Source organism: Kribbella italica, assembly GCF_014205135.1.
GTDB classification, from domain to species: domain Bacteria; phylum Actinomycetota; class Actinomycetes; order Propionibacteriales; family Kribbellaceae; genus Kribbella; species Kribbella italica.
This window is the reverse complement of record NZ_JACHMY010000001.1, coordinates 446,927-503,014: the sequence shown is the minus strand read 5'-3', so window position 1 is coordinate 503,014 and position 56,088 is coordinate 446,927. Positions and strand designations below refer to the sequence as shown.

The window sequence follows — 56,088 nt, the reverse complement described above, 5'->3', positions numbered from 1 at the left end:
AAGACGTTGGTGACGAGCACGCCCAGGATCAGGCCTGTGCCCTCAGTGTTCGCTGCTGAAGAACCGTAGCAACAGCGGGCCGACGGTCTGTGGGTCGACGACGTGATCCGGCCCCTCGAGGGTCTCCCGTAGAGCGTGGGGTAATTGGTCTGCAAGCTCGTCGGCTGCGCGGTCGAAGAAATCCGAGGGCAGGCCTGCCATATAGGGGACCGTGATCGGTCCTCCGGTGGTGACCAGGACCGGTTGGGTGACCGTTGCCAGTCGATCGGCCGGCAATTGGTAGCGATTGAGGAAGACGCTGTCGTGGACCAGCGTGGGCGCGAGGGCGACCGAATGCGCCCAATGCGCCGTCTGCTTGCCTGCCGCTTTCCTGGCCGCGATGTTGTCGTCGGAGGCGCCGCTCAAGCGCATGAACAGTTCGAGAACCTCCTCGTCTCGCCCGGCGTCGAAGGCGCGTCGGGTGTCCGCGACGTACTCCTCGAATCGCTGGCGGATGTCGTCCCCGACCGCGTAGGGCACCTCCCACACGGCGATCGTGTCGATGGCTGACCCGGCCGCGGCCGCTTCCAGCGCCAGCGCGCCACCAGAGGACGCCCCGAACAGGTGTGCCGAGCCGCCCGCCTCCGCGATCAACGCATCCAGGTCCTCGATCTCCCTCTCCACGGCGTACGGCTCGGTGAAGCCGCTCGCGCCGCGTCCCCGACGGGCATAGTTGTAGACCGTGAAGTGCTCGGCGAGAGCCGGCGCCAAGGGAGCGTTCTCCACCCCCTCGTCGAGTGCTCCGCCCACCAGAATGACGGCCGGACCGCTTCCCTTCCGGTCGTAGGCGATGGTGGTGCCATCGTTTGATGTCACGCGAAAGGCCATCTCGTTCATCTCACATCTCCGTTCGAGAGGTTTGTCTCAGCGCCTGAGCAGCGTGCCGACGACGGCCTCGGTGCGCGACCACCGCGTCCTTGCGATCACGGCCGCCACGACGAGTAAGGCGAGCGGCAGCCAAGGGCTCTGCTCGAGCACGAACTGATCGGTGATGACAGCACCGGTCAGCAATGCCGCCAACCCGAGACTGGCCAGGCCCGCCAGAGCCGGGATCAGAAGTCCAACCCCTCCCGCGACCTCCAGCGCTCCGACCAGGTACCGGAGCCACTGGCCAGCCCCGATGTCGGCGAACATGTCCACCATGACCGGGTCGCCGGCGAGCTTCGAGATTCCGCCGCCGGCGATTATCGCCGCCAGCACGACGTGCAGGATCCAGACCCCGATGCTGCTCGCCCGCCCGGGCGTGTGCGCAACGGTTTCCGAGTTGTTCTTGGGGATGGTGCTCATTCGGCTCTCCTTGTCGTGTCCGGGCCTGGTAGCGGTGCTGGCGTTGGCCGAGTGGGCCGGGTTGTCGGAGTTGATTTCGACCAAGTGCTCGCGGGAGCGGCATTTACTTCTTGTTGCGGTAGAGGACCATGGTGATGGGACCGAAGACCGCGACGAGCAGCGCTGACGAGACGAGCACCCAGCCGATTTCCCCGGCGGGCACCGAGCCGTGCATCAGGCCGCGTACCGCGGTCGCCAGGTGGGTGATCGGGTTGACCTCGACGACCGCCTGCATCCACCCGGGCATCGTCTTCGGGTCCACGAAGATGTTGCTCACGAACGTCAGCGGGAACATCACCATCATGCTGACCCCCGCCACCGAGTTCGGCGTGCGCAGGATCAGGCTGAGCATCGTCCACAGCCACGACAGGCAGAACGAGAACACCAGCAGCAGCACCACCGAGAGCACCACGCCGACGGCGCCACCCTCCGGCCGGAACCCTAGGACCAGTCCGAGCGTGATCACGATCGCCGACCCGATCGAGTAGCGCATCACATCGCCGAGCAGGGCGCCGACCAGCGGCGACGGTCGCCACACCGGAAGTGACCTGAACCTGTCGAACACCCCCTTCTGGATGTCGGTGTTCAGCGTTATGCCGGTGTTCATGGTGATCATGACGTTCGCCTGCACCAGGATCCCGGGCAGCAGGAACTGCAGGTACTCCTGAGTCGACCCGGCGAGCGCGCCACCGAACAGGTAGGTGAACATCAGTGTGAACATGATCGGGAACATGGTCACGTCGACGAGCTGCTCCGGGACGTGCTTGATCTTCAGCAGAGCGCGCCAGCCGAATGTCAACGAGGTGCGCACCGGGCCGGGGCGAGACCGCCGCTCACCGGCCAACAGCACGCTGCGCAGCGCGTCCTCAGTGACCGGCGCCGACCCCTGCTCCGCGGACGTGGCGGTCATGCGGCATCCTCCTCGGGTGTCTCCTCGGCGGCGTGTCCGGTCAGGGTGAGGAACACCTCGTCCAGGCTCGGCTGACCGAGCGCGAACTCGGTGACGTCGATGCCGCTGCGGGACAGCTCGGTCAGGGACCGGGCGACCCGCTCGGGGTCGGAGATCCGCGCGGACAGCGCGGCCGGGTCAGCGGACGGCTCAGCCGGCACCTCGAGGACACCGGCGAGGACCCGCGCGGCGTCGGCCCGCTGCTCGGGCGCACGTAGCCGTACGTGCAGCGAGCCGACGCCGACCGATGCCTTGAGCTGGCCGCTCGTGCCCTCGGCGATGACCTTCCCGTGGTCGATCACCGCTATCCGGTCGGCCAGTTGGTCGGCCTCGTCGAGGTACTGCGTGGTCAGCACCACGGTGGTGCCTTCGGCGACCATGCCCCTGACGATCTCCCAGACCTGGTTCCTGCTGCGCGGGTCGAGCCCGGTCGTGGGCTCGTCGAGGAAGATCAGTTCGGGGGTGACGACCAGGCTCGCCGCGATGTCGATGCGCCGGCGCATCCCGCCGGAGTACTTCTTCACCTGCCGGTCGGCCGCCTCGGCAAGACCGAACGCGTCGAGCAGGTCGGCCGCCCGCTCCCTGCCTCGGCGGCGTGAGTAGCCGAGCAGCCTGGCGAGCAGCAACAGGTTCTCCACCCCGGTGAGGTCTTCGTCGACCGACGCGAACTGCCCGGTGAGGCCCACCCTGCTCCGCACCGCCCGGGCGTCACGCACGACGTCGTAGCCGAGCACTTGCGCCTCTCCGGCGTCGGGGCGCAGGAGCGTGGCCAGCATGCGGATCGTGGTGGTCTTGCCCGCCCCGTTCGGACCGAGCACGCCGTACACGCCCCCGGCGCTCACGGCCAGGTCCACACCGGCGACCGCGTGGGTCGTGCCGAAGCTCTTCTTCAACCCTCTCGTCTCGATCGCGAGCTTTCCCATGGGTTCGATTCCTTCTCTCGGCGGTTGCGAACGGATTGGTGAGCTAGTCAAGTTTGACTACTTGGTCAGAGCAGACGAGGAAGAAACAGCTAGTCAAGGTTGATTAGGTGCGCATCTTGAGGTGATCGGGGACCGTTCGCCACGAACCCGGATCATCGGCCATGGTGTAGGCGCCCTCAGACAGTCGTTTGCTCAGGTTCTTCGCCCACTCCAGTTCGGTGCGTGCGTGTCCCGCCCACAGTTCGGCCTGATCGCGGACGTGTTCGGGAATGTCGGGGTTCGGGTTCTCCCACCCCTTGGCCTGCCCTACGAGCTCCGCTTCCAGGCGCGCGACCCGCTCGTTGACGTCCGCGATGGCATCTGTCCTGGTCAGCATGGGCAACATGGCGATGGCCGCGTCGAGCATGGTGGGGTCATGGGTGCGCCGCAGACCGTCGCGGACCAGTTCGACTATCTCGTCACGTCCCCGAGCTGTCGCGCGGTACAAAACGCGCTCCGGCCCGGAGTTGCCCGGCTCGGCGTGTTCGGTGAGGAGGCCATCAGCCGCCGCCTTTTTCAGCGCGTGATAAACCGAGCCGGGCTTGATCTTGGCCCAAATCTCCGCACCCCAGCTCTGCAGTTCGGACCGCACCTGGTAGCCATGCGCGCCGCCGGAGAGGTGCACGACACCGAGTACCAGAAGCTTCGTCGCCGACGTGCGCCCACCTCCGCTCAACCCTCTCGTCTCGATCGCAAGCTTTCCCATGGGTTCGATTCCTTCTCCCGTGTTTGCGAACGGATTGGTAGAGACTAGTCAAGTTTGGCTACTTAGCCAGAGTGCACGAGGAGGAGCGTCTAGTCAAGTTTGTCTAGAAGTGCATCTTGAGGTGATCGGCAGCCCGATCAGCCGCCGGACACTCCGATCTCGGCGTCGGCGAGGTCGGTGTTGAGGCCGTCGGTGTCGTCGAGCCAGCCGTGCGGGAGCACGACGTGGTCCCGGGGGGAACCCTGGCGGCCTCGGGGGGCGCCCAGCTCGGCGACGGGGAAAGGCGCCGTCGGGTCGAGCTGGGTGAGGAGTTCGTCGAGGCGGGCCAGCGAGTCGACCATGCCCAGGGCGGCGCGGAGCTCGCCGCCGGCGGGGAAGCCTTTCAGGTACCACGGGACGTGCTTGCGGAAGTCGTGCAGCCCGCGCTGCTCCCCCATCAGCCCCGCGAGCAGCTCACCGTGGCGGCGCATGACCGTGGCGACCTCGCCGAGCACCGGCAGGTTGAGCGCCTCTCCACCGGCAAAGGCAACGGCCAGGTCGCGGAAGAGCCAGGGGCGGCCCAGGCACCCACGACCGACGATCACTCCGGCGCATCCGGTCTCGTCGACCATGCGCAGCGCGTCGGAGGCTTCCCAGATGTCGCCGTTGCCGAGCACGGGGATCTTCACGTGCTCGACCAGTTCGGCGATCTTCGTCCAGTCGGCCTGGCCCGAGTACGCCTGCGCCGCCGTCCGCCCGTGCAGCCCGATCGCGGCCGCGCCCGACTCCTCGGCGATCCGGCCGGCGTCCAGGTAGGTCTGGTGCGCGGAGTCGATCCCGATCCGGGTCTTCATCGTCACCGGTACGTCGTACGGCGCGGCCGCCTTCACCGCCGACTGCAGGATCGCGCCGAGCAGGTTCCGCTTCCACGGCAGCGCGGCGCCGCCGCCCTTGCGGGTCACCTTCGGCACCGGGCACCCGAAGTTGAGGTCGACATGCGCGACGCCGTACTCCGAGCACAGCAGCTCGACCGCGCGCCCGACGTACACCGGGTCAACGCCGTACAGCTGCACCGAACGCACCGTCTCGCGCTCGTCGAAGGTCAGCATGTCGAGCGACTTCTGGTCCCCCTCGACGATGCCGCGGGACGTGATCATCTCGCACACGTACAGTCCGGCGCCCTGCTCCGCGCAGAGCCGCCGGTACGCCGCGTTGGTGATCCCGGCCATCGGCGCGAGCACGACGGGGGTGTCGATGGTGAGGTTGCCGAGCTTGAGCATCAGTTACGCCTTGGCCACCAGGACCTGGCCGTTCCCCGAGATCTGCGCGCGGTACGGCTGGACAGCGTTCTCCACGGTGGTCACGTCACAGGCGATGCCCTGCGCGGTGTGCTTGACGACGGTCACGTCCTCCATTGTGCAGGTCACCTTCGCGGCGCCCGACGCCGCCCGCTGCACCGCGTCGACGACCTTCGGCTTCACGATCGCCACCGACTCGGAGGTGAACTTGTACGTCGCGCTGTACTGCTTGGCGTCGACGGTGAGCCGACCGGTGAAGGTCTTGCCCGCGTAGTTCACCGTGCAGGTGAGCGCGTGGGCGCCCGGCTGGTCGGCGTCGTCGATGCCCGGGCAGGTCACCTTGGTGCTCGCGGCGCGGCCGGCCGCGACCTGGACCTGCTTGGCGATCGCGAAGCGGATCCGGTTCGCCAGCGGGGCGTCGGCATCCGGCGTACCGGTCACTTTCGGCGTCGGCCACGCCTCCGACGGAGTCGGCAATGGGCTCAGTGACGGCGTCGGCAACGGGGTCAGCGACGGCGTGGAAGCGGTCGGGATCGGCGCGCTGGTCGGACCGGAGGAGGGCGCGGACGGCGGCGGGGTGCTCCCGGCGTCCGGCGTCGGGTCGTCGGAGCAACCGGCCAGCAGCAGGACGGCGGCCGCGCCGACGGCCAGCGCGCGGGCACCCGTCGTACGGGCGGACGTCGTACGGAAGGGCATGGTCAGCAACCCACCAGGCGCTGGGCCAGGTACCCGGTCACCTCGGTCAGGGCGACGCGCTCCTGCTTCATCGAGTCGCGCTCCCGGATCGTCACCGCGTGGTCCTCGAGGGTGTCGAAGTCGACGGTGATGCAGTACGGCGTCCCGATCTCGTCCTGGCGGCGGTAGCGGCGGCCGATCGCCCCGGCGTCGTCGAAGTCGACGTTCCAGGCCTGGCGCAGCTCGGCGGCCAGGTCCTTGGCCTTCGGGGACAGATCGGCGTTGCGCGACAGCGGCAGCACGGCCGCCTTGACCGGCGCGAGTCGCGGGTCGAAGCGCAGCACGGTCCGCTTGTCGACGCCGCCCTTGGCGTTCGGCGCCTCGTCCTCGGTGTAGGCGTCGAGCAGGAAGGCCAGCACGTTGCGGGTCAGGCCGGCGGCCGGCTCGATCACGTACGGCGTCCAGCGCTCGCCCTTCTCCTGGTCGAAGTACGACAGGTCGGCGCCGGAGTGCTTGGAGTGCGTGGTCAGGTCGTAGTCGAACCGGTTCGCGATGCCCTCGAGCTCGTCGAAGTCCTTGCCGCCGAAGTTGAACTTGTACTCGATGTCGACCGTGCGCTTGCTGTAGTGGCTGAGCTTCTCCTTCGGGTGCTCGTAGAAGCGCATGTTGTCCGGGTTGAGCCCGAGCCCGATGTACCAGTCCCAGCGGGCCTTCAGCCAGTACTCGTGCCAGTCCTCGTCCGAGCCCGGCGCGACGAAGAACTCCATCTCCATCTGCTCGAACTCCCGGGTCCGGAAGATGAAGTTGCCCGGGGTGATCTCGTTGCGGAAGCTCTTGCCCACCTGGGCGATGCCGAACGGCGGCTTCTTGCGCGCCGTACCCATCACGTTCGCGAAGTTGACGAAGATGCCCTGGGCGGTCTCCGGGCGCAGGTAGTGCAGCCCCTCCTCGGACTCGACCGGGCCGAGGTAGGTCTTCAACAGCCCGTTGAACATCCGCGGCTCGGTGAAGGTGGCCTTGTTCCCGCAGTTCGGGCAGGCGATCTCGTCGAGCTTGACCTCGTCGGCGTCCTTGTTCTTCCGCCGCGCGTAGTCCTCGCGCAGGTGGTCGTCACGGAACCGCTTGTGGCAGGACTGGCACTCGGTCAGCGGGTCGACGAACTCCTGCAGGTGCCCCGACGCCTCCCAGACCTTGGTCGGCAGGATCACCGACGAGTCCAGGCCGACGACGTCGTCGCGACTCGTCACCATCGCCCGCCACCACTGGTTGCGGACGTTGTTCTTCAGCTCGATCCCGAGCGGTCCGTAGTCCCATGCCGACCGGGTACCGCCGTAGATCTCGCCGCACGGGTAGACGAAGCCCCTCCGCTTACTGAGGCTGACGACGGCATCGACGGTATCCACGGGCACTATTCGACTCCAGACAACAACACGGGTGGTAGGACACAGGTGGTGGAACGGAAGGGTCCAGGCTAACGGCCCGGGGTCCTCCACGTCGCATCCGCAAGGTACCTGCTACGACAGCAGGTTCACCCCGCCGGACCCGCCGTCCAGCACCTCGTACGCCGTGGGCTCGTCGATCGCCTGGGACAGCAGCGGCACCGCCACCATCTTCACCTCGTACGGCGACAGCGCCCGCCGGTAGCTCCCGACGTTGACCCACTCCATACTCAACGCCAGCAACTCCGGATCGTCCACGTTGAACCCCGTCCGAGCCGCCACGAACCCCTTCTGCCGCGACAACACCTCCACGGCAGCCGCCAACCGCTCCCGGAACTCCACCTGAGCACCCTCAGCCACCTTGAACCTGATCACGACGAACACTCCGTCACCTTAGATGCTTTCCCCCACGCGCGGCCTTCCGCTCGCTAGCGCTCGCTCCATGTGGAATCCCATCGGTGGACCGGAGGAGCTCCTTGGCGGCGTCTACCATGAGGCTCATGGTTGCGCCGTCGGACGGGCCTCTCAGCTACGAGATGCGGTTTCGAACGACCTGGCTCACAGTCCTGGCCGGGATCATGTTCCCCGCGGCGGGCGCAGTCGTGGTCATCGCCGGAGGACCGCGCCTGTACCCGGTGACGATCTCGTGCGCGGCGCTCTTCGTGGTGGGCGTCGCGATCGCTCACCTGCGGAGGTACGGGCGACTGCTGCTTCGGGCCGACGAGCGTGGGATCGAGCTCTGGGGGTCCTGGTGTGTGTTCGTGGCCTGGCGTGACGTCCGGGATGCGGATATCAGCTACTCCGGAGAGGACCGTGCTCTGGTGTTCCAAGTGGCGCGAGGCTCAGTGGTGCCGCTCTCCGAGCGCGGCGAGCGCGCCGCGCGCCACATCAACCACCCGTCGGGCAAACAGCCCGCTCGGTACGCCGTGCTGGCTGTCTCCCGCGTGCACTTGCTGAATCGCGCAGCCCTGACTGCCGTGATCCGCACTTACGCGCCGCACGTCACCGGCGAATTCGGGGCCGGCTGACGGCTCGGGGCATCCCGTGCAACGCACCGCGCTGTACGGATGGACGGGGCCGAAGTTTTCCACAGGTGTGGCTGTGCTGGAACAATAGGACAATGAGTTCCTCCAGCAGTCAGCCGGTGAGTCCGCTTCGGCAGCGTGTGACGAAGGTCAGCTACCCGGTCGTGGCGAAGCTGCACGCGATGCCGAAGCTGACGCTGCCCGGGATCACCCTGGTGCTGGCCCTGATCGGAGTCTTCGCTCCGCTCGCCGCCGGCATCCCGGCGCTGATCCTGCTGGCACTGCTGCTGAGCTGGCTCGGGTTCCTGTCCTGGCCGGTGGTGACCACGGGCCAGCGCGCGCTCCGGGTCTTCTCCGTCCTGGTGATCCTGCTGTTCGCGGTCTCCCGGATCGCCTCGTCCGGCAACTGAGCCCGGCAGCTCAGTCCGCCAGCTGATCGAGGCGAGCGGAGTCGCCGGCGGGCCTCGCACAGGGAGAGTTCGGGAGCACGACGCGCAGCGAGCGCTAGCGAGCGAAGGGCCGCGCGCGGGGTGAGCGCCCCGCGCATCCGATTACACCCCGCCGCGCCCAAGTGCTCCACTCGAGGCGGGCGGCAGCACGCGCACCCGGCGCGAATCGGGTGAACCACCTGCACGCAACCGATCACACCGCCCGAGCCCACCTGCTTCCGCTTGAAGCGGGCGATAGCACGCGCACATGGCGGGCGATAGCCCGCACACGTTCGCAAAAGGGCGGGCGGGAGCACGGCATGTAGCGAGCGCCAGCGAGCGGAAGGCCGCGCGTGGGAGGAAACAGTCAGCTCACCGCAGCGAGCTGTTTCAGTTGGGTGGTTCGGCCGGCGATGAGGGTCTTACCCAGCTTCTTCGTCTCCGGATCCTTGCCTGCGTTGGCGATGCTGCGGGCCAGCAAGGTCGTCTGGTCCAGGTGCTCTTTCAGGTTCTTGGTGAAGTCCTGGTCGAAGGCGGGGCCGGACAGCTTGCCCAGGGCATCGATTTCGGGCTCGGTCATCATGCCGGGCATGTCGTGGCCCTCGTGCGGGTTGCGGATCGGCAGGCCGCTGCGGGTGCGGATGGCGATGAGCTGGGCGACCTCGGCGCGGTGGCCGGCGGCCACCTTGCCGGCGAACTCGCGCAGCGCCGGGGCGGAGGCCTGTTTCTGGCCGAGGTCCAGGACGCGCAGCAGCTGGTCGTCCATCGGGATCATGAGTTCGATGTAGGCCAGGTCGGTGGAGTTGAAGGACGGGTCGATCTTCCACTCCGGCTCCGTGGCCGACGGCGTCGGGGACGGCGGGGGTGGCGAAGCGGCGACGGACGAACCACAACCGGTCAGAGCGACGAGCAGGGCGAGACAAGCAAGAGCCTTCATGGGAGAGCTCCTCGGGAACAACGGGGCGGTTGTGGTGAGAGTACAGACGGCGACGACCGCAGTACAGAGGGTAAAGAAAGGTTCTTTGCAAAAGCGCTGAGCGGAGTGGAGCGGCCGAGCGGGTCCCTGGGACGGGGAGACCCGCCCGGCCGTCAGAGGGTTACGGGTGCCCGTTGGCCCCGCACTTGATGATCGGGCGGATGCAGTCGTTGACGCGGCGCGCCATCTCGGCGACCGGCCAGGCGTTGAAGAAGTCGCCGTGCATCGTGAACCCGCCACCGGACGCCAGCCGGAAGCCGGCCGTCGACCCGTTCACCGGGTACCGCAGGACCTGCCGCAGCTTCGGCACCGGCACCGGGTGGGTCGCCGGGCAGTCGCCGTTCACCGGGTAGGACATGTGGCTCTTGTGGTCCGGTGAGTCGAGGTCGCGCCCGTTCCAGCACTGCGGGAAGTCCAGGTACGACTCCAGCATCGACCCGGCGGGGCAGTTGATGAAGTCGTGACCCGACCCAGCGTCCCCGGCGTGCAGACAGGACCAACGGGAGATCGTGTTGTCACCGGGCCCGGTCGCCTTCGCGTTGCCGGCCACGATCCGCAGCCCGAACGGCAGCGGCTGGGTCCGCGCGATCACGTCGTCCCGGACGCCTTCGCCCAGGTAGTAGAACGTCGTCCCGGTCGGTTCGACCGGCTGGTTGTTCACGTACAGCGTGGGCACCCAGTACGACGACTTGTCCTCGGCCGGGTTGCACGACGTCGGCGAGTTCACCAGGTCGTCCACGGTGGTGTTGGCGTTCGTCACGGTCGCACCGAAGAAGCTGTGCATGTGCGACGCCCCGGGCAGGTTCGGGAACACGATCGGGTCGTCGGGCAGCCGGTGCGTGTACGGGCAGTCCGCCAGGAACTCGGCCACCCGGACGATCGGCCCGGCAGCAGTCCCGCCGTACACCTGGAACTCGAACAGCGACGCACCCCACTGGGTGGCCCGCTGGGTGACCAGCACCCGCACGTACCGGCCGGTGCCGGTCACGGTCAGGTTCTGCTCACCACCGTTGCCATTGGCAACCGTGTGCACGGTGGTCCAGCTCGTGGCATCGGGCGAGGTCTGGATCGAGAAGCCCTTCGCGTACGCCGCCTCCCACCGCAGTACGACGCGGTTGAAGGTCTGGCTCGATCCCAGATCCACCTGAAGCCACTGGTTGTCGGCGAATCCCGACGCCCAGCGCGTCCCGCCGTCACCGTCGACGGCGGCAGCGGCCGGGAAGGCACCGCTCTCCACCGAGGACGCGACGACCGGCCGGCCCTGCGACAGCAGCGTCTCGGCGGCCGCGGCGGGACGACCGACCACCACCAGATAGGCACCGAGCAGGGCCAGCAGGCCCGTCATCAGAGCACCGAGACGGAAACCCCGACGCGCGGTCACTTGTACACCCGCACGTAGTCGACCAGCATCCGCGCCGGGAACGGCGTCTGCGCGTTGGGCGGGCCGGGGAAGTCGCCGCCGACCGCGAGGTTGAGGATCAGGTAGAACGGGTGGTCGAAGATCCACGGCCCGCGGGTCGCCTCGAGCTGGGCCTTGTCGACGACGAAGACCGTGGTGCCGTCGACCTGGTAGGTGATGCTCGTGCTGTTCCAAAGCATCGTCCAGGTGTGGAAGTCGTTCGAGAAGTCGGCGCCACCGGGCAACCCGTAGGTGCCGCCGTAGCCACCGGCGCCGTTGTAGGCCGGGGCGTGCAGCGTCGAGTAGCCCTTGGTGGTCTCGCGACCGAGGATCTCCACGATGTCGATCTCACCGTTGTAGGGCCAGGGCCGGCCGGTCAGGAAGTCCGCGCCCATCATCCAGAACGCCGGCCACAGGCCGTTGCCCTTGGGCACCTTGATCCGCGCCTCGACCTTGCCGTACGTCGTATTGAACTTGCCGCCGCTGTTCATCCGCGCCGACGTGTACTGGCACGTCCCGCTGCCGGTGACCGGGTCGATCGGGCAAGCCGAACCCGGCGTCACCTCACGACGGGCTTCGAGCACCAGGTTGCCCTGGCCGTCCATCTGGGTGTTGTTGTGGTTGGTGTAGACCTGCAGCTCGTTGTTCTGGCCGGTGCCGGGGTCGGCCGACCACTTCGCGGCGTCGGGCTTGGTGCCGCTCGGGCCGTTGAACTCGTCGGCGAAGATCAGCTGCGGGTTCGGGGACGGGTCGGCCGGCGGGGCCGGCGGGGTGTTCGGCGCGCCGCCGGTGCCGTAGACCTGGAACTCCCACAGCGAGTACCCGTACGGCGTGTTGCGCTGCGTGCCGTACATCCGGACGTAGCGGCCGGTGCCGGTGACGGTCAGCGTCTCCTTGAAGCCGGGGCCGGCCGCCGTCGTGTAGATCGGCGTCCAGGTGTTCCCGTCGTTCGAGACCTGGATCTGGTACGCCTTGGCCGAGGCCGGGTCCCACTGCAGCACGACCTTGTCGATCTGCGCGGTGGCGCCGAGGTCGACCGAGATCCAGCCCGGGTCGACCCAGCCGGAGTCAGTCGCGGTGGCCCAGCGGCTGGCCGGGTCGAGGTCGAACGCACGGGCCGGCGTGCACTCCCAGCAGTTCGAGTCGTGCTGCTGGGTCGAGGCCGCGCCGGTCTTGCCGTACGACAGCAGCGCACTGCCCGGACCGGGGCCGGGACCACCACCAGTGGTCCCGAACACCTTGAACTCCCACAGCGACACACCCCACTGGGTGGCGCGGGCGGTGCTGAGCAGCCGGACGTAGCGGCCGCTGCCGCTGACGTTCAGGGTTTGGTTGCCTCCGGCACCGGTCGTGGTGCTGTAGATCGACGACCAGTTGGTGCCGTCCGTGGAGGTCTCCAGCCGGAAGCCGGTCGCGTACGCCGCCTCCCAGCTGAGCACGACCTGGCTGATGGTGGCGGTCTGGCCGAGGTCGACCCGGATCCACTGCGGGTCGCCGAACGCGCTCGACCAGCGGGTCCCTGGATCGCCGTCGACGGCGGCGGAGGCGGGGAAGGCGACGTTCTCGGCGGACGACGCGGTGGCGGTCTTGCCTTGGGACAGCAGCGGGTCGGCGGCCTCGGCGGGCGGTGCGACCAGCAGGGCGGCCACGAAACTCGCCGCGATCGCGACGAGTCCAGCGGCTTTCAGACGGAGGGGTCTACGGGACAAACGCATGGGCGTCTCCAGGGGCGGGCAGGAGGTTCGGGGAACGTTCCCCGAGTCTGAGAGTTGCCTGCCCGGGGAACGGTGTCAAGAGTTCGTCGACGCTTGACAAGGTTCCGGAACCACCGCGATGCTCGTGCGTGGGGAACGGTCCCCAAGGCCGGCGAGGGGGTGCGCGTGAGACGACCGACCCTGCACGCCGTCGCAGCCCGGGCCGGGGTGTCCAAGTCGAGCGTCTCCCGGGTGATCAACGGCGAGCCGACGGTCGCGCCGGAGATCCGGCAGATCGTGATGGCCGCGGTCACCGAGCTCGGCTACGTGCCGAACGGCGCGGCCCGCAACCTGGTCACCCAGAGGACCAACACGATCGCGATCATCGTCTCCGATCCCCCGGCCGGTCTGGTCTCCGACGACCCGATGTTCGCGATGGTCGTGCGTGCGGCGAGCCGGGCGCTGGAGGCCGCGGGCAAGCAGGTGTCGCTGGTGCTGGCCGGGTCCGACGAGAGCCGCCGGCGGGCCGAGCAGTACCTGGCCGCCGGCCACGTGGATGGCGCGATGCTGGTGTCGATGGACGGCGCCGACCCGCTGCCCGCCGTACTGGCGCGGACCGGGTTGCCGATCGTCTCGCACGGGCGGCTGGCGACGCCGGGGCTGATGCCGTGGGTCGACAACGACAACCTCGGCGGCGCGACCAAGGCCGTGCAGCACCTGCTCGACCAGGGCCGGCAGCGGATCGCGACGATCTCCGGACCGCTGGACATGACCGCGGCGCAGGACCGCCTGACGGCGTACCGGGAGACCTTGAAGGACACCGGACGGCGGTCGATCGTTGCCCTTGGCGACTTCACCCGGATCTCGGGGGCCGACGCGATGCGACAGCTGCTGACCGACGACCCGCAGCTGGACGCGGTGTTCGCGGCCAACGACCTGATGGCGATCGGCGCCCTGCGCACGTTGCGCGAGGCCGGACGGCGGGTCCCCGAGGACGTCGCGGTGATTGGCTTCGACGACATCGAGGCCGCGCTCTACACCGCGCCGGCGCTGACCACCGTCCGCAGCCCGATGGGCGAGCAGGCGGCGCAGACCACACGGCTCCTGCTCGACCTGATCGCCCACGGCAGCGCCGACTCCGTCACCCTGCCCACCGAGATCGTGGTCCGCGAATCAGCGTGAACCTGCTGTGAGCAGCAGGTCCCGCACAGCAGTCGCCGCCACCGGCCCCTCACCTTCCACCAGCGCCGGATCGCTGCTCAGAAACACCGGCCCGTCCTCGGGCGACGCCGGCAACCGCCCGTGCGACCCGCGCACGATCGACGGATCCAGCGGCACCACCTGCATCGCGTACCGCATCCCCAGCTTCTTCTTCAGCAGGTACGACGCCGCCCGCGGCTTCACGAACCGGTCCGCCGGATCGAAGAACAGCTCCGCCGGGTCGTACCCGGGCTTGCGATGGATCTCCACCCCGCGCGCGAAGTCCGGCGCCCGCGCGTCGTCCAGCCAGTAGTAGTACGTGAACCAGGCATCCGGCTCGGCGACAACCACCAGCTCACCGGACCTCTCATGATCCAGCCCGTACCGCTTCTTGCCCTCGGCATCGAGCACCTCGGCAACTCCCGAGATCCCCGCGAGCAACTTCCCCACCGCCTCCAGGTCCGCGGGATCCTTCACGTACACATGCGCCACCTGATGATCGGCGACGGCGAAGGCCCGGGAGGTCCACGGATCCAAGTACTCCATCCCGTCCTGCGTGTGCACTTCCAGCAGCCCCTCGGCCCGCAGCACCCGGTTGACGTCCACCGGCCGCGCGACATCCGTGATCCCGTACTCCGACAGCACGATCACCGTCGCACCGCGCGCCTCCGCGTCGTCCAGCAGCGGAGCCAGGACGCCGTCCAGCTCGATCGCCGCCCGGGTCGCCTGCACCGACGACGCGCCGTACCGCTGCAGGTCGTAGTCCAGGTGCGGCACGTACGTCAGCAGCAGATCGGGGTTGTCCTCGGCAAGGATCTGCCGCGACGCGGCAACGATCCACCGACTCGACTTGATCCCCGCCGTCGGTCCCCAGTAGTTGAACAGCGGGAAGTCGCCGAGCTTGGCCGTCAGCCGATCGTGCAACTCGACCGGTCGTGTGTAGCAGTCCGGCGCCTTCCGCCCGTCGGCGTAGTAGATCGGCCGCGGCGTGACCAGCAGGTCCGTCTCCGCGCCCATCGCGTACCACCAGCAGACGTTCGCCACCTTGTACGACGGGTTGCTGCGCCGCGCGACGTCCCACACCTTCTCGCCCTGCACCAGCCGGTTGTGCTGCCGCCAGAGGAACACCTCGCCGAGATCCCGGAAGTACCACCCGTTGCCCACGACACCGTGGTCGGACGGCATCGCGCCGGTCAGAAACGTCGCCTGCGCCGAGCAGGTCACCGCCGGCAGCACGGTCTCCAGATTCCTGGCCAACGGCAACGACCGCAGCCGCGGCATCTTCCGCAGCAACCGCGGCGTCAGCCCGACCACGTCCAGAACGACCACCTGCTTGGTCATTTGACCTCCTCCAACCCGAGTCCGGTGATCCGGTCGCGCAGCCACGCCAGCTCGGCAGCGATGCCCTCGGCAAGCTCCTGCTGATTCGTCGGCCCGTTGGGCAGCACCGACCAGGTGTACGTCTCCGACTCCAGATGCTGCGTCAACGGACGCTCACCGCCGACGAGATGCTGAAGACAGTCCTCCAGTACGCCGGTCGTGCTGGCCAGCGGCGCCCGCGGCGCGGCGTGCACCGGCACATGGAAGTGCACCCGCCAGGCCGCGTGCCCCGACAGCTGATCGACCGAGTCCAGGTTGTCGACGCCCGGACCACCCCACTCGCGCGTTTGGTGCAGGAACTTCGGCTCGGCGAACTCGTCGAGCAACCGCCGCGCCTCGGCATCCCCGGGATCGGGTACGTGCAGCGCCGCCGACACCTGACTCTTGACGACCTCGACGCCGGCCGCGGCCATCGTCGCGAACGTCTCGGCCGGGTCCTCGAACTGGACCGCCAGATGACACGTGTCCAGGCACAACCCGATCCGCCCCGGACCGGCGTACGGGGTGACCCAGTGCGTGGCCTGCGGGACCATCTCGAGGATGCAGCCCGGTTCGGGCTCGACCGCGACGCGGATCCGGCGGCCGGTGGTCGTCTCGACCTGCGCGAGCCGGACCTGGACCCGGTCGAACGCCGCGCGTGCGGCCGCGTCCCGCTCCTTCGACCACGGGTCGCGCCAGGCCAGCGGGAGCGTCGAGATCGACCCGTACGCCGCGTCGCGCGGCATCAGCTTGGCCAGCACGTCGATCAGGTCGAGGGTGTAGCGCAGTCGCTCGGGCTCGGTCCAGTCCGGTTTGTAGACCTTCTTGCCGACGACGCGGTCGTGGAACCCGGCGTACGGGAATCCGTTCAGCGTGACGACTTCGAGGCCGTTGCGGTCGAGCGCGCGGCGCAGCCGGTTCAGGGCGACCGCCGAGTTCGCGAGCCGGTCGGCGAGCGAGTGCGCGAGCCAGAGGCCGACGCCGAGGACCGGGACGTCGAGCGCCTTGCGGACCAGCGACGAGCAGCCGTCGAGCTGCGCGATCACGCCGTCGAGGTCCTCGGCGGGATGGACGTTGGTGCAGTAGGCGAGATGGACGAGCGAGCCGTCGGGATGCCGGAACCTCATGAGCGCGCTCCCCGCAGGATCGAGTTGCCGGCGAAGGTGTCGCCGGTCCTTGCGTCGCTGAGGTCGAGCCGGCCGGACTGGCCGTAGAAGGCGACCGGGTTGCGCCAGAGCACCTGGTCGACGTCGTCCTCGGTGAAGCCGGCCGCGAGCATCGCCCGACCGGTCGCGTACGTGCGCAGCGGGTCGGACTTGCCCCAGTCGGCGGCGGAGTTCACCAGGACCCGCTCGGTGCCGAACTGCCGCAGGATCACGACCATCCGGTCCGGATCCATCTTGGTGTCGGGGTAGATCGAGAAGCCCATCCAGCAGCCGGAGTCCGCGACCTCCTTGACCGTCACCTCGTTCAGGTGGTCGACGACCACCCGCTCGGCCGGTACGCCGGACTCGCGCACGACGTCGAGCGTTCGCGTCGTACCGGCGGCCTTGTCGCGGTGCGGGGTGTGCACGAGGACCGGCAGCTCGAAGCGCTTGGCCAGTTCGAGCTGGGCGGCGAAGACCTCGTCCTCCTCGGGCGTCATCGAGTCGTAGCCGACCTCGCCGACCGCGACGACGCCGTCCTTGGCCAGGTACCGCGGCAGGACGCCGAGCACCTCCCGGCAGCGCGGGTCGTTGGCCTCCTTCGGGTTCAGCGCGATCGTGCAATGGTGCCGGATGCCGAACTGCGACGCGCGGAACGGTTCCCAGCCGATCAGCGCGTCGAAGTAGTCGACGAACGAGCCGACGCTGGTCCGCGGCTGCCCGAGCCAGAACGCGGGCTCGACCAAGGCTTGGACGCCGTGCGCGGCCATCGCGGCGTAGTCGTCGGTCGTCCGCGAGGTCATGTGGATGTGCGGGTCGAAGATGCGCATGTCACCCCTCCAGGTAGGGCTGAAGATCCACGGGAACGGACCGGCCGGCCGCGCGCCGCTCGGCGGCGAAGTCGGCCATCATCCGTCGCAGTTCGTCGTCGGCGCGCTCCGGCAGGCCGTCGACGGCAGCCAGCGGTACGCCGGCGAACACGCACTTGAGCACGGCCTGCCGGAACGCGGTCCGGCTGAGATGCTTCGTCGCGTACGGGCCGAGCGCGGCCGCGAGCAGGCGCTGGTCGTTGGTCCGGATCGCGTCCTCGATCAGCGCTGTGCCGTGCGAGCCCACCGCTTGCTCGATGTCCTCCAGCTCCAGGGCCTTGAGGATCGCCAGCTTCTCGTGGGTGTCGCCGTAGCGGTAGAGCTCCGCGATCTCAGCGGCCGAGACTCCCGCCAGAAGCTTCGCCCGCGCGGCCTCGTCCGCCGACCACCCGTTGCCCAGAGCCCCTTTTCCGGTCACCCGGGCAACCGCGGGAAAGACCTCGGCCAACGGGCCAACGAGCCCACTGACGTCCACGGGCAGCTCGGTCGCCTTCACAAGTAGTCCCGGAGAAAGCTCAGCGACTCCCGTGCGACAGTCGGCGCCGCATGCGAGTGTCTCGGCAGCTCAACGGCCACCAAACCCTCGTACTCGACTTCCTGCAACGCCTTGAAGACCTGCTCGAAGTCGACCTCGCCGGTGCCGAACTCCAGGTGCTCGTGCACTCCCCGGCGCATGTCGTCGATCTGGACGTTGACCAGGTACGGCGCACCCAGCCGGATGCACTCCTCCGGCAGCTTCGGCTCGTTGCAGACCAGGTGCCCGATGTCGAGCGTGAGGCCGAGTGCGTCCACCTCTTCGTGCAGCTTGAAGAACCCGGCGAGATCGTCGAGCAGCATCCCCGGCTCCGGCTCCATACCGAGCACGACTCCACGATCGGCGGCGTACGCGGCGAGCTGCTGGCAGCTGTTGGTCAGCCGCTCCCACCCGACGTCGGCCGGCACCTCAGCAGGCAGTACGCCGGACCAGAACGACACCGCCTCCGCACCGAGCTCCGCGGCGATGTCGATCGCGCGTTCCAGCAGCAGCATCCGCCACTCCGCGCCGTCGGTGTGCAGCAGCGTCGGCTCGTGCTTGCGGTACGGATCGAGTACATAGCGCGCGCCGGTCTCGATCACCACCGCCAGTTCGGAGCGGGCCAGCAGCCGCCCGACCTCGGCCGTCCGCTCCTTCAGGTCAGGGCCGAACGGATCGAGGTGGTTGTGATCGAGCGTCAGCGCGACACCCTCGTACCCGAGGTCGGCGATGACTGTCAGCGCCTCGGGCAGCCGGTGGTTGGCGAACCCGTTCGTGCCGTAGCCGAGCCTCATGTCGGCGACACCTTCCGTGCGAGGGCCTTGGCCAACGGCAGCGCCACAGCCAACGCCGCACCGAGCCTCGGTGCACCGGCCCGGGCGCACCAGGCCGCCTGCAACGGCACCAGCCCGTGAATGCCCGCCCCGACTGCTCGCCGCAGCTTCGGCCCACTCGGCTCTTGAGCTGCAGCGACCTGTGCTGGTCCTACCGCTTGTACGAAGAGTCCTGTGAGTACTGCTGTTGCAGCATGTTCAGGGCGGCTCAGCGTTGCTGCGGTGATGGCCGACGTGGCAGCCAGGGCGCCGCGGGCCGGCAGCGGCGTACTGCCGTGGACCTCTCCGCGGGACATCGCCGTCACGCCCAGGATGTGCGTACCGACAGCCAGCGCCGGGGCCCACGCCCGCCTCCGCTGGTCGCCAGCACCGACCAGTACGTCGAGCGCCCGGGCCGCTGCCATGAACACCGGACCGGCCACCGTGTTCTTGGCCTTCAGGTCGTAGCTCCACGCGGTAGCGGCGAGCACAGCCGAGGTCGCCAGGGCGGAGCGACCTCCAGCTCGGCCCGCTAGCGCCAGCCCGGCAGCAGTGAGTCCAGCCGCCAGTCCGAACGCCGTACTGGCAGGCACCCGGCCGGAGGGGATTGGCCGCTCAGGTCGCTCGACGGCGTCGATCTCCCGGTCGGCCCAGTCGTTGAGCGCCATGCCGGCCCAGTAGATGCACACCGACGCTGCTGACAGCCCAGCCATCCGGCCAGGCCGCAGGTCTCCAGCCGCCACAGCACCAGCCAGTACGTCACCAGGCACGGTCAGCGCGGCAGGAGCCCGGACGAGTTCCACCAGGTCCTTCAGCATTCCTGCACCCACCGCACCAGCTCGTCGTACTGCCTGGTCAGCGCGTGCTCGGTCGACTCGACCGGGTCCTTGAAGTAGAACCCCAGGAACGGCATCGCCCCGACATGACCTCGCTCCAGCGCCAGTGCGGACAGCCGGGCCAGGTCCAGCACGAGCGGAGCGGCCAGAGCCGAGTCGCAGCCCTGCCAGGTGAACTGCAGCGTCATCCGTACGCCGAGGAACCCGGAGAACATCACGTGGTCCCAGGCGGTCTTCCAGTCGCCCAGCGGGTCCACGTAGTCGATGTGCACCTCACCAGGCACCTCACCGCCGAGCAGCTCGGTCAGGACGCGTTCCTTGGACACACTCTTCGACTCGGCCGCGTGCGGGTCGGCCAGCGTCGCGCCGTCGCCACCACCGAGCAGGTTGGTCCCGGACCAGGCCTGCACCGGCAGAGCCCGAGCGGTGAACATCGGCGCGAGCACGCTCTTCACCAGGGTCTCCCCCGTCTTCGCGTCCTGCCCGCCGTACGGCAACTGCCGCTCGACCGCCCAGTCCCGGACCACCTGCGGCCGGATCGACGTCGACGGCGTGAAGTCCACGTACGCCGCTCCCGCCTCGAACGCGGCCAGCGCCCCGAGCGAGCTGGGCGGCAACGCCTGCTCGGCCGCCTCGCGCCCCGCCTCCGCATCGCCGGCCGCCTCGTGCCCCGCCTCCGCGGCGCCGCTCGCCTTTCCCCCTCTCTCCTCGCTGACGATCCGGGTGGCTTTCAGCGCCTCTCGGAGCTCGGCGAGGTCTGCGTACCGCACCTCGTACGGCGGCTCGGTCGACGCGACGTTGATCGCGACCACGTGCTCCAAGTCGTTCCGCAACCTGAACGCCTTGATGTCCTCGGCCATCCTGCGGACCAGCTCGTCCTGGGTGTCCGCGACCGGGAGGACCACCAGGTTCCGCTCGGTCTCGGCCAGCTCGGCGGCGATCAGGCCGTCCAGACCGGGTGGGAGGACGCCTCCGGCAACGAGTCGCTCCACCTGTTTGCTCAGCGGCGTATCGGACGGGTCGTGCCCGCCGAAGACCAGCCGATCGATCGGGATCAGGCCGGCACCGGCGAACGCCGGCTGCTCGGTGACGACTCCGGCGGGCGGGGCGCCGTGGGCCAGTGCGGCCGCTCCGGCGACGGTCGTGGTCGCGACCGAACCCCTTGCCCCGAACAACCACACACCCACGCGTCGCTGCATCCGCGGCTCCTCAGGCTCACTGCCACGGAAGGTAGTCTTGGGCGGACGATCCGTGACAGATCGGAACTCTAGAGCGCCAACGGTCGCGACGGAAGAACCTGCCGGACAGGAATCCGGAAGATCAGACCACGATCAGTGCAACATCACGACTGGGGAGAATCCGCCACTCGATCGGCGTTTTCCGGCTCAGGACCTAGGTGCTCCACGTCGGAGACCAAGTCCCGCGAGCGGTCGGCGACGGCCATCGCGGCCAGCGCGGTGGTCAACGGAACGGCCGCAATGATGCCCAGGCTGCCGACCAGACCTCGGACGACTTCGATCGCCACCTGCTCGGTCGAGATCAGGTAGTTGGACTGCGTCCCGCTGATCGCGAACACCATCAGGATCGGCAGCGCCGCCCCGGCGTACGCGAGGACGAGCGTGTTCACCACCGAGGCGACGTGCGCCCGGCCGATCCGCAGCCCGGCGCCGAACAGCGCGGCGCGCCCCGCGGCCGGATTGGCCGCCGACAGCTCCCACACCGCGCTCGCCTGGGTCACCGTCACGTCGTCCAGGACCCCGAGCGCGCCGATCACGATCCCGGCCACCAGCAGCCCGGCCAGGTCGACGTCCGGGACGTACGCCTTGAGCGCCGACGCGCCGTCGGACGCGATCCCGGACAGGTCGCAGAACTTCACGAACGCCCAGCCCAAGAACGCGGTCAGGCCGAGCGCCGCGATCGTGCCGGTCAGCGCGACCGAGGACTGCGCGTTGATCCCGTGCGTCAGGAAGAGGGCGATCACCATGATCACCGAGCCGCCGACCACCGCCACGAGCAGCGGGTTCGACCCCTTGAGGATGGCGGGCAGGATGAACTGGGTCAGCGTGACCGCCGTGACCCCGAGCGCGCCGAGCGCCGCGAGGCCGCGCCAGCGCGACAGCACGACCACCGCGACGGCGAAGATCGCCGCCAGGATCAGCAGCGGGCGGCCGCGGTCGTGGTCGACGTACTCGTACCGCTCGGCGATCGGGGCGCTGCCGTTGACGCCGAGCAGGACCTTGTCGCCGACCTCGACCGGGATCGACGTCTGCGCGCCCTTGGGCACCTCGACCGGCACCTCGGCGCCGAGATCGCTCTTGCCCGAGTCCACCCGGATCGTCGCCTGGTCGCAGTCGGCCGGGCTCTCCGGGCACGGCTCGAGCTTCGTCACCGTACCGCCGGCACCGCTGGACTTGGCCGACTCGACCACCACGTCGCCACCCGGCCACATCACCACCATCGCGATGATCGCGGCCGCGATCAGGGGGATCAGGAACGCCGCGACCACGACCCGGACCCGGCGGGCGACCACCGCGTCGGAGTCCACGACCGAGGTGTCCACCACGTGCTCGTCGCCCCAGCCGCCGGGCCCGTGACCGTGCCCATGACCGTGGCCGTGCCCGGAACCACGGGGAATTTCGATCCGGCGGCGCCGGTTGGGTTTGTTGTCGGCCCGCCTGCGCCCGACCGGTCGCCTGCCCATCCGTCCACTCCCTGTTTTGACAACCAGTTCCGTTTAAATGAAAATGATTGTCATGAGATCTAGTCGTCGTCCTGTCCGTCGCACTGCCACGGCCGGCCTTGCCGCCCTGACCCTGCTCACTCTCGCAGGCTGCGGCGGCAACGCTGCCGACGGCTCCGGCGGCAGCCGAGACAAGCTCGACGTGGTGGCATCGTTCTACCCGCTCGAGTTCATCGCCAAGTCGGTGGGGGGCGACGCGGTGAACGTGACCACGCTGACCGCGCCGGGCGTCGAGCCGCACGACCTGGAGCTGACGCCGAAGCAGGTCGGCACGATCACCGACGCCAAGCTGGTCGTGTTCGAGAAGGGCCTGCAGCCGGCCGTCGACGAGGCCGTGGAGCAGAACGCCAAGAGTGCCGGATTCGACATCGCCCCGGCCGCCCAACTGGAGGCCACCGGCGCGGACTTCGAGGAGCACGAGGAGGGCGGCGCCGCGACCCCGAGCGGGTCGGTACTGCGCCCGACTGTGAAGGCCGCGGCGTACAGCGAGGACGCGCTCGACCCGCACTTCTGGCTCGACCCGGTCCGCTACGCGGGCGTCGTACAGGCTGTCACGGACAAGCTGGTCGAGGTCGACGCGGCGCACGCCGACGGGTACAAGGAGCGCGCGAAGACGCTGCTCGGTGAGGTGACCAAGCTCGACTCGGAGTACAAGTCCGGGCTGGCGTCCTGCAAGTTGAAGACGTTCGTGACGAGTCACGAGGCCTTCGCCTACCTGGCGAAGCGGTACGGTCTGCAGATGGTCGGTATCGCCGGATTCACCCCCGACGCCGAGCCGACCCCCCAGCGGATCAAGGAGGTCCAGGAAATCGTGCGCAGCCAGCACGTCACCACGATCTTCTACGAGGAGCTCGTCAGCCCGAAGGTGGCCGAGTCGATCGCCCGCGACGTCCACGTCAAGACCGCGGTCCTCAGCCCGATCGAGGGGCTGTCGGACGCGAACTCACAGGAGACCTACCTCTCGCTGATGCGGGAGAACCTGCAGGAGCTCCGGAAGGCGAACAGCTGCGCGTGACAGCCTCCTCACCCGACACCGCGAAGGCCGTCCAGGTCACCGATCTCTCGGTCGACCTGGGCGGTCGTCTCGTGCTGCGGGGTATCGACCTGCAGATCCGGCCCGGTGAGGTCATCGCCGTACTGGGCACGAACGGCTCCGGCAAGTCCACGCTGGTCCGCACGATCGTCGGCCTGCTCCCGGCCGCGCGCGGCGAGGTCCGGCTGTTCGGTACGCCGGTGCCGCGCTTTCGCCAGTGGAGCCGGATCGGGTACGTGCCGCAGCGGATCACCGCAGCCGGCGGCGTACCGGCGACCGTGCACGAGGTGGTGTCGTCCGGGCTGCTGTCGAAGCGGCGGTTCTTCCGGCCGCTGTCGGCCGCCCAGAAGGCTGCTGTGGACGAGTCGCTCGAGCTGGTCGACATGGCCGACCGCCGCAAGGACGCCGTGGCCGAGCTGTCCGGGGGCCAGCAGCAACGAGTACTGATCGCCCGTGCGCTGGTGTCCGACCCGGAACTGCTCGTGCTCGACGAGCCGACCGCCGGCGTCGACCTGGCCAGCCAGGACATCTTCGCCGAGGCGATCCGCGTCCGCGTCGCCCGCGGGACCACCGTCGTCATGGTCAGCCACGACCTCGGCCCGATGGACGCCCTGATCGACCGCTCGATCGTCCTCCGCCGCGGCAGGATCGTGTACGACGGCCCGCCGCACGCCTCCCAGACCCACGCCCACGTTCACCACGTGGTGAACGACAACCCGGGGTGGCTGGGATGACCCTCTTCGAGCTGGAGTTCATGCAGCGGGCGCTGATCGCCGGGCTGCTGACCGGGCTGTCGGCGCCGGCGATCGGGACGTACCTGGTGCAGCGGCGGCTGGCGCTGATGGGTGACGGGATCGGGCACATCGCGATCACCGGGGTCGCCCTCGGGCTACTGACCGGAACGGCGCCGGTGCTGACGGCGATCCTGGTCGCGGTGGTGGGCGCTAGTGCGATCGAGCTGATCCGGGCCCGTGGGAAGACCAGCGGCGACGTCGCGCTGTCGTTGCTCTTCTACGGCGGGATCGCGGGTGGTGTGCTGCTGATCGGCCTGGCCGGTCAGGGTGCCGCGACGCTGAACACGTACCTGTTCGGCTCGCTGACCACCGTCTCGCCGTCCGACCTGTACGTCGTGGTCGGGCTGGCGGTCGTCGTACTGGTCGTCGCTGTCGGGCTCGGGCCGCAGCTGTTCGCGGTGTGCCAGGACGAGGAGTTCGCCCGGGTCACCGGGCTGCGCGTCCAGCTGCTCAACCTGCTGATCGCGGTGATGGCCGCGGTGACCGTGACGGTCGCGATGCGGACCGTCGGGCTGCTGCTGGTCAGCGCGCTGATGGTGGTGCCGGTGGCGACCGCGCAACAGCTGACGCGGTCGTTCCGGTCGACGTTCGTGACGGCGTGCGGGATCGGCGTACTGGTGTGTCTGGCGGGGATCATCACGTCGTACAACGCGAACGTGGCGCCGGGCGCGACGATCGTCGTCCTGGCTCTCGCGTGCTTCGTCGCCGCGGCCGCGGCGGGAGCGCTGGTCCGCCGGCGGCGCGCCGTACAGGCTCCGCTGGCTGATGAAGAGCCCGAGGTCGGGGTACCGGGTCCGGAGCCGCATGTGGTGACCGACGAGCACGAGCACGCACACGGCCAGAAGTGCGGGCACACGAAGGTCGAGCACGGCGACCACGTGGACTACGTGCACGACGGGCACCTGCACGCGGCACACGGCGACCACTGGGACGAGCACTGACTGGCAAGCGCCGACTTGGCCGGGAGTGGCTTGGCGACAGGCGCTGACTTGGCGACGTCTGCCAGAATGGCGAGTTGCCGGGAAGAATCGGTGATCTCATGACAGGAGGAACGGTGGCGATCGGTACGAGGTCCACCCGCCAGCGCGCGGCGGTGGCGTCGGTGCTGGACAACCTGGACGACTTCCGGACAGCCCAGGAGATCCACCAGGAGCTCCGCACCTCCGGCGAGGCCGTCGGCCTGACCACGGTCTACCGGACGCTGCAGGCCCTGGCCGACTCCCGCGAGGTCGACGTCCTGCGCACCGCCGACGGCGAAACCGCCTACCGCCGCTGCTCCAAGGGCCACCACCACCACCTGGTCTGCCGCAACTGCGGCCGCACCGTCGAGGTCGAAGGCCCCGCCGTCGAACGCTGGGCCGACAAGGTCGCCGCCGAACACGGCTACGCCGACATCAGCCACACCCTCGAAATCTTCGGCACCTGCGCCGACTGCCAGAAAGCCTGACGCTCCAGCAGTTCGGTGGTGCACGGCTTACGGGCAGCGCCCACCACCTGACGCGGGCTGGCCATGATCAGCCCACCCGCCCGCTTCTGTGGTCAAGTGGCGACTGCGTTGTCGGGTGGAGGCATATGCCGGCTCGGTGGCGGTGCAGCCGTGGGCACGCAGGTACGGGATGAGCAGGCTCGTGACCACGTTGCCGTGTCGGTAGAGCACGCCCATAGCATCCAGTACGACGAAGCGGCGCACCTCAGCGGGTTGCGGTGAGGAGGTAGGTAGCGGGGAGCCAGGCGGCTTTGTCGCCGAGGGCGGCGTACATCTCGGGCGCGGCGAACTCCTGCAGGGATCGGAGGGTGAGGCCGGCAGCCAGTACGGCGGTCGTGAGGGCACCGAGGCTCCAGACGAAACTGCGGCTGAGGATCGGCGACTCGAGTTCGCGAGTGATCTCCGGGGCCTTGAGCGGGTCGGCATAGCCGACGCGGGCGGGGGCGAAGTAGTCGCCGTTGACGCTCATGGGGGCGGTGACAGTGAGGACCTCCCAGAGCGGGTGGTGCTCACTGATCACCAGTACGCCGCCTGGCGCGAGCCGCGTGGACAGGTCTGCGGCCCAACTGGTCAGATCTGGCACCCAGCAAATGCCACCCCACGAGATGAAGATCAGATCGAACCCGGTCAGCTCGGGATCGAGCGCCATCATGTCCTGCTCCCGGAAGTCGACGGACAATCCGAGCGCGCCCGCCTTGGCGCGGCCAGTCGAGAGGTGGGTCGGCGCCAGGTCGACCGCGGTGACGTCAGCACCGAGCCCGGCGAAGGTCAGCGCCTCGTCGCCGACCGAGCACGCCAGCTGGAGCACCCGCCGTCCGCTCACGTCGCCGACCGCCGCAAGCTCGTCCGGGTTGAGCGCGCTGCCGCCGGCGCGGAAGAACTCGACGGACTCGCCCGGCCGATGCGGCGCGAGCGCCTGCCAGTACTGCCGGTTCTGGGCCACGACCTCGGCGCTGTTCATGCCCGCGATCGTAGGCGACGACACGTCGTTCCTCAGCGAGGTTTTCCACAGCCACCAAGACCTGGCCGAAACCGGCCAATTGCCAGATCCCTTGTGCACAAGGGATTCCCGGACCGAAAACTGTCGGCGGCGTACTGCAGACTGGTCGGTATGGAAGAGTTCGGGCAGCGCCCGGTGTGGTCGATGAGTGGCAGCGAGATGCTGACCACTCTCGACGGCGTGCAAGCGCAACTCGACCGCCTGCAGACCTACCGTCTTGAGCTGCTTGCCGGACTCGACGCCAACGGTCATGCCGCTGAGATCGGCGCGCGCGGCACCGTCCAGCTGATCTCGACCCGTCATCGTCTCGACCACACCGACGTACGCCGTGACCTCCGGCTGGCCCTCGCGCTGCCGAAGTACGAGCAGGTTCGCGCCGCGTTGAACCTGCCCGACGACTCAGTACGGCTTCATCCTGGCCAGGCCGACGCCATCGTCACCGCGCTCGAGCGGATCCCTGCGACGGCCCAGGTGCCTGTTGAGGATCTCCAGGTCGCCGAGCGCGAACTCGTCAAGTCCGGCCAAGTGCTGTGCCCCGCCGACCTCCGCTCGCTGGGCAAACGCGTCCGGGACACCCTCGACACCGACGGCACCGAGCCCGACGAGCGCCAGGCCCTGGCAGCCGAGAACCTGTGGCTGAAACGCGGCGAACTCGGCATCGAGTTCGGCGGCTACCTCGCCGGCGCGCACGCCGAGCTGCTCCAGACCCTCGTCTTCGCGGGCGCCAAGCCCCGCAAGACTCTCGACGGCCGGCGAGACCCCCGCAGCCGAGGCCGGCGCCAGGCCGACGCCCTGACCGGCGTGCTTGAGTCCGCTGCCGCGACTGGTACCGCCGTCCCCGCCCACGGCGCCATCAAGCCCCACGTCACCGTCACCATCGGCCTGGACGCCCTGACTACTGGCACTGGCACGGGCTCCCTCGCCTCGGGCGCCACGCTGTCGGCAGCCACCGTCCGTCGCATCGCCTGCGACGCCGGAGTGATCCCGCTGGTCCTCGGATCGGACTCCGAACCACTCGACGTCGGCACCGAGCACCGCTTCGTCACTCCCGCCATTCGCCGGGCGCTGAACGTCCGCGACCAGGGCTGCATCATCTGCGGCGCCCCGCCGGCCATGTCCGAAGCCCACCACGTCGTCCATTGGGCCGATGGCGGCGAAACCCGCATCACGAACCTCGCTCTGCTCTGCAAGCGACACCACATCGACGTCCACCAGGGCCACTGGACCCTCAGCACCGAGACCGGCCGCCCCACGATCGTCCGCCCACCGTGGACGAGTCCGACGCACTCCACCGTGCACTCGCCCGCCCGTCCCTCAGCCACTCCCTTTACCCGCCCACCCCACTCCACCGCCTACTCAGCCGCCGGCCACTCAGCCACTCCCCGCAGCCGCCCGCCGCCGGATCGTGCCGAGCTCATGCCCAGCTGACCTCCGCGATGCTCACCCGGCACGCGGCCATCAGCCACGTCTGCGTGCCAGGGGTGTCTTGTGCGCGCTGCCGAGGGGTGCCCGCCACCACGCTGTCGCCGCGCTGACCGCGGTCGGCGTGGCGTACAAGCCTCGACCGTCAGCGTCGGCGGCCACCCGACCAGCCGCGTACCCGCCACGTCAGCGACCATCCACCCGAGCGCGCGTGCCCGGGCCGGGCAGCGCTCATTTCCCCAGCCCCCAGCATCGGCGGCCATCCGATCGGCCGCATGCCCGCCGCATGGTCAGCAACCACCCGGCCACGCGTACCGGCCACGTCGGCGGCAACCGCCCGGCCGCGCGCCCGCCACGTCGCGGCGACCCGCCCGGCCGCGCGCGGGCCCGCCACCGTCGGCGGCAAAAAGACCAACCACCGCGAGAACGCGCGCACCATCGACCGTCCGGCGCACGGGCCCGGCCGGCGCTCACCACCTCAGCCCCGGCGACTCGAAAGGTGAAGTTCACGAGCGCCATCGCCTGTCGCGGGCCACCACACCGCGCATTCGTAGCGAGACTTGCCCCCCGTTGCTCATCACGTCAAGAGTCCATGGCGAGACTTGCCCTCGTTGCTCATCACGTCAAGGATCCATGGCTAGGGAAACAACACCTTGGGGGTTGAATCATGCGTACGAAGACATCTGCGGCAGCAACGCGGCGCAGTCGATCGTCAGCGACTCCAGCGCGCCGCCGGCAAGGTCAAGCGCCACGTCAAGGGCCGGCTCGGCCACGCCCCTGGGCAGCTGTGACCGCCGCGCTGATGCTGGCAACGGCAGCCCTCATCGCCACACCAGCCAGCGCCCAGACCGCTGCGGCCTGCACCCTGACGGCGCCGTACCGGGTGGTCATCGGGCAGCCGTACAAGGAGTTCAAGCTGTCGGCCTCGAGCATCTGCTCGCTGAACGGTGGTTCGTCGGGCTGGGATCTGATCCACCCGAGCCAAGGAAGCCAGGGCGGCGCGTACTTCATCAGCGGGACTACCCAGGAAAGCTGGGACGTCTACGACTTCCACACCATCGGGCTGCACACGTGGCGTCCGTCGGGGGCCTTCGACAGCGGAAGCAACCCGCTGACGCAGAACACCGTCAAGTCCGACATCCGGCTCGCGACCGCCGCCTGGATCACCAGCAAGCGGACGAGCGACGTCGTGACGCTGACCGGGACCTCGCTGCTGTACTCGACCGCGAGCGACAGCTACTTCAAGCGATCGGCGAAGGGCGCGTTCCAGTTCAAGGAGCGCGGGACGACGACCTGGAAGGGCCTGAAGGCCGTCACCACCAACTCAGCCGGCGTCGCCACGATGTCCTACCGCTACAGCAAGACCCGCGACTACCGCTTCGTCCTCTACACGACCCCCGTGTCCTGGGACCAGGCCAGCGCAACCACCACTCGCTAGACAGGACGCGTCCGACAGCAGCGACCGGCTCGGGCGCGGCCGGATCGCTCAGCCGCCCGAGCTCTCCCGCACCACGAGCCGGAACGCCGCCTGCTGCTCCCCCACCTCGTACGCCGTACCGGCCGCGGCCGCCTCGAACTGCGCCTGCAGCGAGTCCACCGCCAGCCGCGCGATCGCCGACCGGTCCGGCGAGATCGTCGACAGCGTCGGCGTCGCCGCCCGCCCGTACGGGATGTCGTCGAACCCGACCACCGCGACGTCCTCGGGCACCCGGAACCCCCGCGTCCGCAGCGCCCGGACGACGCCCAGCGCGACCCAGTCGGTCACGCAGAACACCGCGTCCGGCGGATCCTGCGCGTGCTCGGCCAGCAGGGCGGTCATCTGCTGCTCGCCCTCCTCGCCGAGGTTGTTCCGGACCGGCTTGATCAGGCGGTCGTCGATCGGCAGCCCGGCCGCCTTCATCGCCAGCCGGTACCCGACCAGCCGCGGGTGCCGCCGATCCCCCGGGCTCGACCCGATCATCGCGATCCGTCGCCGCCCGAGCTCGGCCAAGTGCGTGACCGCGGCCGCGGCCGCCGCGACGTTGTCGATGGCAACGTGCTGCGCGGCGCCCTGGTAGTTGCGGTCGCCGAGCATCACCAGCGGCGTCCGGTCGGTCCGCTTGCGCAACTCCGCCGACCCGACCGCGGTCGAGCTGAGGATCAGCCCGTCGATGCGCTGCGGGAAGCGGCCGGCCAGTGCGTCGCGTTCGACCGTGAGGTCGCCGCCGGTCTGCTGGATCAGCACCACCCAGTCGCGCTTCGCGGCGGCCTGCAGCACCTGGCCGGCGAGCGCCGCGAAGTACGGCATGTCCAGCTGCGGTACGACGAGCGCGATCAGCCCGGCCCGCCCGAGCGCGAGGTTGCGGGCCGACAGGTTCGGCCGGTAGCCGATCTCGTCGATCGCGGCCTGCACCCGCGCGCGGGTGTCGGCCGACACGTGCTGGAAGTCGTTGATCACGTTGGACACGGTCTTCATCGACACCCCGGCCCGCGCCGCGACGTCGGCCAGCCGTGGTCTGCCCGTCACGCGCCCCACCGTCCATCGATCACGTCGGTCAGGCTACCGGCCGCCACCACCGTCGGTCCTGACGTCGCCGAGCCCCACACCTCACTTCAGCCCGGACGTCGCGACGCCCTCGACGATCCGCCGCTGGAACAGCACGAACGCCACCAGCACCGGCACCATCGTCACCAGGCTCATCGCGAACATCTGCCCCCACTCGGACTGCCCGGACGAGTCCAGGAACGTGCGCAGCGCCAGCGGGACGGTCAGCTTGTCCGGGTCGGAAAGGTAGATCAGCGCGGTGAAGAAGTCGTTGTAGCTCCAGATGAACGAGAAGATCGCCGTCGTCACCAGCGCCGGCCGCAGCAGCGGTAGCACGATCCGCAGATAGATCTGGAACACCCCGCACCCGTCGATTCGCGCCGCCTCGTCCAGCTCCCGCGGCAGCCCGCGGATGAACTGCACCATCAAGAAGATGAAGAACGCCTCGGTGCCGAGGAACTTCGGCACCACCAGCGGCAGGTAGGTGTCGACCCAGTCGAGGTCGCGGAAGATCGAGTACTGCGCGATCAGCGTCACGTGCTGCGGCAGCATGATCGTGCCGAGCATCAGCCCGAACAGCAGCCGCCGCCCGACGAACGACAGCCGGGCGAACGCGTACGCCGCCAGCGAGCAGGACAGCACGTTGCCGACGATCGTCAGCCCGCAGATCAGCAACGAGTTGACCAGGTACAGCGAGAACGGTTTGCCCGTTCCCGACCAGCCGTTGACGTAGTTGTCGAGGCTCGGCGACGTCGGCACGACCGACGACGAGCCGAAGATCTCGGAGTTCGGCTCGAACGAGCTGCTCAGCATCCAGATCAGCGGGTAGAGCATCACCAGCCCGACCAGGATGATCACCGCGTGCGAGACGGTACGGCGGGACAGCAGCCCGGCCGGGCGGTTCGCCGCCGGGGCCCTGCCACGGGTGGAGCTGCTCATCGGGACTCCCGGTCGTCGGCGTAGAAGACCCAGCGCCGGCTCATCGCGAAGTTGGCCGCGGTGAACCCGGCGATGATCAGCAGCAGCACCCACGCCATCGCGGCCGCGTAGCCCATCTCGAAGCTGCCGAACGCCTTCTGGTATAGGTAGAGCGTGTAGAACAAGGTGGAGTCCGACGGACCACCACTGCCGCCGGAGATGATGAACGCCGGGGTGAACGCCTGGAACGCGCCGATGATCTGCAGCACCAGGTTGAAGAACACGATCGGCGACAGCAGCGGCAACGTGATGTGGAAGAACCGCCGCAGCCGCCCCGCACCGTCGACCTCGGCGGCTTCCAGGACGTCGGCCGGGATCTGCCGCAGCCCGGCCAGGAAGATCACCATCGGCGCCCCGAACTGCCAGACCCGCAGCAGCACCAGGGTGAACAGCGACGTGTCCGGCGAGGAGATCCAGCCCGGCCCGTCCAGCCCGACCAGACCGAGCACCTGGTTGACCAGCCCGTCCGCACCGAAGATCTGCCGCCACAGGATCGCGACCGCGACGCTGCCGCCGAGCAGGCTCGGCACGTAGTACACGGCCCGGTAGAACGACACCGCGCGCAGGCCCTGGTTCAGTACGACGGCAACGGCGAGCGCGAACACCAGCTCGAGCGGCACCGACAGCAGCACGTACGTGAAGGTGACCACGAGCGAGTGCTGGAACCGGTCGTCCGAGAACATCCGCTCGTAGTTCGCGAGCCCCTCCCAGACCGGCGGGCTGAGCAGGCTGTAGTCGGTGAACGAGTAGTACAGCGACAGCACCATCGGTACGAGCGTCAGCCCGACCAGACCGACCAGCCACGGAGCCAGGAACGCGTACGCCGGAAGGCTCTCCCGCAGCCGCCCGCGCAGGGTGCCGCTGATCATGCGCCGAGGACCCGCGCCGACTCCGCGGCGAACTTCTCCGCCGCCGCCTTCGGGTCGGTCTTGCCGAACCCGACGTCCTGGTTGAGCCGGTTGAACACGCTGTTCAGCTCGCCGTACCCCTTGGGCCAGGGCTGCGGCGACGGACCGACCTGCTGCTCGATCTTCTCGACGTACGCGATCGCCTGACCGGCCGGGGTCTTCGGCTGGGCGGCCAGCAGGTCACGCGACTTCTTCGACGGCGGTACGCCGAGCGTCAGGCCGATCGCCTTGACTGCGCGGTCGTCGTTGATCAGGAAGTCGATCAGTTGCGCGGCGGCGTCGGGGTTCTTCGTCTCCGCCGACACCGACCAGAAGTCGAGCGCCTTGAGGAACTGGCCGCGCAGCGATCCCGCCGTCCGGCCCGGTACGGCGCCGACCGCGAGCTCGGCGTCCTTGACCAGCGGCTGGTAGAAGGTCAGCTGCTGCACCCAGCCGAACTCGACCGGCGCGGCGCCCTTCGACAGCTGCGACGTCTCGAACGAACCGCCCTCGGCGGACACGTCCGCGGCCGGCGCCGCCTTGGCCTTGCGCAGGGCGTCCCAGTACGCGAACCAGCCCTCGATCACGTCCTGGCCGACCACGAGCTTGCCGTCGGCGAAAAGCTCCGCGCCGTACTCGCGGGACCAGGTCTCGAAGATCTGGATGTTGCCGCCGACATCGGTCGTGCCGTACTTGCCCGGACCGGCGTCGGCCGCGAAGTCCTTGGCGAAGGTCGCGAAGCTGTCCCAGCTCCAGGTCGCCGGCAGCTTGCCGCCGCGGGACTCGACCAGCGCGGGGTTGCGGAACGTCGCGTGCGTGATCGACGACTGCCCGATCCCCATCAGCTTGCCGTCGAGCTTGCCGCTGTCCGCAACGTCCTGATCGAGGGCGTCGAGCCTTATTGGCTTGCCGCTGAGGTCGAGCAGCGCCTTCCGCTGCGCGTACTCGGCGAAGTACGTCATCGACATCCGGAAGACGTCCGGGGCCTTGCGGCCTGCGGTCTGCGTGGCCAGCTTGTCCCAGTAGTCCGCGAACGCCGCGCGCTCGGTGCTGAGCTTCAGCTCGGTGCCGAACTCCTTCAGCGCGGCGTCCATCGCCTTGTGCACCGGGTCGCCGCCGTACCAGGCGACGCGCAGCCCGTCCGACGAGCCTTCGTCGCTGCCGCCGCAGCCGGGAAGAGTCAGTGCCGCCGCGGTCGCGGCGCCGAAGCCGAGAAAGCTCCGGCGAGTCAGTCCTGCCATGGTGCGCCTCCAGGTCAGCGCTCTAAGCCCAGCGCCAGTTGTGCTTGACGGTTTTGGGGGTGTAGGCCCCGGCCGGCAGGTCGTCGGCGACGCGGATCAGCCAGCGCAGCAACGTGGCCTGGAGCGCGTCGTGGACGGCGTGGTGGGCGGGGTCGTCGGCCAGATCGACCAGTTCGGCCGGGTCGGCGCTCAGGTCGTACAGGCGGTGCTGACCGCGGTCGTCCACGATCAGCTTGTGGTTGCCACTGACGACCATTCGTTCGCCACCGCTCTGGGTGACGGAGTTCAGCTCGTCGTAGTTGCGTCCCTGGTAAGGGAAGTGCAGCGGCGGGCGGTCGCTCTCGTCGTACGAGACACCGCCGTACCCGAGCTCGGCGTAGATGCTGCCGAACTCGACGTCGGGTCCGGCCTCACCCGCGAGCAGCGGGGCGAGGCTGCGGCCCTGGACACCGGCCGGGATCTCCGCGCCGACCAGCTCGCAGAGTGTCGGGAACAGGTCGACCATCGAGACCAGCTCGTCGCGCGGGCCGGCCGTGACGCCGGGACCGCTGACCACGAACGGGATCCGCATCAGGAAGTCGGACATCCCGGCGCCCTTGCGCTGCAGGCCGTACTCGCCGACGTAGTCGCCGTGGTCGCTGACGAACACCACGATCGTGTCGTCCAGCCGGTCCCCGAGCTGGTCGAGCAGCCGCGCGATCTGGTCGTCGATCAGGCGCAGCATGCCGAGGTAGTTGGCGCGGTACCGCCGCCAGGCGTCGTCGTACGCCGGTCGCTTGGCCGTCGTCAGCTCGTGCAGCCAGCGGTAGCGCCAGCCGAGTCCGGGGATCGCCTCGGGGCCGGCCAGTCGCTCGGGCACGTCCTCCTCGGCGTACAGGCTGAAGTACGGCTCGGGCACCTGGTACGGATTGTGCGGCTCCGGGAACGAGACCCACAGGAAGAACGGGTCGTCCTCGGTCGTGACTTGCAGCGCCTCGATCGCCCCGTCGACGATCCGGTACGGCAGCTGCGCCTCGACCGGGTACGGCGTGGGCTCGTCGGCAACGCCGTGGTCGAGGTCGTGCAGCCACTGGTCGAACGCGACCTCGGACTCGGTGACCGCCGGACCGCGGTCGTGCATGAACGGCCCGTGGTAGGTGTCGAAGTCCTGCTCGGTCCGGTGCATATGGGGCTTGCCGGCGAAGTGCAGCGAGTACCCGGCTGCTCGCAGTACGTCGAGCAGGTCCTCGGAGTAGTAGGCGTGCTCGGCATTGCTGTTCTGCCGGACGTGGTGCGCGGTCGGGAAGCGGCCGGTGAGCAGGCTCGTCCGGGCCGGAACGCACGCCGGGTAGCTGGTGTAGGCGCGGCCGAATGCGGCTCCCGCGGCCGCGACCTGGTCCAGGCGCGGCATCGTGTCCAGGTCCAGACCGGAGCCGGCGGTCCTGTGCTGATTGGTGAGGTCGGCCCGGTGCTGGTCGGTCATCAGCAGCAGGATGTTCGGGCGGGTGGACATCCTCGACGGTCCCCTCTCGGCGGTGGCTTGCGAGGGACCTTACAGCGCTGTAAATTGTGTGTCCACAGGAAGTTTCCGAACAGACGAATGACCGGCTCCGCGGTTGCTCAGGGCAACTACGAAGCCGGTCTCGTGGTGCGTGCGCGACGGTCGACGCCCGGCCGGCGGCGGGTGCTACTCGATGGTGCCGAGCTCCGCCGCGATCGTCGTGGTGTCGCCGTGGCCGGTGTGCACGACCGTGCCCTCGGGCAGCGTGAGCAGCCGCTCGCGGATCGACTTCAGGATCGTCGGCTTGTCGCTGTACGACCGGCCGGTCGCGCCCGGACCGCCCTGGAACAAGGTGTCACCGGTGAAGACCGCGTCCAGGTCGGCGGCGTACAGGCAGGTCGAGCCGGGGCTGTGGCCCGGTGTGGCCACGGCCTTCAGCGTCGTCCCGGCGACGTCGAAGGTGGTGCCCTCCTTCAGGTCGTGGTCCGGCAGTTCGTCGTACAGGGCGGACCAGAGCATCTGGTCGGCCGAGCTGATCCAGACCGGGCACTTCAGCACCGCCTGGACGCCGCCGACGGCGTTGATGTGGTCGTTGTGCCCGTGCGTCGCGACCAGCCCGACCACCCGCCGGTCCCCCACCGCCTGGACGATCCGCTCGGCGTCGTGCGCCGCGTCGATCACCAGCACCTCGTGGTCGTCACCGACCAGCCAGATGTTGTTGTCGACGTCCCACGTCCCGCCGTCCAGGCTGAACGTCCCGGACGTGACGAGCCGTTCGATCCGGGCGGCCATCAGACGGCGCCTTCTGAAAGCAGCACCACAGACCGCAGTACGTCGCCGTGGTGCATCTTGGCGAACGCCGCCTCGACCTCGTCCAGCGCGATCGTCTCCGACACGAACCGGTCGAGCGGCAGCCGGCCCTGCAGGTGCAGGTCGATCAGCAGCGGGAAGTCGCGGGACGGCAGGCAGTCGCCGTACCAGCTGGACTTGAGCGAACCGCCCCGGCCGAAGAAGTCGAGCAGCGGCATGTCCAGCTGCATGTCCGGCGTCGGTACGCCGACCAGCACGACGGTCCCGGCCAGGTCGCGAGCGTAGAACGCCTGCTTCCAGGTCTCCGGACGGCCGACCGCGTCGATCACGACATCCGCGCCGAAACCGCCGGTCAGCTCCTGGACCGCTTCGACGACACCGTCGTGGTCCAGGCCCTTGGAGTTGATCGTGTGCGTCGCGCCGAGCTCCTGGGCGACGTCGAGCTTGCGCTGGTCGATGTCGAGCGCGATCACCCGGGCCGCGCCCGCGAGCCGGGCGCCGACGACGGCCGCCGTACCGACACCGCCGCAGCCGATCACCGCGACCGTGTCGCCGCGACCGACGTTGCCGGTGTTGACCGCCGCGCCGAGGCCGGCCATCACGCCGCACCCGAGCAGGCCGGCGACCTCGGCCTTCGCCTCCGGGTCGACCTTCGTGCACTGCCCGGCCGCGACCAGGGTCTTCTCCGCGAACGCGCCGATGCCGAGCGCGGGCGACAGCTCGGTGCCGTCGGCCAGCGTCATCTTCTGCTGCGCGTTGTGGGTGTTGAAGCAGTACCACGGGCGGCCGCGCAGACAGGCCCGGCAGCTGCCGCAGACCGCGCGCCAGTTCAGTACGACGAAGTCGCCCGGCGCGACCTCGGTGACACCCTCGCCGACGCTCTCCACGATCCCGGCCGCCTCGTGGCCGAGCAGGAACGGGAACTCGTCGTTGATCCCGCCCTCCCGGTAGTGCAGGTCGGTGTGGCAGACGCCGCAGGCCTGCACCTGCACCACCGCCTCGCCCGGACCGGGATCGGGGATCGTGATCTGCTCGATCGTGACCGGGGCACCTTTGCTCAGGGCTACGACTCCACGCACTGTCTGACTCATGCGCCCGACGCTAACCAATCCGGGCCGCTCCCGTCAGCCCCCGTCCGCGCGTCGGGCCGGGGATTTCGGTACGCCGGGTCGCCGGTCGCTACGCCGGTAGACCGGTCGCCGGGGCCGATAGGCCGAGCGGCGGGCCGCCGTACAGGATCGGGGGACGCCGCAGTGTCCCCCGGTCGAGGGACAGCCGGTACACCGTCCGGTGCTCCCGACTGGTGCTCCCGGCCGCCACAGTTGACTCATGAAAGACACAGACTTGGCAGTGCGGGTCCGCGGACTCGTCAAGCGGTACCCGGACAAGGTCGCCGTCGCGGGCGTCGACCTGGACATCCGGCACGGTGAGGTGTTCGCCCTGCTCGGCCCGAACGGCGCCGGCAAGACGACGACCACGGAGATCCTGGAGGGGTATCGCCGGGCCGACGAGGGCGACGTCAAGGTCCTCGGCACCGATCCGGCGCGCGCCGACCGGCACTGGCGGGCCCGCGTCGGCATCGTCGCGCAGTCGTCCCGCGACGAGGCCGAACTGTCGGTCGCCGAGCTGGTCCAGCACTTCGCCGGCTACTACCCGAACCCGCGCGACCCCGCCGAGGTGATCGCGTCGGTCGGGCTGGAGGAGAAGGCCAAGACCCGGACCCGGAAGCTGTCCGGCGGTCAGCGCCGCCGGCTCGACGTCGCGCTCGGTGTGATCGGCAACCCGGAGCTGCTGTTCCTCGACGAGCCGACCACCGGCTTCGACCCCGAGGCGCGGCGCAAGTTCTGGACCCTGATCGAGAACCTGCGCACCACCGGTACGACGATCCTGCTCACCACCCACTACCTGGACGAGGCCGAGCACCTGGCCGACCGGGTCGGCGTGATCGCGGACGGGCGGATGCTCGAGATCGCGACGCCGGACACGCTCGGCGGCCGGGGCGCCCGGACCGCGCGGGTGTCCTGGCTGGACGCCGACGGCGCGCACGAAGTACGGACCGACGAGCCGACCGCGGAGGTCGCGCGGCTGATGGCCCGGTTCGGCGGTGAGGTGCCGGAGCTGCAGGTGCGCCGGCCGAGCCTCGAAGACATCTACCTGGACCTGATCGGCGCGGTACAGGCCGAGACCCTCGAAGGAGCCGCCCGATGAGCACCACCGCCCCGAGCCGCCCGCTGCCGTCCGTCGTACAGGTCGGGCTGTCCCGGACCGGGCTGGAGGTGAAGCAGTTCTTCCGCGAGAAGGAGCAGCTGATCTTCACCTTCTTCTTCCCGATCATCTTCCTGGCCATCTTCTCGGCCGTGTTCAGCGGCACCGACTTCGCCGACGGCGTCGACGCCGCGACGTACTTCACGCCCGGCATGATCGCCTCGGGCATCTTCCTGACCAGTTTCCAGTCACTGGCGATCACGATCGCGATGGAACGCGACGAGGACCTGCTCAAGCGCCTGCGCGGTACGCCGATGTCGCCGCAGTCGTACTTCATCGGCAAGATCGGGCTGGTCCTGGTCACCTCGATCGCCCAGTTCGGGCTGCTGCTGGCGATCGCCGGGCTGCTGCTCGGCGTGGACATCCCGTCCTCGCCTGACAAGTGGTTGCACTTCCTGTGGATCTTCGTGCTCGGTACGGCGTCCGGCTCGGTGCTGGGGATCGCGTTCAGCGTCGTCCCGAAGTCCGGCAAGGCGGCCTCGGCCGTGGTGACGCCCGTCGTCCTGCTGCTGCAGTTCATCTCCGGCGTCTACTTCGTCTACAGCAGCCTGCCGGCCTGGATGCGGACGGTCTCGGAGATCTTCCCGCTGAAGTGGCTGGCCCAGGGCATGCGGTCGGTGTTCCTGCCGGACGGCTTCGAGGCGTCCGAGCCCGGTGGTTCCTGGCAGCTCGGGACCGGCGCGATCGTGCTCTCGGTCTGGCTCGTGGTCGGACTGGTCGTCGCCCAGCGCGTCTTCCGCTGGACCCGCCGGGACGCCGGCTGACATGCTCCGGCGACGAGCGTCGTGGAGGATGATGGCAGCCATGAAGCTCAACCGCGCCCCGGACTCCGAGGCGATGTGGGCCAGGACGATGCTGGCCTGGCACATCGTCTTCTGGAGCCTGCTGGCGGTCACCACGTTGGTCTCCGTCCTCCCGAACGACCTGACCGGCCGCGAGCACGTCATCCTGCTGGCACTGCTGGCGACCCTCGGTACGGCGTACGCGCTGATCGGCGGTCCGGCGATGCTGTCGCGGCAACGGGTCCCGGCGCACATCTACCGGGTGATCGCGATCGTGTGCGTCGCGGGCGTGGTGGCGATCTTTCCGCAGTCCATCTTCTTGATGTTCATCGCGTCGCCGCAGATCTGGCTGCTCGCGGACCGGATTCGTGAGGGTGCCCTGTTCAGCGTCTTGCTGGTGGTCTGCGTGGGCACCGGCCAGCTGTACGGCGCCGGCGGGACGATGAGCGCCTTCTGGAACATCCTGCCCTGGATGATCATCAGCCTGGTGGTCAGTCTGCTGCTCGGGATCTGGATCGACCGGGTGATCGCGCAGAGCGAGCAGCGGGCGGAGCTGATCGCCGAACTCGAGGCGGCCCGCGACGAGCTGGCCAATGCGCACCACACCGCCGGCGTGATGGCCGAGCGGGAGCGGATGGCACGGGAGATCCACGACACGCTCGCGCAGGGCATGACCAGCATCGTGATGCTCGCGCAGACCGCGGCGGTCGAGCTCTCGCGCGGTGGGGCTGCCGGCGGTGGGGCTGCCGGCGGTGGGGCTGCCGGCGGTGGGGCTTCCGGCGGTGGGGCTTCTGCTGTGGCTAATCGCCTCAGCGCGATCGAGGACACGGCGCGGGAGAATCTGGCGGAGGCGCGGGCGCTGGTGGCCGCGTTCACGCCGGTCGCGTTGTCGGAGGCAACGTTGACCGAGGTACTGCGGCGGCAGGCGGAACGGTTCGCGGCGGAGACGGGCGTCGACGTACAGGTGTCGCTGGACATGCCCGACGAGGAGGTCGCCGCGCTGCCGCAGGGTCAGCAGGTGGTGCTGCTGCGGGCGGCGCAGGAGGCGTTGGCGAACGTCCGGAAGCACGCGGGGGCGACGACGGTGCTGATCACGCTGACGATGGCAGCCGACGGGGTCGGGATCTCGGTCTCGGACGACGGCACCGGCTTCGAGCCGTCCGCGGCCGCCGCGGGCTACGGCCTCGCCGCGATGCGCGGGCGGGTCGAGGAGTCGGGCGGCAGCGTCCAGGTGGAGAGCGCGCCGGGGCGTGGGACGCGCGTGCAAGTCCTCATTCCTTCAACCAATCAGGAGAACTCGTGACCGTGCGCGTACTGGTGGTCGACGACCACCCGATCGTGCGCTCCGGGCTGACCGGCATGCTCGCCGTCACCGACGACATCGAGGTGGTCGGCGAGGCCGGCGACGGCGAGGAAGCGCTCGCGCTCGTCGAGGCGACCCGGCCGGACGTCGTACTGATGGACCTGCGGATGCCGCGCCGCGACGGCGTGTCCGCGACGGGCGCGATCGTGTCGGGTTATCCGGCGACGAAGGTGCTGGTGCTGACGACGTACGACACGGACACGGACATCCTGCACGCCGTCGAGGCCGGGGCCGCGGGGTACCTGCTGAAGGACACCCCTCACGCCGAGCTGCTCGACGGGATCCGGGCGGCATCGCGGGGCGAAACAGTGCTGGCGCCGCCGGTCGCCGCGCGCTTGATGTCGCGACTCCGTACGCCGGCGCCAGCCGCCGCCGTCCAGCCGTCACCGCGCGAGCTGCAGGTCCTGGCCGCGGTGGCCCGGGGGTTGAGCAACGCGGAGATCGGACGGGAACTGTTCATCGGCGAGGCAACGGTGAAGACCCACCTGCAACGCCTGTTCACGAAGCTGGACGTCGACGACCGCACCCACGCGGTCACGGTCGCGATCGAGCGCGGGTTGCTGCCTTCGCCCCGGAACCGGTGAGCGCGAAGTCGGGTGTCCTGCCGGCGCTCATCGCGCCCTTCGCCTCCGCTCCCTCCAAGTCCGCGCCCCCGCCGAGACCAGCGGACCTGGTCACACCGGCTGACTAACTCGACGTCTGCCCACCGACCTCGTTCGGAATCGCCCCGCCGTACCGGCGGTCCCGCTGCGCGTAGAGCTCGATCGCCCGCCACAGATCCCGCCGGTCGAAGTCGGGCCACAGCGTGTCCAGGAACACCATCTCGGCGTACGCCAGCTGCCAGACCAGGAAGTTCGACGTCCGCTGCTCCCCCGACGACCGTACGAACAGGTCGACCTCCGGAACCTCCGGATGGTACAGATGCCGCGCGATCGTCTTCTCCGTGATCCGGTCCGGCCGGAGCTTGCCCGCGGCAACCTCGTGCGCGATCGACTTCATCGCGTCCGCGATCTCCGCCTGCCCGCCGTAGTTCACGCAGAACTGCAGCGTGATCACGTCGTTGTGCCTGGTCCGCTCCTGCGCGTCCTCGAGCTCGTCGATCACGCTCTTCCACAACCGCGGCCGGCGCCCCGACCAGACCACCCGCACCCCCATCGCGTCCAGCTCGTCCCGCCGCCGGTGGATGACGTCCCGGTTGAACCCCATCAGGAACCGGACCTCCTCCGGCGACCGGGCCCAGTTCTCGGTCGAGAACGCGTACGCCGAGATGTACTTCACCCCGATCTCGATCCCGCCCTTGATCACGTCCAGCAGCGAAGCCTCTCCCGCCTTGTGCCCTTCGGTCCGCGGCAACCCCCGCTGCTTGGCCCACCGCCCGTTCCCGTCCATCACGATCGCCACGTGCCGAGGCACCAACTCCCCCGGCACCCCCGGCGGCCGAGCCCCCGAACCATGCGGCTCCGGCGCCACGACCTCCCCCCGGCGCACGCTCTCCACAACCCGACGACGACCCAGTGGCGACATGTCAGCGATTTTCCCTCATCCCCTGCCGGCGCCTCCTACCAACCCACCCCCGTACTTGAACAGGCAACTTCCCGCCACCCCTCACCCCTGCAACAACCTGCAACCTGTGGATAACCCCAGCCGCCACCACGCCCCGTATGAAACCCTTACACCGTCCGCAACCCCCGCGCCCCAGGAGCCGACCCGAATGCCCCGCCGCCACACCCTCGCAGCCGCCACCCTGCTCCTCACCCTGCCCTTGGCGTCCTGCACGAGCTCTTCTCCCGAGGCGGGCCGCCCGGACACGACCCCACCCCTGAGCACACCGATTCCTTCTGCTCCGACCACCTCTCAGTGGACAGAAGAAGAGCAGGCGGCCATCGACGCTGCCAAAGTGCGGTATGCAAGCGCGCGGCGAGCCGTTGACACAACCCTGCACGACCCACGGAAGTCGGACCGTACAGCGCTGACAAGAGCAGGCAACGGTGGCACGTGGCTCATCGATGTACTCGGCGAGATCAAGTTCCAGCGGGAGAACGGCTGGTACCAGACAGGATTCGTCCAAATCGGCTCTGTCTCGGTCGACTCGGTCAAGCTGACGCTGGAGCAGCCGGAGGTTCGGCTGACCGCCTGTATCGACAGCTCGAAGGTGACCACCAATCTTCGGTCCACCGGCAAACCGATTCCCGACTCCGGCAACGACGGCGACCGTCACGTAGCCACCGCGAAGCTGGTCTTTGCGCAAGCACTCGACGAGAAGGCCAAAGCCTGGTTCCTCGTCGAAGAGAAGGGAGGCGGCACATGCTGAAGCGATTGACTCTGGCGGTGCTGGCCGCTTGCTTCTCAACGTGGTTGTTGCCCTGGGCAGCCCTGGCTGATCCACCTCACTACGTCAAGAAGTGCTCGCCCATCACTCGCAAATGCATCACTGTCCTCTCCTCGACGATCCCGGTACCTGGCGGCACTACTGAGGAGACGACGAAGCCGGTCAAGAAGGTGTCTACGAAACCCGTCTGCAACTTCGGAGGTGCTGCACAGGCCTGTACCTCCGAGCTCGGCAACTGGTCCAACACCCATCAGTGCTACCTGCAGCGGATGAGTCCTCCCCCGCCGTACGACAGTCCCATCTGGACAGGGAAGGACCTCACCAAAGGCAGCGTCTGGGCCTGTGTACGAGAGCAGGGCTACGACGAAGGACGCCACCTGGTCACCCGGTTCGTCTGGATCCAAGGTGAGCCCGACATCGAGGTCGTCGACCCGCTGACGCTCGTCTACCGCGCCATCGCCGAAATGAAGCTCGGCAAACCCCAAGTCGGCACCGCCCCCGGCCCCGCGCAGATCGGTCTGGTCAACATGCCCGTCTGGCTCTGGGTCACTAAGTCCGAGAACACCTGGGGCCCGATCACCCGCTCAGCCAACGTCCCCGGCCTCACCGTGAACGTGAAGGCCCAGGTCAAAGCCGTCAACTGGTCCCTAGGCGACGGCAAAACCCTCCGCTGCGAAACCGCCGGCACGCCGTACAACAAGTCCTCCGGCCTCAAAGACTCCCCCGACTGCGGCCACCGCTACGTGAAGACCTCCCACAACCAACCAAACTGCAAGTACAACCTCACAGCAACCACCGAGTGGGACATCACCTGGGAAAGCACCCTCGGCGACAACGGCCAAATCCCCATGACCCAGTCAGCAGGGACCCAACTCCGAATCGGCGAGGCAGTGCCAGTACTGGTCGACCCCGACAGCAACGCCCAGGCTCTCGCCGCCCCCAACACAGCAGACTGCTGAACCTGCCCCTACAAGCACCGACCGCAACAGCAGCCCCGTACTCAGGCGACTAAAACAAGCCCACGGCTGACTAAACTCTGCTCATGCCCGGCCCCACGAACGACGCGCGGATCTACCTGCTGGACGCGGACGAACGACGGACCACAGCCGACGGTCCATACGTCGTCGGCCCCACTGGTGAACGGCAGGACCTTCCTCCCCTGGTGTTCGCGGCAGTCCAGCACGTACTAGAGGCAATGCGCGCAGGCATGGCGGTGAAGGTCTCCCCGCTCCGCCCCGAACTCCCGATCGACGAGGCAGCCGACGCCATCGGCATGGCACGCGACGACCTGCGCGCGTACGTCACCGAAGGCGCAGTACCTTTCCACTCGACAAACTCGGTCGACTGGGTCGACCTCGCCACGATCATTGCCTGGGACAACGACCGCCGGACAGCCCGAGCCCAAGGGGTCCGAGTACTCCTCGACGAGAGTCCATGGAACGGCTCGGACAAGGGCCGCTCGCAGGCACGGCCCTAGACGCAGCCCGCGGCACGAGCCCGCCGAACCAAGGCCAGGCCAGGATGCATTCCCGTAGCCCCGGTGCGGACTCAGCACCTACGGCTCAGGAGCAGGACCGTGCGGGCGAGGTGACCTGCGGATCGCCGGCACCGTCCGGCGCCACGAGGACCGGGCGTAGGTCGACCACCGAGAGGGAGGTCGCGCGGGTGAACTGCAGTGGGATATCGCCCTCGATGCCGCCGCCGGTCCAGTGGACGTTCCAGTACGCCGTGGCAGTGACCGGGAACGTGCCGCCTTTCTCGCAGCGGGAGGTCTTCACGTACTTGTGCCCACAGGTCGGCGACGCGGGCACCTCCTTCAGCGACTTCCCCTGCATGGCCGCCCGGTCGAACGGCGTACCGGCGCCTTTGCAGGTCACCGTCCCGCCGTCACCCATCGACCACTCGATCCGATCCAGCGTCCCGGTGGCCGCGATCGTCACACCGTCGAGGGTGACCCGCGCGGACAACGGCCCGGTCGTGCTCTCCCCGGGATCGGTGACCCACATCCAGACGGGCGAATTCACCACGCCTTCCCGCCGCGCACTCTGCACAAACGGCGACAGTCCCAGCTGCGGTGCCACGAAGTTCATGTCGTCCACAACTTCCCGAGCCACCTCGCGAGGATCCCTGGTCTGAGTCTGGCCCGGATCCCGAATCACCGAGTCGAACCTCTCGATTCCTTCGGGCTTTCCGTTGACGACGTCGTACACGTAGAAGCACCGGTAGAACGTGCTGCCCGGCTTGATCTCGCCCGGTCCGCCGAGAACCTGCGGCTTCGCTTCCTGCTTCAGGTAGCAGGAGGTCGAAGGATCCCAGAAGCCTTCGTTCGTCGTACACGGCAGCGGTTTGCCTTCACGTTGGCATGCCGCACCCTTGACGGTTTTCGTGCTTGGCTTACGTCCGCCGCCACCAGTCGGCTCCTTCGGATCATCCAGCACGGTGATCCGGCAAGTGCCGACCATCAGATCGCCGTCGCAGTCAGGACCTCCAGGTGTCACGACGGGAGGCTCCGTGGGCTGGTTCGCGACGACCGGCGACGTGATCCCGCTGAGCAACGCGGCAGCCACCGCGGCAGCGATCAGCACTTTGCCCCCTGACTGCGCCCGTTCGCCACCTTCCAGCTACCGTCGACGAATTTCACTTCCCGGTTGTCGAGCCAGCGCGTGGGAGTGCCGGGCGGCCGAACATTCTTGCCTGCGGCGTCGACGGCCTGCGTCTTCGAGGTGTCGAGACAAGCCTGCACCGAGACCGTCACCACGACGCCATCCGTCGGCGGGCCGATCTTGCTCGGGCGGGCCCACACCACTTGGGTCGACCCGATGGAGTGGATCTTGCGTCCCTTGTAGGTGTCAGCCTGGTTGTTCGTCGCCACCAACTCGAGTCCGGTCGTCACTGCCGGGACGTCGCGCACATCCGCCCCACCGCTACGGGTCAGCGTGTCGATGACAGCTCGGTATCGCTTGTACGCATCCACGGCCGCGACACCTGCGGACGCTGACGGGTCGGGCGGAGTGCTCACGCTGGTCGGTGCCGCGGAGGGTGTGAACGGTGGCGGGGTCGCGCTCTGGCCGTAGTCGCATGAGGTCAGGGTGACTGCGAGGGCTGCTGCGAGGGTGGTCGCGGTGAGCCGGCCGATCATTGATGCGCCTCCACTGGCCTTTGACTACTGACCGTACAACTCTGCCATACGGGGAGTTCGTGGGGTTGAGGTTGTCCACAGGGCCAGGCGTGGGGTTGCAGGTTGTTGCAAGTTGCTGGGGGTTAGTTGACTGCTTCGGTGCCTGGGAGGGGGGTGGCGGGGGTGACCGAGAGGTCCAGGTGGCGGAGGGAGCGGAGGCGGTCTAGGTGCCAGGCTGCGAAGGCGGCTACGAGGGTGTCGGCTTCTCGGCGGGTTTTGGGGTCGGTGCGTTCGGCGGTGGGCCAGTCGCCGGTGAGGAGGGCGGCCAGGAGGGTGATGGTGGCGGGGGCGGGCATGGCGGAGGCGGGTGGGCGGCAGGCGGAGCAGACCATGCCGCCGGCGGCGGGGTTGAAGGCTCGGTGGGGGCCTGGTTCGCCGCACTTGGCGCAGTCGCCGAAGGAGGGGGCGTAGCCGGAGATGGCCAGGGAGCGGAGGAGGAAGGAGTCGAGGATCAGGCCGGGTTCTCGTTCGCCGGAGGAGAGGACGCGTAGGGCGCCGGCCAGCAGGAGGTGCTGCTGGGTGGCTGGTTCCTTCTCCTCGACGACCAGGCGGTCGACTGTTTCCAGGAGGACGGTGCCGGTGGTGTAGCGGGCGTAGTCGTCGACGATGCCCTGGCCGTACGACGCGATGGAGACGGCCTGCGTGACCACGTCGAGGGTGCGGCCGGTGGCGAGCTGGAGGTCGACGTGGCTGAAGGGTTCCAGGCGGGCGCCCCAGCGGGACGACGTACGGCGTACGCCCTTGGCGACGGCACGGATCTTGCCGTGCTGGCGGGTCAGGAGGGTGGCGATGCGGTCGGCTTCGCCCAGTTTCTGGGTTCGGAGCACGATGGCTTCGTCACGGTAGAGCGGCACGGGGACAGTGTCTCAAACGGGTCCGACAGTCAGCGGGTGGCGACGTACTCGGCCAGGCTGGTGGGCTTGCGGCCGGTGAGCTGTTCGACGGCGGTGGTGACGGTGCCGAGTTCGCCGCTGGCGATGGCGGCGTACGACGTGACCCAGCCGGCGACCTCCCAGGCGGGGGCGCCGAAGCGTTCGCGCGAGCGGTAGGCCTCGTCGAGGGTCTCCGGCTCATAGCGGATCTTGCGGCCGTGGCTCTCGCTGAGCAGGGCGGCGGCCTCGGTCAGGGTGAACGCGGTCGGGCCGGTGAGGTCGTAAGTCGTACCGGTGTGTGCGGCGGGGTCGAGGAGGACCTGCGTGGCCGCCGCGGCGACGTCGTCGCGGAGTACGGCGGCAACGCGGCCGTCGCCGGCCGGTCCGCGGATGGCGTCGTCCTCGCCGACGAAGCCGGGGACGAAGTCGAGGTACAGGTTGTCGCGGAGGAAGGTGAACTCGACGCCGGTCGCGCGGAGGTGCTGCTCGGTGTGCCAGTGGTCGCGCGCGAAGGTGAAGGTCGCGTTCGGGCCGGCGCCGACGAAGGAGGTGTAGACGATGTGGCGGACGCCGGCGGCAACGGCGGCGTCGATCGTTGCCGTGTGCAACGAGACGCGGTCGGCGGACTCGGTGGCGCTGAGCAGGAGGAGGGTGTGGACGCCGTCGAGGGCGTCGATGAGGGCGTCGTGGTCGCCGTACGACGCTTGGGCGATCTCACTACCTGCTAACTCGGGGGCGCGGGCGGGGTCTCGCACCAGCAGTCGCTGGCGGACGCCGGCGTCGGCCAGATGGCGTGCGATCTTGGAGCCCAGTTTGCCGGTGGAGCCGGTGACGGCGATCAGTGGTTGCTCGCCGCTGCGGGCGCCGGGCACGTCGCTGGAGGTGCTCGCCGCGGCGGCGCCAGTTGGAGTTGAAGGGGTGGCGCCCGGAGCCGAAGGGGTGGGGCCGGGGGTGGTGGAGCCGGGCGCGGGGGTGGGGCCAGGCCCGGTGGTGCCGGGGGTGGTGGAGCCGAACGCGGGGGCGGCGCCAGGCCCGGTGGAGCCGGGGGTGGTGGAGCCGAACGCGGGGGCGGCGCCAGGCCCGGTGGAGCCGGGGGTGGTGGTGACGGGAGCGGGGGTGGCGCCAGTCCCGGTGGCGCCGGGGGCGGTGGGACCGGGCGCGGGGGTGGCGCCAGGCCCGGTGGCGGCGGACGCGGAAGCGCTTGTGCCGGTGGCGCCTGGAGCTGTCGGGGTGTCCCCGCCGCGAGCGTCGGGGGTGCCCAGGGTGTTCTCGCCGCGAGCGTCCGGCGCGCCCGGCGTGCCCCCGTCGCGAGCGTCCGGCGTACCCGGGGTGCCCCCGTCGCGAGCGTCCGGCGTACCCGGGGTGTTCTTGCTGCCGTCCGAGTTCACTGGCCGACCATTTTCAGGCCGGCTTCGGTGTAGCGGGTGCCGGCGGCGGAGTCTGGAGGGAAGGCCTCGTTGAGGGTGGTGAGTTCTTCGGGGGTGAGGGTCAGGTCGGCGGCGGCGAGGTTCTCGGTCAGGTACTTGCGGCGCTTGGTGCCGGGGATCGGGGCGACGTCGTTGCCCTGGGCAAGGAGCCAGGCGAGGGCGAGCTGGCCGGCGGTGACGTCGCGGGCCGCGGCGAGGGACTTGACCTGGTCGACCAGGTCGAGGTTCTTCTGGAAGTTGTCGCCGGTGAAGCGGGGCAGCGAGGCGCGCATGTCGTCGGGGCCGAAGTCGGCGGGCGACGTGAGCTGGCCGGTGAGGAAGCCGCGGCCGAGCGGGCTGAACGGGACGAACCCGATGCCGAGCTCGCGCAGGGCCGGCAGGACGACGGTCTCGGGGTCGCGGGTCCACAGGGACCACTCGCTCTGGACGGCGCTGATCGGGTGGACGGCGTGCGCGGCGCGGACGGTGTCGCCGTTGACCTCCGACAGGCCGAGGTACCGGACCTTGCCGGCGGTCACCGCTTCGGCCATCGCGCCGACGGTCTCCTCGATCGGGACGTTGGGGTCGCGGCGGTGCAGGTACCACAGGTCGACGTGGTCGACGCCGAGGCGGCGGAGCGAGGCGTCGATGGCTTCACGGGCGTACGCCGGGGTGCCGTTGACGACGTTCGGGAGCTGGTCGCCGGCGGCGGCGCGGCGGAAGCCGAACTTGGTCGCCAGCACCACCTGGTCGCGGCGCCCGGCCAGCGCACGGCCGACGAGCTCCTCGTTGGCGCCGTCGCCGTACACGTCGGCGGTGTCGAGAAAGGTGCAGCCGGCATCGATCGCCGCGTGCACGGTCGCGATCGACTCGGCGTCGTCGCCGGCACCGTACGACTGCGACATCCCCATGCAGCCGAGGCCGAGGGCGGAAACGGTCAGTTCTCCGAGCTGGGTTTCACGCATGCGTCCGAACCTACCCCGTTCTTCTGCTGGTACGGCGAGGGGCCTGGTGAGACGAGAAACCGGTCTCTCCCCGTGGAGTCTTGTACGACGAGGGCGAGGTTGGTGGGCATGCGGCCGGGTTGGTTGCCTTGGATGAGGTTGTGGCGGCCGAAGAGAGAGGTGTGGAGCAGCCTGCTCGATCTGGTGGTGCACGTCGGTTGCTCGGTGGGTGGTCATGCGGCCGGAGAGGTCGCGTGGGCTGAGGTTGCGACGGCCGGAAGGACAGGTGGGGCGTCGGGCAGCGTCAGCAGGTTGGTGCGCAGTAGCAGGTCGTGCTCGCCGGTGACTGCCCGGCCGAGCAGACGCCGCCGCAGGTGCCCCGCCGTGCGCGAGGGTCGGCCGTCGCGGCCGGGGGAGACGCCGCCGGAGGCACCTCGCCGCGCGCGAGGGTCGGTGGTCCTGCGGCCGGAGAGGTCGCTTGGGCTGAGGTTGCAGCGGCCGGAAGGACAGGAGCTACTGAGGGCCGTACGACGGTGGTGGTGGTAGGGCGCCGGGCAGCGTCAGCAGGATGGCTTGCGCAGCAGCAGGTCGTGGCTGGCTGATCGTCGCAGCCGGGTAGATGCCGCCGGATGTGCCCCGCTGCGTGCGTCCGGGTCAGTCCGCCATCGCTGTGCGGATTTGGATTTCTGAGTGGAGGGTTCGGTGGACCGGGCACTTGCCGGCGATGGCGAGGAGTTTTTCGCGGTGTTCGGGGGTGAGGTCGCCGTCGAGGGTGATGCGGAGGTCGATGCGGTCGAGCATGCCGTTGGTGGTTTCGCAGTTCTCGCAGTCCTTGGCGTGGATGCGGGCGTGGCGGAGTTCGACGGAGACGTCGCGGAGCGGGATCTGCTTGCGTTCGGCGTACATGCGGATCGTCATCGACGTGCAGGAGCCGAGGGACGCGAGCAGCAGGTCGTACGGCGTGGGCCCGGTGTCGCGGCCCAGTGGGACGGGCTCGTCGGCGGTCAGGCGGTGGCGGCCGGCGACGATGGTCTGGGCGTACGGCGTGCCGTTCTCGCGGACGAGGACGTGGTGGCCCGTCGTCAGCCCGGACGCGACCGGCGGCGCGGGGGTGGTCAGGTAGCGGGCGACCCAGGCGCCGATCATCGTCGCGGCGTACACCGCGTCGGTGGCGGCCGACAGCGAGTGGTCGGCGCCGTCCAGCGCGATGAACGACTTCGGGTGCCGGGCCGCGACGAACAGGTGGCCGGCGTTCTGGATGCCGACCTGCTGGTCGTTCGGCGCGTGCATCACCAGCAGCGCGGTGCGCGGCGGCGGGATCTCGCCGGCCGGCGCGTTGATCGTCACGACGGCGCGGATCTCGGGGACCAGGTGCGAGGCCGACAGCACCGCGACCCCGCCGAGCGAGTGGCCGATCAGGATCCCCGGCGGCTCGAAGTTCGCCCGCAGGTGGTACGCCGCCAGGACGACGTCCGCGACCGCCCCAGCGGCACCGATCTCGAAGGCGAGCACGGCGATCCCGGCCCGGGTCAGGACATCGGCGATCACGTCCACGGATCCGGGTGAGCGGTGCGCGAGAACGGCGTACGCGCGGACCTCGCCGGTGGGCAGTGCCATCAGTGCGTCGAGTGATCCACCCTGCGGCCTGTCCAGCTCCAGCGTGACCTTCGGATCCGTCATGGGACAAGCATCCCTGACGCGGCGAATCCACGGTCGCATCGACCCACGGTGACAGACAGGTATCACTGGGTGACAACTGTTGCGCGCAGGCAACAAGGTGCGCAACGAAACCGCATCGGTCGCTGCCGACTTCCTGACGTGACACCGGCCAGTCCGTAGTTTCTCGTCAGGGTTCCACGCACTGCTGGGGGGTACGGAAAAGATGTTTCTGGGCCGGGCGTTGCGGTACCGGTGGTCCCAGGCCGTCGTACTGGCCGGGGTCAGCCTGCTGATCGGCACGTGCGCCACCTTCGCGCCGTGGTTCTCGCGGTCGGTCGAACAGACCGTGACGACCGAGATGCTGACCAACCGCCCGCTGGTCGCGGCCTGGCAGCTGGAGGCGCTTCCGCCGCCCACGAGTCGCATCGTCAGCAAGCCGACCGCGCCGGAGAAGCTGCAGGACCTCGTTCCCGCCGACGTCCGGCCCCTGTTCAGCGCCCCCGTGTACGGCTCGCACGTCGACGTCCAGTGGATCACCGGCCCGAACATCACCGACCCGAAACCGAACGCCCGGATCCTGTGGCGCGACGGGTTCTGCGAACGGGTGACGGTGACCGCCGGCCGCTGTGCGACCGCCCCGAACGAGGTCGTGGCCTCGGTCGCGGACGTCGAGAACCACAAGGTCAGGATCGGTCAGCGCCTGGACATCGTCCCCACCCAGTACGTCGGCAGCGGGAAACTGACCGTCGTCGGTCTGTACCGGGCCGTGGACGCGAAGGACATCTACTGGTTCGGCCGCCCGCCGACCGGACGTTCCTACCCACAGCTCACCGAACGTGACTCCGGTCAGCTGGACTACCTGCTGACGCCTCGGGCCACGTTCGACCAGAACGCGTGGGGACACCGCAACACCCTCGACACCCGGCCACTGCCCGGGCTGACCCGCGTGAACGACCTGGACCGGCTCAGGGCCGCCACCAACGACGCCCAGGCGAAGGCCAGTGACCTCGAGTACAACGCCTCGAACCTCTCCGCTCTGGCCAGTCTGGTCGACTCGATCGATTCCGAGCGCAAGCAGGCGGCGACGATCATCCCGCTGGTGATGGTCCAGGTCGCCCTGTTCGGTGTGGTCGTCCTGGCCCTCGCCCTGGCCGCGGTCGTGGACCAGCGCAGACCTGAGCTCGCAGTCGCCAGGCTGCGGGGCTCCAGCGCTCGCCGGGCCGGACGTGCACTCGCGCTGGAGCTCGGCGTACCAGTCGCGGCCGGGATGCTGCTCGGCCTGGTGTCCGGCTTCGGACTGCTGCTGGCGGTCAGGGCGAGCTGGCTCAACGGAGGATCTCCCCTCGAGTTCCACTGGACAGTCCCGGCCGCGCTGGGCCTGGCGCTGGTGATCGGTCTGGCCGTCGTGGCCTGGACCGTCCGGTCGATCGCCCGTCAGCCGATCTCCACCCTGCTGCGTCGCGTGGTGCCACGCCGCCGGGGCAGGGGTGTGGCGGCCGTGGATATCGCGGTCATCGTCCTCGCGACGGCCGGGCTGGTCGGTGCGCTGACCGGAGGCGGCCGCGGTCCCCTGCCGGTGCTCACCCCGACCCTGCTGGCGCTGGCGGTCGGTCTGACCTTCGCGCACCTGCTGCTCCCGGCTGCAGCCCTGATCAGCCGGCAGGCCCTGCGTGCGGGACGTCTCGGACTCGCGCTGGGCGCCCTGCAGGTGTCACGCCGGCCCGCGGTGACCCGCATCGTGGCAGTCGTCGCCGTCGCGACCGCGCTGGTGTCGTTCGCCGGCCAGGCCGCATCCGTTGCCGCTGGCAACCGGGACACCCGCGCCGGGTACGAGACCGGCGCGGCAGGTGTCCTCGACGTGAGCCCCGGAGACCTCGGCGACTTCACCAAGGTTCTCGACGGCCTCGACCGCGACCGGCAGTGGCTCTCCCCCGTCATCATCGGTACGACGACCGCTCCGGACTCGCTGCGGACCATGATGATCGAGCCGGACAGCTTCCGCCGGATCGCCTTCCGGGGTGGCGAACTGACCGACCCCGACGGCTTCGCCCAGCTTACCGCACCACGGGAGCCGGCTCCGATCGAGCTGCGCGGCGACACCCTGCGGGTCACCGCGAGCACCGGCCCGATGAAGCCGGTCGTCCCGGAGACGGTCAACGGCACGCCGCCGCCGGACCAGGAGCCCGCGAAGTCGGTGATCATCCAGGCCACGATGGTCAGCCTCCGCGACGGCGGCCGGTACGTCGCCAACTTCCCCCCGATGCCGCTGGTGCCGGGGCGTACGACGGACCTGTCCACCGACATCTCCTGCGGCGGCGGCTGCCGGCTGCTGCGGATCGGCATCGCCCGGGGCCTCGACGACCAGTCCGGTATCGAGGGGGACGTGACGATCAGCAAGCTCGGCACTCCCGAGAAGCCGGTCCTGCCACTCGGCAAGGCGTCCGACTGGGAGGAGATCCCGCAGCTCAGCGAGAAGACCGGATCGATCAGCGCGAAGGACGGTCCCGTCGGCGGACTCACCTTGCACGTCACCAGCATCGCGCTGGAGACCCTGCTCCAGCACGGCTCCGTCCCGCCGCTGGTTCCCTCACTGGTGACCCGCGGCTACCCGCGGTCGGACAACCTGACCGTGCCCGGCCTGGACGGGATCGCCTTCCGGATCAGCCCGGTCGAGCGGCTCGCGGCACCGATCAACCGCTACCCGCTCCGGTCCGCGGTGGTCGATCTGGAGACGATGCGCCGGCTGGGCGGTTCCGTCGCCCTGCCCAGCATGTCGTTCGAGGTCTGGCTGAACGACGAGGGCCTGACCAAGGCCGACCAGGCGATCGAGGCGCTGAAGAAGGCCGGCTTCCAGGCGCAGCTGGTCGACCGCAGCGCCGACCGCGAGGCGGCGTACGGGCGGTCGGCCAGCGCGCTCGCGCTGCAGCTGACGCCGGTGATCGGGGTAGCCGGCTGGTCGCTGGCGATCATCGTGCTGCTGCTGATGGTGGTCACCTCGTGGCGGTCGCGGGCGCAGGACTACGCCAGCCTCAAGATCACCGGCGTACTGGCCTCGACGACCGGGCGGGCCGCCCGGTGGGAGCAGACCGGACCGGTCGCGCTGGCTGTGCTGCTCGGCTCGATCTGTGGAGTGGTCGGCGCGAAGGTGGCGCTGCCGCTGATCCCGCTGTTCGCCGAAACCAGTGAACCGTCGCCGATTCCGCTCGACCTCGGCACCAACTGGGCCGTCGCGGGCGTGCTGTGGCTGATCGGAACCGTCGTCCTGACCGTGACCACCGTGCTGCTCGGCTCGGGCGTGAACCGCCGGGCCGGCTACAGCCGGATCAAGGAGGAGCTGTCATGAGCGGGCTCGCGATCAGCACCAGCGGCCTGGTGCACATCTACCGCAGCCAGGGTCACGACGTCGCAGCGCTCTCCGGCATCGGAATCAACGTCCGGCCCGGTGAACTGGTCGGCCTGCTCGGCCCGTCCGGAGCCGGCAAGTCGACGCTGCTGCAGCTGTGCGGCGGGCTGCTCACACCGAGCGCCGGCCGCCTGCACATCGGCGACCACAACATCGCGACGATGACCGAGGCCGAGCTGGACCGGATGCGTGCCGCCGACGTCGGCATCGTGCTGCAGGGCGCCGGGCGCAACCTGATCCCGTACCTGACGCCCATCGACAACATCCAGTACGCGCAGCGCGCCGCGCCACGCAACCGGGACCTGCCGTCGCCGGAAGAGGTGCTGGAGCTGGTCGGCCTGGCCCAGCAGGCGAAAGCGCCGCTCGGCGCCCTCACTCCCGGGCAGATCCAGCTCACCGCGGTCGCGGTCGGGATCGCTACCTTTCCCGGCCTGCTGCTCGCCGACGAGCCGACCAGCCAGCTCGATCACCAGGCCCGCGACGAAGTCCTCGCGGCGATCTCCACCATCAACCGGGCCACCGGCATGACCGTGCTGCTGATCACCCACGACCCCGACGTCGCCGCCGCGCTCCCCCGCACGATCACCATCCGGGACGGCCGGATCGCCTCCGAAGGCCGCTCCGGTGAGGAGTTCGCGGTGGTCGCCTCCGACGGATCCCTGCCGCTGCCGCCCCACGTGGCCGACCTCCTGCCACCCGGGACTCTGCTCCAGGTCACCACCACCGAGGACGGCGAGGTTCGGCTCAGTCCGGTCCAGCAGGAAGGCACCCGATGAGCGAACAAGGCATCACGGCCACCGGCCTCACTGTCGTGTACGGCGAACAGGTGGCCGTCGCGGACGTGTCGTTCCGCGTGCCGCCGGGGTTCGTCCTGGCCGTCAGCGGCCCGTCCGGCGCGGGCAAGAGTTCGTTGCTGTGGGCACTGGCCGGGGCGGTCGCGCCGAAGACGGGCACGGTCGAGCTGGACGGCGTACCGGTAGTGGACCGGCCGGGCGCGTCCAAGCAGGGCGTCGTACTGATCCCGCAGGGCAACGGACTGGCGCGGGTGCTCACCGCCCGGGAGAACCTGGCGCTGCCCCTGATTTCTTCGGCGTTGATTGCTGAGGGCAAGAAAGAGGTCGACCACGTGATCGACGAGGCGCTGACCGCGGTGGGACTGGAGGAGAGCGGCGATCACCTGGTCGAGGAGCTGTCCGGTGGCGAGCAGCAGCGGGTCGCGGTCGCTCGCGGGCTGGCCCAGCAGGGCCGCGTCGTCCTCGCCGACGAGTCGACCAGCGAGCTCGACAGCACCAACCGCGAACGCGTGCTCGACCTGCTCCGGCGCGAGGCCGAGCGTGGCGCCGCGGTCATCATCGCCACGCACGACCCGAGCGTCGCCGCCGGCGCCGACGGCCACGCGACCATGGACGAGGGCCACCTCAGCTGGCAGCGCCGGCTGTAGGGCGTGTCTCCCAATTGTCGCCGTAGCGAGCAGGTGCTCGGTGCGGTAGCTCGGAGTGCTGGAGTGAAGGCCTCGATGTTTTTCCATCGTGGGCTTTGCTCCAGTGCTTCGAGGTGCCGTGCCGAGTGCCGCGCAGTAGGCGAGAATCGGGAGACACGCCCTACTCACAGGCCGATCAGGTGCGGTGACGTGGGCGGGCCGCTCGCGAGCAGGTCGGCCAGGTAGACCGGCAGGGCGCGCGGGGAGAAGACGTCCGGGCCGTCGTACGCCGCGAGCTCCTGCTGGGTCCACCAGCGATGGCCGTGCACGTTCTCGGCCCGGAGCTCGTCCGCCGACATGGTGCCGCCCGGGGTGTGGGTGTCGACCCGGACGAGGAAGTAGTCGTTGATCACGCCGTCGTACCCGGCGGCGTGGCCGTCGG

At 69.4% G+C, this 56,088-nt stretch carries 56 protein-coding genes (2 of these 56 only partly in view); 19 read left to right on the top strand and 37 right to left on the bottom strand.

Annotated elements, in window-relative coordinates; translation table 11 throughout:
* The 10 genes from HDA39_RS02590 to HDA39_RS02545 form a co-directional block, all read right to left on the bottom strand.
* Positions 1-20 carry the start of a hypothetical protein gene (locus HDA39_RS02590; protein ID WP_184793641.1) on the bottom strand. It extends 235 nt beyond the left edge of the window, so the window shows 20 of its 255 coding nt (coding positions 1-20); the start codon lies at positions 18-20; its stop codon lies beyond the left edge, outside the window.
* Between the two features lie 22 nt (positions 21-42).
* Positions 43-876, bottom strand: coding sequence for an alpha/beta fold hydrolase (locus HDA39_RS02585; RefSeq protein ID WP_184793640.1), 834 nt, complete (start codon positions 874-876; stop codon positions 43-45).
* Between the two features lie 27 nt (positions 877-903).
* A complete protein-coding gene (locus HDA39_RS02580) occupies positions 904-1,326 on the bottom strand; it encodes a DoxX family protein (RefSeq protein ID WP_184793639.1) in 423 nt (140 codons plus the stop codon).
* A gap of 103 nt (positions 1,327-1,429) precedes the next feature.
* Positions 1,430-2,275, bottom strand: coding sequence for an ABC transporter permease (locus HDA39_RS02575; RefSeq protein ID WP_184793638.1), 846 nt, complete (start codon positions 2,273-2,275; stop codon positions 1,430-1,432).
* Entirely contained in the window at positions 2,272-3,237 is a 966-nt protein-coding gene (locus tag HDA39_RS02570) for an ATP-binding cassette domain-containing protein (protein ID WP_184793637.1), read from the bottom strand. The genes HDA39_RS02575 and HDA39_RS02570 overlap by 4 nt, the downstream gene beginning before the upstream one ends.
* A gap of 103 nt (positions 3,238-3,340) precedes the next feature.
* Complete coding sequence (locus HDA39_RS02565) at positions 3,341-3,982, bottom strand: PadR family transcriptional regulator (protein ID WP_184793636.1); 642 nt, start codon at positions 3,980-3,982, stop codon at positions 3,341-3,343.
* A 137-nt stretch (positions 3,983-4,119) separates the two neighbouring features.
* A complete protein-coding gene (gene dusB, locus HDA39_RS02560) occupies positions 4,120-5,241 on the bottom strand; it encodes a tRNA dihydrouridine synthase DusB (RefSeq protein WP_184793635.1) in 1,122 nt (373 codons plus the stop codon).
* A 3-nt stretch (positions 5,242-5,244) separates the two neighbouring features.
* Positions 5,245-5,955, bottom strand: a complete 711-nt coding sequence (locus HDA39_RS02555) for a hypothetical protein (RefSeq protein ID WP_184793634.1) — start codon at positions 5,953-5,955, stop codon at positions 5,245-5,247.
* Between the two features lie 2 nt (positions 5,956-5,957).
* The gene (locus tag HDA39_RS02550; RefSeq protein WP_184793633.1) at positions 5,958-7,343 is read right to left on the bottom strand and encodes a glycine--tRNA ligase; all 1,386 of its coding nucleotides are present in this window, start codon (positions 7,341-7,343) and stop codon (positions 5,958-5,960) included.
* A 105-nt stretch (positions 7,344-7,448) separates the two neighbouring features.
* Entirely contained in the window at positions 7,449-7,757 is a 309-nt protein-coding gene (locus tag HDA39_RS02545; protein ID WP_337925599.1) for an antibiotic biosynthesis monooxygenase family protein, read from the bottom strand.
* A gap of 116 nt (positions 7,758-7,873) precedes the next feature.
* Here HDA39_RS02545 and HDA39_RS02540 point away from each other — a divergent pair, with 116 nt between their 5' ends.
* Together HDA39_RS02540 and HDA39_RS02535 are read left to right on the top strand one after the other, a co-directional pair.
* Positions 7,874-8,401 (top strand): hypothetical protein, encoded by a 528-nt coding sequence (locus HDA39_RS02540; RefSeq protein WP_184793632.1) that lies wholly within the window; start codon positions 7,874-7,876, stop codon positions 8,399-8,401.
* 92 nt (positions 8,402-8,493) lie between these two features.
* Positions 8,494-8,808, top strand: coding sequence for a DUF6703 family protein (locus HDA39_RS02535; protein ID WP_184793631.1), 315 nt, complete (start codon positions 8,494-8,496; stop codon positions 8,806-8,808).
* A 385-nt stretch (positions 8,809-9,193) separates the two neighbouring features.
* On the opposite strand, the gene HDA39_RS02530 is transcribed toward HDA39_RS02535, so the two are convergent.
* The 3 genes from HDA39_RS02530 to HDA39_RS02520 form a co-directional block, all read right to left on the bottom strand.
* Positions 9,194-9,763, bottom strand: coding sequence for a DUF305 domain-containing protein (locus HDA39_RS02530; protein ID WP_184793630.1), 570 nt, complete (start codon positions 9,761-9,763; stop codon positions 9,194-9,196).
* Positions 9,764-9,923: 160 nt separating this feature from the next.
* The gene (locus tag HDA39_RS02525) at positions 9,924-11,147 is read right to left on the bottom strand and encodes a DUF1996 domain-containing protein (RefSeq protein WP_184793629.1); all 1,224 of its coding nucleotides are present in this window, start codon (positions 11,145-11,147) and stop codon (positions 9,924-9,926) included.
* 32 nt (positions 11,148-11,179) lie between these two features.
* Complete coding sequence (locus HDA39_RS02520; RefSeq protein ID WP_184793628.1) at positions 11,180-12,916, bottom strand: galactose-binding domain-containing protein; 1,737 nt, start codon at positions 12,914-12,916, stop codon at positions 11,180-11,182.
* Between the two features lie 165 nt (positions 12,917-13,081).
* Here HDA39_RS02520 and HDA39_RS02515 point away from each other — a divergent pair, with 165 nt between their 5' ends.
* The gene (locus tag HDA39_RS02515) at positions 13,082-14,077 is read left to right on the top strand and encodes a substrate-binding domain-containing protein (protein WP_184793627.1); all 996 of its coding nucleotides are present in this window, start codon (positions 13,082-13,084) and stop codon (positions 14,075-14,077) included.
* Here HDA39_RS02515 and HDA39_RS02510 read toward each other — a convergent pair.
* The 8 genes from HDA39_RS02510 to HDA39_RS02475 all read right to left on the bottom strand — a co-directional run bounded on the left by HDA39_RS02510 (position 14,069) and on the right by HDA39_RS02475 (position 22,331).
* Positions 14,069-15,436 (bottom strand): alkaline phosphatase family protein, encoded by a 1,368-nt coding sequence (locus tag HDA39_RS02510; RefSeq protein ID WP_184793626.1) that lies wholly within the window; start codon positions 15,434-15,436, stop codon positions 14,069-14,071. The genes HDA39_RS02515 and HDA39_RS02510 overlap by 9 nt on opposite strands.
* Complete coding sequence (eboE, locus tag HDA39_RS02505) at positions 15,433-16,581, bottom strand: metabolite traffic protein EboE (RefSeq protein ID WP_184793625.1); 1,149 nt, start codon at positions 16,579-16,581, stop codon at positions 15,433-15,435. The genes HDA39_RS02510 and eboE overlap by 4 nt, the downstream gene beginning before the upstream one ends.
* On the bottom strand, positions 16,578-17,429 hold the full coding sequence (locus HDA39_RS02500; RefSeq protein WP_184793624.1) for a TatD family hydrolase: 852 nt from the start codon (positions 17,427-17,429) through the stop codon (positions 16,578-16,580). Before HDA39_RS02500 ends, eboE begins: the two co-directional genes overlap by 4 nt.
* 1 nt (position 17,430) lies before the next feature.
* Complete coding sequence (locus HDA39_RS02495) at positions 17,431-17,886, bottom strand: EboA domain-containing protein (protein ID WP_337925598.1); 456 nt, start codon at positions 17,884-17,886, stop codon at positions 17,431-17,433.
* A gap of 74 nt (positions 17,887-17,960) precedes the next feature.
* Positions 17,961-18,776: a sugar phosphate isomerase/epimerase family protein gene (locus HDA39_RS02490; RefSeq protein WP_184793622.1), complete on the bottom strand. Its 816-nt coding sequence runs from the start codon at positions 18,774-18,776 to the stop codon at positions 17,961-17,963.
* Complete coding sequence (locus tag HDA39_RS02485; RefSeq protein ID WP_202892847.1) at positions 18,773-19,612, bottom strand: SCO3242 family prenyltransferase; 840 nt, start codon at positions 19,610-19,612, stop codon at positions 18,773-18,775. The genes HDA39_RS02490 and HDA39_RS02485 overlap by 4 nt, the downstream gene beginning before the upstream one ends.
* Positions 19,606-20,829, bottom strand: coding sequence for an inositol-3-phosphate synthase (locus HDA39_RS02480; protein WP_184793621.1), 1,224 nt, complete (start codon positions 20,827-20,829; stop codon positions 19,606-19,608). The genes HDA39_RS02485 and HDA39_RS02480 overlap by 7 nt, the downstream gene beginning before the upstream one ends.
* 143 nt (positions 20,830-20,972) lie before the next feature.
* Positions 20,973-22,331: a YibE/F family protein gene (locus tag HDA39_RS02475; protein ID WP_184793620.1), complete on the bottom strand. Its 1,359-nt coding sequence runs from the start codon at positions 22,329-22,331 to the stop codon at positions 20,973-20,975.
* Between the two features lie 52 nt (positions 22,332-22,383).
* On the opposite strand from HDA39_RS02475, the gene HDA39_RS02470 reads away from it, so the two are divergent.
* The 4 genes from HDA39_RS02470 (at position 22,384) to HDA39_RS02455 (ending at position 25,644) form a co-directional block, all read left to right on the top strand.
* The gene (locus tag HDA39_RS02470; RefSeq protein ID WP_184793619.1) at positions 22,384-23,385 is read left to right on the top strand and encodes a metal ABC transporter substrate-binding protein; all 1,002 of its coding nucleotides are present in this window, start codon (positions 22,384-22,386) and stop codon (positions 23,383-23,385) included.
* Positions 23,382-24,137, top strand: coding sequence for an ATP-binding cassette domain-containing protein (locus HDA39_RS02465; RefSeq protein WP_184793618.1), 756 nt, complete (start codon positions 23,382-23,384; stop codon positions 24,135-24,137). The genes HDA39_RS02470 and HDA39_RS02465 overlap by 4 nt, the downstream gene beginning before the upstream one ends.
* Positions 24,134-25,138: a metal ABC transporter permease gene (locus HDA39_RS02460; protein WP_184793617.1), complete on the top strand. Its 1,005-nt coding sequence runs from the start codon at positions 24,134-24,136 to the stop codon at positions 25,136-25,138. Before HDA39_RS02465 ends, HDA39_RS02460 begins: the two co-directional genes overlap by 4 nt.
* Positions 25,139-25,251: 113 nt before the next feature.
* Entirely contained in the window at positions 25,252-25,644 is a 393-nt protein-coding gene (locus tag HDA39_RS02455) for a Fur family transcriptional regulator (RefSeq protein WP_337925597.1), read from the top strand.
* 244 nt (positions 25,645-25,888) lie between these two features.
* On the opposite strand, the gene HDA39_RS02450 is transcribed toward HDA39_RS02455, so the two are convergent.
* Entirely contained in the window at positions 25,889-26,644 is a 756-nt protein-coding gene (locus tag HDA39_RS02450) for a class I SAM-dependent methyltransferase (RefSeq protein WP_184793615.1), read from the bottom strand.
* Between the two features lie 150 nt (positions 26,645-26,794).
* Here HDA39_RS02450 and HDA39_RS02445 point away from each other — a divergent pair, with 150 nt between their 5' ends.
* Positions 26,795-28,111 carry an HNH endonuclease gene (locus tag HDA39_RS02445; RefSeq protein WP_184793614.1) on the top strand — a complete coding sequence of 439 codons (1,317 nt, stop codon included), beginning with the start codon at positions 26,795-26,797 and terminating at the stop codon, positions 28,109-28,111.
* Positions 28,112-28,892: 781 nt separating this feature from the next.
* A complete protein-coding gene (locus HDA39_RS02440; RefSeq protein WP_184793613.1) occupies positions 28,893-29,543 on the top strand; it encodes a hypothetical protein in 651 nt (216 codons plus the stop codon).
* 48 nt (positions 29,544-29,591) lie between these two features.
* Here the strand turns inward: HDA39_RS02440 and HDA39_RS02435 are convergent, their stop codons facing one another.
* The 7 genes from HDA39_RS02435 to HDA39_RS02405 all read right to left on the bottom strand — a co-directional run bounded on the left by HDA39_RS02435 (position 29,592) and on the right by HDA39_RS02405 (position 37,116).
* Entirely contained in the window at positions 29,592-30,611 is a 1,020-nt protein-coding gene (locus HDA39_RS02435) for a LacI family DNA-binding transcriptional regulator (protein ID WP_337925596.1), read from the bottom strand.
* Between the two features lie 81 nt (positions 30,612-30,692).
* Positions 30,693-31,568 (bottom strand): carbohydrate ABC transporter permease, encoded by an 876-nt coding sequence (locus HDA39_RS02430; RefSeq protein WP_184793612.1) that lies wholly within the window; start codon positions 31,566-31,568, stop codon positions 30,693-30,695.
* Entirely contained in the window at positions 31,565-32,476 is a 912-nt protein-coding gene (locus HDA39_RS02425) for a carbohydrate ABC transporter permease (RefSeq protein WP_184793611.1), read from the bottom strand. Before HDA39_RS02425 ends, HDA39_RS02430 begins: the two co-directional genes overlap by 4 nt.
* Positions 32,473-33,735 (bottom strand): ABC transporter substrate-binding protein, encoded by a 1,263-nt coding sequence (locus tag HDA39_RS02420; protein ID WP_184793610.1) that lies wholly within the window; start codon positions 33,733-33,735, stop codon positions 32,473-32,475. The genes HDA39_RS02425 and HDA39_RS02420 overlap by 4 nt, the downstream gene beginning before the upstream one ends.
* 22 nt (positions 33,736-33,757) lie before the next feature.
* Complete coding sequence (locus tag HDA39_RS02415; RefSeq protein ID WP_184793609.1) at positions 33,758-35,227, bottom strand: sulfatase-like hydrolase/transferase; 1,470 nt, start codon at positions 35,225-35,227, stop codon at positions 33,758-33,760.
* Positions 35,228-35,401: 174 nt separating this feature from the next.
* The gene (locus HDA39_RS02410; protein WP_184793608.1) at positions 35,402-36,007 is read right to left on the bottom strand and encodes an MBL fold metallo-hydrolase; all 606 of its coding nucleotides are present in this window, start codon (positions 36,005-36,007) and stop codon (positions 35,402-35,404) included.
* Complete coding sequence (locus HDA39_RS02405; RefSeq protein ID WP_184793607.1) at positions 36,007-37,116, bottom strand: S-(hydroxymethyl)mycothiol dehydrogenase; 1,110 nt, start codon at positions 37,114-37,116, stop codon at positions 36,007-36,009. The genes HDA39_RS02410 and HDA39_RS02405 overlap by 1 nt, the downstream gene beginning before the upstream one ends.
* Before the next feature lie 238 nt (positions 37,117-37,354).
* Here HDA39_RS02405 and HDA39_RS02400 point away from each other — a divergent pair, with 238 nt between their 5' ends.
* The 4 genes from HDA39_RS02400 to HDA39_RS02385 are packed head-to-tail and all read left to right on the top strand — an operon-like array spanning position 37,355 to position 41,019.
* Complete coding sequence (locus HDA39_RS02400) at positions 37,355-38,233, top strand: ABC transporter ATP-binding protein (protein WP_184793606.1); 879 nt, start codon at positions 37,355-37,357, stop codon at positions 38,231-38,233.
* A complete protein-coding gene (locus HDA39_RS02395) occupies positions 38,230-39,054 on the top strand; it encodes an ABC transporter permease (RefSeq protein ID WP_184793605.1) in 825 nt (274 codons plus the stop codon). The genes HDA39_RS02400 and HDA39_RS02395 overlap by 4 nt, the downstream gene beginning before the upstream one ends.
* 40 nt (positions 39,055-39,094) lie before the next feature.
* Complete coding sequence (locus HDA39_RS02390) at positions 39,095-40,375, top strand: sensor histidine kinase (RefSeq protein WP_238355959.1); 1,281 nt, start codon at positions 39,095-39,097, stop codon at positions 40,373-40,375.
* Positions 40,372-41,019, top strand: coding sequence for a response regulator (locus HDA39_RS02385; RefSeq protein ID WP_184793603.1), 648 nt, complete (start codon positions 40,372-40,374; stop codon positions 41,017-41,019). Before HDA39_RS02390 ends, HDA39_RS02385 begins: the two co-directional genes overlap by 4 nt.
* A 103-nt stretch (positions 41,020-41,122) precedes the next feature.
* On the opposite strand, the gene HDA39_RS02380 is transcribed toward HDA39_RS02385, so the two are convergent.
* Positions 41,123-41,959, bottom strand: coding sequence for an isoprenyl transferase (locus tag HDA39_RS02380; protein WP_202892846.1), 837 nt, complete (start codon positions 41,957-41,959; stop codon positions 41,123-41,125).
* Between the two features lie 187 nt (positions 41,960-42,146).
* On the opposite strand from HDA39_RS02380, the gene HDA39_RS02375 reads away from it, so the two are divergent.
* From HDA39_RS02375 to HDA39_RS02365, 3 genes are all read left to right on the top strand, one after another.
* Positions 42,147-42,746: a hypothetical protein gene (locus HDA39_RS02375; RefSeq protein WP_184793602.1), complete on the top strand. Its 600-nt coding sequence runs from the start codon at positions 42,147-42,149 to the stop codon at positions 42,744-42,746.
* A gap of 5 nt (positions 42,747-42,751) precedes the next feature.
* A complete protein-coding gene (locus tag HDA39_RS02370; RefSeq protein WP_184793601.1) occupies positions 42,752-43,723 on the top strand; it encodes a hypothetical protein in 972 nt (323 codons plus the stop codon).
* An 83-nt stretch (positions 43,724-43,806) separates the two neighbouring features.
* Positions 43,807-44,241, top strand: a complete 435-nt coding sequence (locus tag HDA39_RS02365) for a hypothetical protein (RefSeq protein ID WP_184793600.1) — start codon at positions 43,807-43,809, stop codon at positions 44,239-44,241.
* 85 nt (positions 44,242-44,326) lie between these two features.
* Here HDA39_RS02365 and HDA39_RS02360 read toward each other — a convergent pair whose 3' ends face one another.
* The 6 genes from HDA39_RS02360 to HDA39_RS02335 all read right to left on the bottom strand — a co-directional run bounded on the left by HDA39_RS02360 (position 44,327) and on the right by HDA39_RS02335 (position 50,844).
* Positions 44,327-45,349: a hypothetical protein gene (locus tag HDA39_RS02360; RefSeq protein WP_184793599.1), complete on the bottom strand. Its 1,023-nt coding sequence runs from the start codon at positions 45,347-45,349 to the stop codon at positions 44,327-44,329.
* Positions 45,343-45,738, bottom strand: a complete 396-nt coding sequence (locus HDA39_RS02355; RefSeq protein WP_184793598.1) for a hypothetical protein — start codon at positions 45,736-45,738, stop codon at positions 45,343-45,345. The genes HDA39_RS02360 and HDA39_RS02355 overlap by 7 nt, the downstream gene beginning before the upstream one ends.
* Before the next feature lie 287 nt (positions 45,739-46,025).
* Complete coding sequence (recO, locus tag HDA39_RS02350) at positions 46,026-46,796, bottom strand: DNA repair protein RecO (RefSeq protein WP_184793597.1); 771 nt, start codon at positions 46,794-46,796, stop codon at positions 46,026-46,028.
* 29 nt (positions 46,797-46,825) lie between these two features.
* A complete protein-coding gene (locus HDA39_RS43595) occupies positions 46,826-48,202 on the bottom strand; it encodes an SDR family oxidoreductase (protein ID WP_337925595.1) in 1,377 nt (458 codons plus the stop codon).
* Complete coding sequence (locus HDA39_RS02340) at positions 48,199-49,185, bottom strand: aldo/keto reductase (protein WP_184793596.1); 987 nt, start codon at positions 49,183-49,185, stop codon at positions 48,199-48,201. Before HDA39_RS02340 ends, HDA39_RS43595 begins: the two co-directional genes overlap by 4 nt.
* Positions 49,186-49,818: 633 nt before the next feature.
* The gene (locus HDA39_RS02335) at positions 49,819-50,844 is read right to left on the bottom strand and encodes a bifunctional alpha/beta hydrolase/OsmC family protein (protein WP_184793595.1); all 1,026 of its coding nucleotides are present in this window, start codon (positions 50,842-50,844) and stop codon (positions 49,819-49,821) included.
* Positions 50,845-51,046: 202 nt separating this feature from the next.
* Here HDA39_RS02335 and HDA39_RS02330 point away from each other — a divergent pair, with 202 nt between their 5' ends.
* The 3 genes from HDA39_RS02330 to HDA39_RS02320 are packed head-to-tail and all read left to right on the top strand — an operon-like array spanning position 51,047 to position 55,667.
* Entirely contained in the window at positions 51,047-54,166 is a 3,120-nt protein-coding gene (locus HDA39_RS02330) for an FtsX-like permease family protein (RefSeq protein WP_184793594.1), read from the top strand.
* Positions 54,163-55,002, top strand: coding sequence for an ABC transporter ATP-binding protein (locus HDA39_RS02325; protein WP_184793593.1), 840 nt, complete (start codon positions 54,163-54,165; stop codon positions 55,000-55,002). The genes HDA39_RS02330 and HDA39_RS02325 overlap by 4 nt, the downstream gene beginning before the upstream one ends.
* A complete protein-coding gene (locus tag HDA39_RS02320; RefSeq protein ID WP_184793592.1) occupies positions 54,999-55,667 on the top strand; it encodes an ABC transporter ATP-binding protein in 669 nt (222 codons plus the stop codon). The genes HDA39_RS02325 and HDA39_RS02320 overlap by 4 nt, the downstream gene beginning before the upstream one ends.
* Positions 55,668-55,831: 164 nt before the next feature.
* Here HDA39_RS02320 and HDA39_RS02315 read toward each other — a convergent pair whose 3' ends face one another.
* A protein-coding gene (locus HDA39_RS02315; protein ID WP_184793591.1) for a GNAT family N-acetyltransferase crosses the window boundary here: on the bottom strand, positions 55,832-56,088 show its 3' portion. Its footprint extends 1,216 nt past the window's final position; 257 of the gene's 1,473 nt are visible here — the last part of the coding sequence; its start codon lies beyond the right edge, outside the window; it ends in the stop codon at positions 55,832-55,834.

Bases quoted from the DNA above. Each gene is read 5' to 3' on its own strand.
- HDA39_RS02415 (WP_184793609.1), bottom strand. From the start codon at position 35,227: ATGTCCACCCGCCCGAACATCCTGCTGCTGATGACCGACCAGCACCGG.
- HDA39_RS02585 (WP_184793640.1), bottom strand. From the start codon at position 876: ATGAACGAGATGGCCTTTCGCGTGACATCAAACGATGGCACCACCATC.
- HDA39_RS02540 (WP_184793632.1), top strand. From the start codon at position 7,874: ATGGTTGCGCCGTCGGACGGGCCTCTCAGCTACGAGATGCGGTTTCGA.
- HDA39_RS02565 (WP_184793636.1), bottom strand. From the start codon at position 3,982: ATGGGAAAGCTTGCGATCGAGACGAGAGGGTTGAGCGGAGGTGGGCGC.
- HDA39_RS02475 (WP_184793620.1), bottom strand. From the start codon at position 22,331: ATGGGCAGGCGACCGGTCGGGCGCAGGCGGGCCGACAACAAACCCAAC.
- HDA39_RS02525 (WP_184793629.1), bottom strand. From the start codon at position 11,147: ATGACGGGCCTGCTGGCCCTGCTCGGTGCCTATCTGGTGGTGGTCGGT.
- HDA39_RS02580 (WP_184793639.1), bottom strand. From the start codon at position 1,326: ATGAGCACCATCCCCAAGAACAACTCGGAAACCGTTGCGCACACGCCC.
- dusB (WP_184793635.1), bottom strand. From the start codon at position 5,241: ATGCTCAAGCTCGGCAACCTCACCATCGACACCCCCGTCGTGCTCGCG.
- HDA39_RS02365 (WP_184793600.1), top strand. From the start codon at position 43,807: ATGCCCGGCCCCACGAACGACGCGCGGATCTACCTGCTGGACGCGGAC.
- HDA39_RS02460 (WP_184793617.1), top strand. From the start codon at position 24,134: ATGACCCTCTTCGAGCTGGAGTTCATGCAGCGGGCGCTGATCGCCGGG.
- HDA39_RS02420 (WP_184793610.1), bottom strand. From the start codon at position 33,735: ATGGCAGGACTGACTCGCCGGAGCTTTCTCGGCTTCGGCGCCGCGACC.
- HDA39_RS02555 (WP_184793634.1), bottom strand. From the start codon at position 5,955: ATGCCCTTCCGTACGACGTCCGCCCGTACGACGGGTGCCCGCGCGCTG.
- HDA39_RS02390 (WP_238355959.1), top strand. From the start codon at position 39,095: ATGAAGCTCAACCGCGCCCCGGACTCCGAGGCGATGTGGGCCAGGACG.
- eboE (WP_184793625.1), bottom strand. From the start codon at position 16,581: ATGAGGTTCCGGCATCCCGACGGCTCGCTCGTCCATCTCGCCTACTGC.
- HDA39_RS02500 (WP_184793624.1), bottom strand. From the start codon at position 17,429: ATGCGCATCTTCGACCCGCACATCCACATGACCTCGCGGACGACCGAC.
- HDA39_RS02430 (WP_184793612.1), bottom strand. From the start codon at position 31,568: ATGAGCAGCTCCACCCGTGGCAGGGCCCCGGCGGCGAACCGCCCGGCC.
- HDA39_RS02335 (WP_184793595.1), bottom strand. From the start codon at position 50,844: ATGACGGATCCGAAGGTCACGCTGGAGCTGGACAGGCCGCAGGGTGGA.
- HDA39_RS02490 (WP_184793622.1), bottom strand. From the start codon at position 18,776: ATGAGGCTCGGCTACGGCACGAACGGGTTCGCCAACCACCGGCTGCCC.
- HDA39_RS02535 (WP_184793631.1), top strand. From the start codon at position 8,494: ATGAGTTCCTCCAGCAGTCAGCCGGTGAGTCCGCTTCGGCAGCGTGTG.
- HDA39_RS02330 (WP_184793594.1), top strand. From the start codon at position 51,047: ATGTTTCTGGGCCGGGCGTTGCGGTACCGGTGGTCCCAGGCCGTCGTA.
- HDA39_RS02400 (WP_184793606.1), top strand. From the start codon at position 37,355: ATGAAAGACACAGACTTGGCAGTGCGGGTCCGCGGACTCGTCAAGCGG.
- HDA39_RS02480 (WP_184793621.1), bottom strand. From the start codon at position 20,829: ATGCAGCGACGCGTGGGTGTGTGGTTGTTCGGGGCAAGGGGTTCGGTC.
- HDA39_RS02570 (WP_184793637.1), bottom strand. From the start codon at position 3,237: ATGGGAAAGCTCGCGATCGAGACGAGAGGGTTGAAGAAGAGCTTCGGC.
- HDA39_RS02325 (WP_184793593.1), top strand. From the start codon at position 54,163: ATGAGCGGGCTCGCGATCAGCACCAGCGGCCTGGTGCACATCTACCGC.
- HDA39_RS02375 (WP_184793602.1), top strand. From the start codon at position 42,147: ATGCCCCGCCGCCACACCCTCGCAGCCGCCACCCTGCTCCTCACCCTG.
- HDA39_RS02395 (WP_184793605.1), top strand. From the start codon at position 38,230: ATGAGCACCACCGCCCCGAGCCGCCCGCTGCCGTCCGTCGTACAGGTC.
- HDA39_RS02450 (WP_184793615.1), bottom strand. From the start codon at position 26,644: ATGAACAGCGCCGAGGTCGTGGCCCAGAACCGGCAGTACTGGCAGGCG.
- HDA39_RS02425 (WP_184793611.1), bottom strand. From the start codon at position 32,476: ATGATCAGCGGCACCCTGCGCGGGCGGCTGCGGGAGAGCCTTCCGGCG.
- HDA39_RS02575 (WP_184793638.1), bottom strand. From the start codon at position 2,275: ATGACCGCCACGTCCGCGGAGCAGGGGTCGGCGCCGGTCACTGAGGAC.
- HDA39_RS02445 (WP_184793614.1), top strand. From the start codon at position 26,795: ATGGAAGAGTTCGGGCAGCGCCCGGTGTGGTCGATGAGTGGCAGCGAG.
- HDA39_RS02485 (WP_202892847.1), bottom strand. From the start codon at position 19,612: ATGCTGAAGGACCTGGTGGAACTCGTCCGGGCTCCTGCCGCGCTGACC.
- HDA39_RS02510 (WP_184793626.1), bottom strand. From the start codon at position 15,436: ATGACCAAGCAGGTGGTCGTTCTGGACGTGGTCGGGCTGACGCCGCGG.
- HDA39_RS02340 (WP_184793596.1), bottom strand. From the start codon at position 49,185: ATGCGTGAAACCCAGCTCGGAGAACTGACCGTTTCCGCCCTCGGCCTC.
- HDA39_RS02470 (WP_184793619.1), top strand. From the start codon at position 22,384: ATGAGATCTAGTCGTCGTCCTGTCCGTCGCACTGCCACGGCCGGCCTT.
- HDA39_RS02380 (WP_202892846.1), bottom strand. From the start codon at position 41,959: ATGTCGCCACTGGGTCGTCGTCGGGTTGTGGAGAGCGTGCGCCGGGGG.
- HDA39_RS02410 (WP_184793608.1), bottom strand. From the start codon at position 36,007: ATGGCCGCCCGGATCGAACGGCTCGTCACGTCCGGGACGTTCAGCCTG.
- HDA39_RS02520 (WP_184793628.1), bottom strand. From the start codon at position 12,916: ATGCGTTTGTCCCGTAGACCCCTCCGTCTGAAAGCCGCTGGACTCGTC.
- HDA39_RS02320 (WP_184793592.1), top strand. From the start codon at position 54,999: ATGAGCGAACAAGGCATCACGGCCACCGGCCTCACTGTCGTGTACGGC.
- HDA39_RS02530 (WP_184793630.1), bottom strand. From the start codon at position 9,763: ATGAAGGCTCTTGCTTGTCTCGCCCTGCTCGTCGCTCTGACCGGTTGT.
- HDA39_RS02405 (WP_184793607.1), bottom strand. From the start codon at position 37,116: ATGAGTCAGACAGTGCGTGGAGTCGTAGCCCTGAGCAAAGGTGCCCCG.